This is a genomic window from Microbacterium sp., from assembly GCF_041641055.1.
Taxonomy (GTDB): Bacteria; Actinomycetota; Actinomycetes; order Actinomycetales; family Microbacteriaceae; genus Microbacterium.
The window spans coordinates 1-40,495 of sequence record NZ_JBEPZB010000017.1 but is presented as its reverse complement, the minus strand read 5'-3'; the positions used below and the strand labels follow the sequence as shown (position 1 = coordinate 40,495).

The following is a 40,495-nucleotide window of genomic DNA, read 5'->3' as shown; positions in this document are numbered from 1 at the left end:
CCCCCCCCGGGCCTGCCCCCTACTCCCCCCGGCGCACCCGCAGCACGAGCGCGACCACCGCGAGCACGATGACCACGACGCCGTATCCGACGCACACCGTTTCGAGTCCGAGTACCCCGACCAGCAGTCCGGCGACGACCGCCGGCACGCCGAAGGCGAGGTAGGCGAGCAGGTAGATGACGGCGAACGTGTCGGCGCGGTCGCTCGCCGGGATGCGGGGCGCCAGCGACGCGACCACTCCCGAGAACGCGGTGCCGAAACCCATGCCGGTCACGGCGGTCGCTGCCAGGTAGAAGGGGAGCGACTCCACGCCGAGGGCCCACAGCGACAGCGCGGTGCCGACCGCGAGCGCCGCGGTGCCGAAGATCACCGAGGTGCGCGGGCGGCGGTTGCGGAACACGAACGCGGTGATCGCGCCGACTCCGGCGAGCATGGCCACCGCGAGTCCCTGCCAGACATGCGCCTCGCCGCCGAGCTCACCGCGCACGATCGTGGAGCCGAGCGAGAGGAAGAGTCCTCCGGTGGCCCAGCCGGCGATGATGGCGGGCGCCCCGCGCCAGAAGTCCGAGCGGATGCCGGCGGGCACCGACAACCGGAATCGCAGCGATGCCAGTGCCCCGGGCCGCAACGGTGCCGTCTCGGGGGCGAGGAAGAAGAGCCCCGCGAGCACGAGGTAGACGCCGGTCAGCGGAGCGAAGACGTCGAGCAGAGGTTCGCCGGTGAGGTCGAGCGCGATGCCCGAGACGAGTGCGCCGAGTGCGAGGCCGATGCCGGGGCTCAGAGCGTTCCACAGCGCGGCGGTCCTCGAGCGTCCCCCCGGGGCGAGGTCGAGCGCGGCGGCGGAGAGCGCGGCGATGAGCACACCGCTCGCGGCGCCCTGCAGGATGCGCGCGAGCATGAGGGTGGCCACGGTATCGGCATGCCAGAACAGGACCATGCTCGCGGCGAGGATCAGCAACCCGCCGATCGCGACGGGGCGGCGTCCGACGTGGTCGGAGAGGGAGCCTGCGGTGAGCAGGGCGAGCAGGAGGGCGATCGCGTAGACGGCGAACACCGCGCTGATGACGATCGCGTCGAATCCGATCTCCGCCGCGAGCACCGGATAGAACGGCGACGGCGCACTGGCTCCCATCATCATCGCGATCTGCGTCACGATCGCCAGGGCGAACCCGAATCGTGGGCGCCGGATCGGTGCGGCGGAGGGCGCCGTCGACGATGAGGTGGCGATGGGTGACGTGGTGCTCATGCATGCTCCCGCGCGGGCGTCGGAGGTGGAGGTGAAGTTCGGTTCGAGAATCATCGAACTATCGGAGCGTACTCGCCCTGACGCGATTGTTCAACTATTCTCGAACTATGCCTGGCGACCTTCCGCATCCCGAGCGCTCCGAGATCCAGCTCACCGACGTGCTCTTCGCGCTCAGCGACCCCGAGCGCCTCGCCATCGCGCGCCAGCTCGCCGACGGTCCGCTCGACATGGCCGCCTGCCACGCCACCGATCCGAATCTGCCCAAGTCCACGAAGTCGCACTTCATGAAGGTGCTGCGCGAGGCGGGAGTGATCCGCAACGAGCCGAACGGACGGCGGCGGATGCTCACGCTGCGGCGCGACGACCTGGATGTGCTGTTCCCCGGCCTCCTGGAGTCGGTGCTGCGGCCCTAGCGCGCGATCTCCAGGTCGCGAGGCCCCAGAGCGAGCGACCCGGACCGCGCGCTCACCGGAAGTACGAGGCGCCGTTGAGATCCAGCACGGTCCCCGACGCCCACACGGCGGTCGGCGACGTGAGGTAGGCCACCGCATCCGCCACCTCTTCGGGCGTGCCGACACGTCCGAACGGACTCTGACCACGGATGCTGTCGCCTGTCTCGCCCTCGAGCTTCGCGGTCTGGCGCTCGGTGGCCACCATGCCCGGTGCCACAGAGGTCACCGAGATGCCGTGCGGCGCGAGCGCGAGCGCCATCGACTGGCCGAACGCCTGGAGTCCCGCCTTGGTCGCGGCGTAGGCGGGGTGGTCGGCCTCGCCGCGGAAGGCGCCCCGCGATCCGACGTTCACGATCGACCCGCCAGATCCCCGCTCGATCAGGTGCTGCGCCACGCGCAGCGTGACGTTCGACGCCCCGAGCAGGTTGACCGCGACCATCGCCGACCACGCCTCCTGCCACTGGGGATAAGACACGGAATCGACGCGATGCTCGTTCGCCGCACTGGGCGCGACGGCGGCGTTGTTGACCAGGATGTCGAGGGAGCCCAGGGCGGCGATGGCCTCGTCGACCACGCGCGCTGCCTCGACCGGATCGCCCAGGTCGCCACCGACCAGCGCGTGGCCGGAGCCGTCGAGCGATGCGAGCGTCTGCTCCGCGGCCTGCCGGTCCCGGCCGTAGTGCACGACCACGCGGTCACCTCGACGAGCGAACGTCTGCGCGATCGCTCGGCCGATGCCGCGCGAGCTGCCGGTGATCAGCGCATGTGCCATCTCAGGAGGCGACCTGCGCCCGGCTGACCATCTGCGTGGCGGGTTCGACCTCGGCCCACACCGCATCGAGTGACAGGTGCAGGACTCCGGCGATCGCGGCGATCGTCGAGAACGCGGGCGTCGCGACGCGGCCGGACTCGATCTTGCGCAGCGTCTCGGGCGAGACGCCGGCGTCGAGGGCGACGCTGAGCATCGATCGCTCTCCGCGCGCACGCCGCAGCAGGGCACCGAGGCGCTCGCCGCGTTCGACCTCGGCGGGGGTGAGCGGCATCCGGACCATCATGTGCCCATTCTAATACCGGGATAGTATTACCGGGATAGTTATTGGAGTGCATCATGATCGAGATCCTCACCACCGCCGAGCTGGACCGAGCTCGCGATGCCGGCGCGCTCGTCGGCAGCATCCTGCAGACGCTGAAGAACTGGACGAGCGCGGGCGTGAACCTGCTCGACCTCGACCGGTGGACGAAGGCGATGATCGAGGATGCCGGGGCGCAGTCCTGCTACGTCGACTACGCGCCGTCCTTCGGCCGTGGACCGTTCGGCCACTACGTCTGCACCGCCGTCAACGACGCCGTGCTGCACGGCATGCCGCACGACTACGCGCTCGCCGACGGCGATCTGCTCACCCTCGACCTCGCCGTCACCCTGCGTGGGATCTCGGCCGACGCGGCCATCAGCTTCGTCGTGGGCACGGCCTCCCCCGACGACCTGGCGATGATCGACGCGACCGAGCGCGCCTTGGCCGCAGCGATCGACGCCGCACGCCCGGGGGCCCGCATCGGCGACCTCTCGCACGCGATCGGCACCGTGCTGAGCGGTGCCGGCTACCCGATCAACCTCGAGTTCGGCGGCCACGGGATCGGCTCGACCATGCACCAGGATCCGCACGTCGCGAACGACGGACGCAGCGGTCGTGGCTACGTCCTGCGGCCCGGTCTGCTGCTCGCGCTCGAACCGTGGGTGATGGCCGACACGGACGTACTCGTGACGGATGCCGACGGCTGGACCCTCCGCAGCGCCACCGGATGCCGCACCGCGCACACCGAGCACACGATCGCCATCACCGAGACGGGCGCCGAGATCCTGACGCTCGCGCGCTGACCGCAGCACTCCGCAGGCGTCGCGCGGCGCGACCCGCCAGGTCCCTGACACGACCGCCCGGCCACTCGCGACGCAGTTCGACCGCACCGCCCCGACCGGCGACCAGCGTGCAGCGACGCCCGGCCAGCAGGGGTGAGGGTCCGGCTGCGGCGAGGGTGGCGGCATCCGCGGTGAGGGGCACGTCGAACGTCCAGCCCGCCCGCCGCACGGTGACGACGAGCTTCGCACCGCGGGACTCGTCGTCGCGGCCGAACACCTTGAGCGGATCGATCGCCAACGAGGTCGTGTGCGGATCGCGCGGCTGCACCGAGGCGATCTTCCGCTCGAGACCGGCGGCCTTGTCGCGCAGCACCAGCCCGACCTGGTCGTTCTTCAGTTCGCGGCCCGCTTCGAGCAGGCCGGTCGGCAGGCCGTCCATCGCTACGGGCAACGAGGTGAGGATCCGCGTGCCGGGCTCGAACACCAGGGCATCCGCACCGTTGCGCGTGACGGACACGTCGACCGTGAGGTACAGGCCGCCGCCGCGCGACCAGCGGGCCGACGTCACGACGGCACGGCAGGTCATCTCTGTCTCGAAGCGGGCGAAGGTCAGGAGGTCCGCACGCCGGTTCGCGCGCAGCAGTGCCGCGCGGATGCGGTTCGGGAACGACAGGCCGCCGTCGACCCCCGGTCCGAACCGCCGCTGCGCGAGCGGCCCGACCACGTCGAGCAGCCGTTCGCGGTAGTCGTCCGGGTATCCGAGCATCTTCTTGCCCGTGAGCCGCTTGAGGATCTTGCCGCGGAACCAGTGCCGCAGCAGGCGATCCCGCAGCCGCCCCGGCTCGGTGTAGCGCTCGACCAGATCGAGCACGGCCTCGAGGTGCGGGAAGTACGACTCCGGGTCGATGCGCGACGAGCTCGCGCTGCCCGCGTGCTTGACCCACGCGTAGCAGGGCTGGCTGGCGAGGATCGAGATCGTCGACGCCTCGAAGTACGCCCGCATCACGAAGAGGTGATCTTCGAGGCGGACCTTGCCGTCGGGGAAGCGGATGCGGTGCTCGCGCAGGAACGACGTGCGGAACATCTTGTGCGGGGTGAGCATCTCCAGCAGCGGGTCTTCGCCGAGCCTGGCCCGGGGGACGTCGCGGCGGAAGATCCGGCTCGGCAGCCGGCGCCCGATCCCCACCTCCTTGCCGACGATCACGTCGGAGGCGTTCGCGTCGGCGTAGTCGCACAGCGCCTCGAGCGCGCCAGGGTAGAGCCAGTCATCCTGGTCGACGAACTGGATGTACGTGCCCTTCGCCTCGTCGATGCCATGGTTTCGGGGCGTCCCCGGCCAGCCCGAATGCGGCAGCAGCGCGACGCGCACGAAGGGGCGGTCGCGGGCGACCTCCTCCAGCCGCACCCGGGTCTCGTCTCCGGACCCGTCATCGCACAGCAGCACCTCGAACCGGTCGTGCGCGAGCGTCTGCGCATCGAGCGAGGCGATGAGCTCGTCGAAGGCATCCCCCGGACGGAACACGGGGACGACCACGCTCACCCGGACGGAGGTGGACGCGGGGGAAACGGCAGCAGAAGTCGACATCGACAGAAGTCAAACATCGTCACCTGTGGAGCACAGGGGGCTTGCTTTCAGGCGGCGGTGCGTGCAGACGTGTCAGCGGCACCCTTCGTACGAGGCCGCGCGGGCGCGGAGGAAGGCGGCGACGGCGTCGTCCTCCGCGAGGGCGATCGCACGCGCATACGCCTCTCTCGGGTCGAGACCGGCCGCCGCGAGCAGCTCCGCCCGTGCCGCCTGATACGGCTGGAAGTCGTCCGCAGCCGTCGGCAGCGCCGCGAGCCCCGCCTCCGGTCCCTCGATCCTGGCGACGACGACCGCGGACGCCACCCGAGCGCCGAGCGTGGGCGCGACCGCGAGCAGCGCCGCGTACAGCATCCGCAGGGCGTCCCAGTCCGTGCGACCGGTGCGGAGACGGTCGCAGTGCACCGCCTGGATGGCGGCCTCGAGCTGGAATCGTCCCGGTGCATCCGCCGGTCGCGCTCGCCGCAGGTAGGCCTCGCCCTCGGCGATCAGCGCGGCATCCCATGTCTGCGGATCCTGCTCGTCGAGCGGCACGAACTCGGGCGCGCGCCGCGCGAGGGTCAGGGTCGTCACGGCCGCGAGTCCCCAGGCCTCCGGTTCGTCGACGAGCAGCCCGGCGAGGGTGGCCGCCAGATACTGGGCCTCGCCGGCCATCGATTCGGCATCCCCGCGCCAGGTCAGCGCGGCGCACGCGTACACCGCCTCGAGCACCGCCGGCAGCCGCTCGGGCAGCACGCGTCGATCGGGGATCGAGAAAGAGATGCGGGCATCCCGGATGCGGCGCTTGGCCCGCACCAGTCGCTGCGCCATCGCGGCGGGCGGCACCGCGAACGCCCGTGCGATCTCCGTCGCCTCGAAGCCGAGCACGGTCTGCAGCATGAGCGGCGCGCGCACGGCAGGATCGATGGCCGGGTGCGCGCAGACGAACAGGAGCTCCAGCCGCTTGTCGCCGATCGCGAGCGGGTCGTGCTCGGCGAGCGGATCGATGCGGGCGCTCTCCTCGTGGAGGGGAGCGGATGCGCGCGCCGCGGCCGACTTCCACACGTCGCGTAGCCTGTTCCTCGCCACGGTCAGCAGCCATCCTTCCGGATTGTGCGGGATGCCGTCGTCCGGCCAGCGCCGCAGCGCCTCCTCGAAAGCCCCGGACAGGGAGTCCTCCGCGAGCGCCAGGTCGCCGGTCCGGGCGGCGAGCAGCGCGACGAGCCGGCCGTAGGAGGTCCGCGCCGCACGCTCGGCGGCGACTCGGACCTCCTCGGGGATCATCGGTTCGGCGTCCAGACGCCGTCGACCGTGAACACGGCGCCCGGACGCACCTCGACGGCGCCCCAGAACGCGGGCGGTGCCTGTCGGGCGAAGCCGATCGCGGCATCCAGGTCGGCGACGTCGATCACGACCGTTCCACCGAGTTGCTCCTTGGTGTCGGCGAACGGGCCGTCCTGCACCTGCAGCGCGCCGTCGCGCACGCGCACCGTGGTGCTCACGGCCGAGGGCTGCAGGACCTCGGCGGCGATCAGGACTCCCGCCGCGTGCAGCGTGGCGGCGTAGCTCGCGAACGCGGCCTGCCCCTCTTCGAGCGCCTCGGCACCCAGGGTCTCGGCATCGAGCTCTTCGTAGTGCAACAGCAGTGTGTAGCGCATGGTCTCATCCTCACTGTTCGTCGGTCAGCGTACAGAGGGATGACGATCGAGCAGCCGGCCGATCGACACATCGGCCGAAGTTCCTCGCCGACAGCAGATTCCCACCCGCCACACAGCCTTAACGATATATCGTTGACTATCGCTCACCACTTCCGGGAGGTCATCATGAACAACGCATTCCCCTCGAACCCGTTCGGCGGATCCGGCTTCGGCTCTGGCCCCGGCGGACCCGCATCCGCGATCTTCGATGCCATGGACCAGCTCCGCAAGACGTTCGAGCAGCGCCCCAGCGGCGGCTCGCGCATGGCGAAGGGCGACGTCCGCACCGCGGTGCTCTCGCTCCTCGTCGAAAAGCCGATGCACGGCTACCAGATCATCAACGAGATCGCCGAGCGCAGCGGCGGCTCGTGGAAGCCGAGCGCAGGCTCCGTCTACCCCACGCTGCAGCTGCTGGCCGATGAGGGCCTGATCGAGGCTGAGGAGCAGAACGGTCGTAAGACCTACTCGCTCACCGAGGCCGGTCGTGCCGTCGCCGCCGAGCACACCGAGACCCCCGCCCCGTGGGAGTCGCAGTCGAAGGGCGAGGGCTCGCACGACAACCCCCGCTACACCGCGCTCCCGAAGGCGGGCGTCGACCTCGCGGCCGCGGCCGCAGCCGTCGGCCGCAGCGGCAGCACCGAGCAGGTGCAGCAGGCGGTCGAGATCCTCGATGAGGCCCGCCGTAGGCTGTACTCGATCCTCGCTCAGGACTGATCGCACACGACCCAGGGACGACACATGACGGATGCTGCGGCGCAGGGCGCCCATCGTGCCCGGTACCGCCGCATCGTGTCGTTCGCGGCGCGCGAGTTCGCCAAGATCTGGTGGTTCGAGCTCGTCCTGCCCAAGCTCGGTCTGAGCTCCGTCTCGGAGCGCACCCGCGCGCCGCGCATGCAGCGCTTCGCGAAGCGCTTCCACGTGCTGGCCGTCGAACTCGGCGGACTCATGATCAAGGTGGGGCAGTTCATGTCGTCGCGCCTCGACGTGCTGCCGCCCGAGATCACGAAAGAGCTCGAGGGGCTGCAGGACGAGGTTCCGGCCGTGCCGTTCACCGGCATCCGGGCTGCGGCGGAGGCTGAGCTCGGCCGTCCGCTCGAAGAGGCCTACGCGTGGTTCGACGAGACGCCGGTCGCCGCCGCATCCCTCGGTCAGGCGCATCGAGCGCGCCTCTCCGCTCAGGATGCCGCTGACACCGGCCTCGGCGAGGTCGTCGTCAAGGTGCAGCGTCCCGGCATCGACGAGATCGTCGCGGTCGACCTGGCGGCGTTGCGTCGCGTCGCCCGCTGGGCGATGCGCGTGCGACTCGTCGCCGACCGGGTCGATGCGCCGGGGCTCGTGGAGGAGTTCGCGCAGACCAGCCTCGAGGAGATCGACTATCTGCACGAGGCGGCCAGCGCCGAGCGCTTCCGCGAGAACTTCGCCGCCGACCCACGCGTCAGCGCCCCCGAGATCGTCTGGGAGCGGTCGACCCGCAAGGTGCTGACGCTCTCGGACGTCACCGCGATCAAGATCAACGACAAGGATGCTCTGCGGGCAGCGGGCATCGATCCCTCCGAGGTAGCCGACGTGTTCGCCGAGGTCATGTTCGACCAGGTCTTCACACACAGCTTCGTGCACGCTGATCCGCACCCCGGCAACATCTTCGTGACGCCGGTCGCGGCGAGCGGGGCTACCGGGCGCAACTTCCGTCTCACGTTCATCGACTTCGGGATGATGGCCGAGGTGCCCGACAACCTGCGTGCGGGTCTGCGCACCCTGCTGATCGCCGTGGCCGGTCGCGACAGCCGCGGGCTCGTCACCGCGGCGCAGGAGATCGGCGTGCTGCTGCCCTCCGCCGACACCGCCGAGCTGGAACGCGCGCTCCGGGCGCTGTTCGCCCGCTTCGGCGGCATGGGCTTCGCCGAGCTGAGCACGGTCGATCCGCGGGAGTTCACGGCGTTCGCCGACGAGTTCGGCGACATGGTGCGCTCGCTCCCGCTGCAGCTGCCCGAGAACATGCTGCTGCTGATCAGGGCGGTGTCGCTGACCTCCGGCATGTGCTCGAGCCTCGATCCCGCCTTCAACGTCTGGGATGCCGCCGAACCCTACGCCGGTCGACTGCTGCGCGACGAGTCCGGCAACCTCATGCAGGACATGGCGCAGCAGGCCATGGAGACCGCCGCCGTCACCTATCGCCTCCCGAAGCGGATCGACGCGATCATCACCAGGGTCGACGACGGTGACGTCACGTTCGATACCTCCGCCCTCGAGCGTCGGCTCGACCGGCTCGAGGGCATCGCCCGGCGGATCGGATCCGGCGTGCTGTTCGCCGCGATGCTGGTCGGCGGGGCGCTGCTCGTCGCCACTCTGCCTCCACTCGGCATCACCCTGATCTGCGTCTCGGCGCTGCCGCTGCTGCACTCGGTCTTCGGCGGACGTCGCTCGCGCTGACGCAGCCTGTCGACCTTGCTGACGCGCCCGGAAAACCCAGAGCATCCGGCATCCGCTCGGCGTGCCGACCCCGTACACGCCGGGGATCGGCCGGTTCACCTGGGTTTTCCCATCCCGAGGGCGGAATGCCGGCATGGGAGAATGGGTTCTCATGGACACTCCGGACGAGAAGACGCCCCCGCGCAACGACCATCCGAAGACCTCCACCGCCGCGATCAGGCAGGCCGCGAAGGCCAGTGAGGCCGCCCAGAAGATCGTTCGTGACATCGCGACCGTTCCGCCGCGAGGCGTGCATCCGGCGCTGGTCCCCGGCGTCTCGGTCGAGGAGACCGGGCGCACCTACCGCACCGATCCGCTCGTCTTCGGCATCGCCGTCGCGCTGACCATCGCGTTCATCGCCTGGGGCGTGTTCGCGGGCGACAACCTCTCGGGCACGACCTCGGCCGTGCTCGACTGGGTCGTCGAGTACTTCGGCTTCTTCTTCACGACGATCGCCACCGTCATCCTGGTCTTCATGCTGTTCATCGGCTTCAGCCGCTACGGGCGCATCCCGCTCGGACGCGACGACGAGGAGCCCGAGTTCTCGATGTTCTCGTGGATCTCGATGCTCTTCGCCGCCGGCATGGGCATCGGCCTCGTCTTCTGGGGCGCCGCCGAGCCGCTCACCTTCTTCGAGAATCCGCCGCCCGGCACGGTCGAGGCGAACACCCTCGAGGCCATGCACACCGCGCAGGCGCAGGTGCTCTACCACTGGGGCCCGCAGGCGTGGGCGTTCTACGCACTCGTGGGTGGCGCGATCGCCTACGGCGCGTTCCGTCGCGGCCGCACCCCGCTGATCTCGTCGATCTTCGCGCCGCTGCTGGGGGAGGGCCGCACCACCGGGCCGCTCGGACGCACGATCGACATCTTCTCGATCATCGTCACCCTGTTCGGCACCGCCGCATCGCTCGGACTTGGAGCCCTGCAGATCGGCCACGGCGTCGAGATCGTCAGCGGCATCGGCGAGCTCGGCAACGGCGTACTCATCGCCGCGATCGCCGTGCTGACCGCCTGCTTCATCGCCTCGGCCGTGTCGGGCGTCTCGAAGGGCATCCGGGCGCTGTCGAACATCAACGCGGTCGTGGCTCTGCTGCTCGCGTTCTTCGTGTTCTTCGTCGGACCGACGCTGCTGATCCTCAACGTCATCCCGTCGGTGGCCGTGCAGTTCCTCGGCGACCTGCCCGAGATGGTCGCCCGTTCCGCCTCGCAGGGCGACGAGGCGCAGATGTTCCTCTCGAGCTGGACGATCTTCTACTGGGCGTGGTGGATCTCGTGGTCTCCGTTCGTGGGCATGTTCATCGCCAAGATCTCGCGCGGCCGCACGCTGCGCCAGTTCGTGTCGGTGGTCATCCTGGTTCCGGCGGCCATCTCCCTCATCTGGTTCGCCATCTTCGGAACCACGGCGATCCAGCAGCAGATGGAGGGCGCCGGTCTCACCGTGGATCCGCCCGAGGAGGTGCTCTTCGGCGTGCTCGGCAACCTGCCGTTCCCGCTGATCACGAGCATCGTGCTCATCCTGCTGATCTCGATCTTCTTCGTGACGGGCGCCGATTCCGCATCCCTCGTGATGGGCACGCTCTCGCAGCAGGGGCGCCCAGAGCCGTCGCGGTGGGTCGCGGTCGTCTGGGGCATCCTGGTCGGGGTGATCGCTGCGGTGCTGCTCGTGACCGGCGAAGAGGGCAGCGGACTCAAATCGCTGCAGAACGTCACGATCATCGCCGCGCTGCCGTTCGCGGTGATCATGGCGTTCATGATGGTCGCGTTCATGAAGGACCTCCGGCGGGATCCGATGATCCTGCGCGAGCGCTACGCCCGCATGGCCGTGCGGCACAGCGTCATGGCGGGACTCGAGGAGTACGGCGACGACTTCGCGCTCGTGCCGGTCGAGTACGACCACTCCGAAGACGACCTCGCCTGGATCGATGAGGCCGATGTCGACGACAGCCTCGCCGAGGTCTACGCCACGGCGACGGAGGCGATCGACATCATCCCGGGTGCGGATCCGGATGCGGATGCGGGTGCGGGTGCTGGTGCTGGTGCGGGTGCGGGTGCTGGTGCGGGTGCTGGTGCTGGTGCGGGTGCTGGTGCTGACCCTGCGGGTCTCGCCGAGCAGCCGGCCGAGGCGGATGCCGCCCCTGGAGCCGTGCACGGGGACCCGCCGCGCACTCCGGACCGCCCTGTCGACTGACTCCGCGCACGCACCCTCAGTGCGGATGCGGGGTCAGTAACGCATCCGAAACCGTCGTTTCCGGTGCGAAAGTGACCCCGCACGCGACCTCCGGTGCGGAATCGACCCCGCACGCCGCGCACGCACCCACAGTGCGGATGCGGGGTCAGTAACGCATCCGAAACCGCCGTTTCCGGTGCGAAAGTGACCCCGCACGCGACCTCGGGTGCGGAATCGACCCCGCATGCACCTTCGGGTGCGGAATCGACCCCGTACGCGGAAACCTGGGGCGGAACTTACCCCGCATACCCCCGGCACCCTCAGTTCGGATGCGGGGTCAGTGCGGATGCGGGGTCAGTAACGCATCCGAAACCGCCGTTTCCGGTGCGGAACTGACCCCGCACGCGACCTCCGGTGCGAAAGTGACCCCGCACGCGACCTCCGGGTGCGAAAGTGACCCCGCACGCGACCTCGGGCAGAACTGACTCCGGATGCGACTCGGCAGGGATCAGGCGACGGAGGCCGTCTCGGCAGTAGCCGCACTGTCCGCACCCGGCGCACCCGGCGCACCCGCCGCACCCGGCGCACCCGGCGCGACCGTCTCGACCGGGGTGGCCGCGGCGGCGGTGATCCGCGCCGCCATCCCGGCGAAGATGAACCCGTGGAACGGCAGGACGCCGAGCCAGTACAGGCGGCCGGCGAGTCCGCGGGGGAAGAACACGGCCCGCTGCTCGTACCGTGAGCCGTCGCCGTCCGGAAGCGCCCGCAGCTCGAGCCACGCCTCGCCCGGCACCTTCATCTCCGCGCGCAGCCGCAGCAGTCCACCGCTCGCGGGGGAGGAGTCCGTCGCGCGCCCTGGCTCCTCGACGGCCTCGACGCGCCAGAAGTCGATGGCGTCTCCGACCCTGGCCTCGGCCTTGCTGCGCCGGCCGCGACGCAGGCCCACCCCGCCGACCAGTCGGTCCATCCAGCCGCGCACAGCCCAGAGGAACTTCGAGGAGTACCAGCCGTTCGAGCCGCCGATCCCGATGATCACCCGCCACAGACCGTCGACCGGCGCGGCGGTGCGCAGCTTCCGGGTGTCGGTGAAGACCGTGCGCCCGGCCCAGTCCGGATCGCTGGGAAGAGGGTCGCTCGGGGCACCCGAGACCTCGGCATCCTGCCAGCTCGTCTCGATCGTGTCGGCGTCGACGCGACCCAGCGCCATCGACACGGCGGTGCGGTAGGGCGTCAGCCCGTCTGCGGGGCGGGGGATCAGGTCATCGATCGCGTGGTCCTTGACGATGCACTCGTTCTGCAGCGACGCGACGAGCGGACGCGCGATCGACCGCGGCACCGGAGTCACGAGGTTCACCCAGTGCGACGCGAGCCCCGGCGTCAGCACGGGAAGGGCGGCGATCGCCCGCTGCCGCAGGCCGGCTTCCAGCGCGTACCCGTTCATCATCTGCCCGTAGCGCAGCACATCGGGTCCGCCGATGTCGACGGCGCGGTTCACGTCGTGGTCGACGCGAGCGGCACCCAGCAGGTAGTGCAGCACGTCGCGCACGGCGATCGGCTGGATGCGGTTGCGCACCCACTTCGGCGCGGGCATGTAGGGGAGGACGTCGGTGAGGTGACGGATCATCTCGAACGACGCGGAGCCCGAGCCGATCACGACCCCTGCCTGCAGCACCAGGGTCGGCACCCCTGACTCGAGGAAGATCTCGCCCACCCGCACGCGCGACCGCAGATGCGGAGACAGGGTCACATCGTCTGGATGCAGTCCCCCGAGGTACACGATCCGCTGCACGCCAGCCGCTGCCGCAGCATCCGCCACGGTCGTCGCCGCGCGCTCGTCGCTCTCCTCGAAACCCTTGCCCGCGGTCATCGAGTGGATCAGGTAGTACACGACATCGACGTCGCGCATGGCTTCGGCGACGGCATCCGCATCGTCGGCGGAGCCCTCGACGATCTCGCAGTCCGCTCCCCAGGGGAAGGATGCCGCGCGTGCCGCGTCGCGAGCGAGCACCCGCACCCGGTATCCGGCGTTCAGCAGCCGCGGGGTGAGTCGCCCTCCGATGTACCCGGTCGCCCCGAGGACGAGGGCTCGGGGAGCCGAGCCGTCGTCGCGAGGGTCGGCGCGCAGTGCCTCTTCGTGCCCCGTGGGCTGGGTGAGCTCTGTCATCTCTCGAGCGTAGGCCGGGTACCTGAGTTTTTCACTAGGCTGGCAATTCACTAGTTTGCCTAGTAATCTTTGTCGCGAAGAAGGTGATCACATGTCCGGAGCAACGAATTCCCCCAGCTGGGTCGACGTGACAACGCGCACCGCGCCGTCGACGCTCTCGGATGCGGTCAGTCTCGCGCCGCTCCCCGCCAGCGAGGCCGTGGGGCGCGCGACCGGTCTCGGTCGCGCGCCCCTGATCGCCCAGGAGCCGCCGACCTGGCGCACGGCCGGAGTCGTCGGGCTCATCGCCCTCGTGGCCGCCGCCGCCCTGCCCGTGATCGCCGGCATCCTCTCGCTTCCGCTCTGAACCACCGCGCGAGCAGGCCCTGAAGCCCCATAGACCGCCGCAAGACCACCGATGAAGAGAGAAGGGAGCCCCCATGGGACTCGATGACAAGATCAAGAATGCCGCTCAGGACCTCGCCGGCAAGGCGAAGGAGACCGTCGGCAAGGCGACCGACAACGAGAAGCTCGAGGCCGAGGGTCGCGCCGACCAGGCCAAGGCCAACGTCAAGAAGGCCGGCGAGAACGTCAAGGACGCCCTCAACTGAGATCAGTGACCCAGAACGGGGAGGTGGCGATCGCCACCTCCCCGTTCTCTGTCCCGGGGGTGTGCGACCGCGGCTCGGCTACTCGCCGGCCGACTCCGATTCCTCGTGGTCGCGGATGACGTCGCGCAGCTCCTGATCGAGATCGGATGCCTCCTCGATCGCCGAGGTCATGCCGGCCAGGAACCGCGTGATGATCGCGCGCTCCTTGTCGTCGAGCTCGTCGACGAGGGCGAGCATGCGGCGATGCATCGCGCCGAGGGTCTCGCGGACCTCGTCATCGCTGCTGACCGTCGGCACGATGACGCCGGCCCTGCGGTCGGTCGGATGCGGCTCGCGCCGGGCGTGGCCGCCCTTCTCGAGCCGGTCGATGAGGGTCGTCGTCGAGGCGGTGGAGATGTCCAGCATCCGCGCGATGTCGATCGGGCGCACGAGGCGTCCGGCGCGCTGTTCGCGGAGCAGGAAGCGGAGGGCGACGAGGTCGGTCTCGTTCATGCCCATCGAGATCCGGGTGCGGGTGCGCATCGCGGTCTCCGCCGATCGATAGCGCCGCAGCATGTTCAGCACGTCGACGGTGCTGGCGCTGTCCGAATCGGGGTACCAGTAGCCGGAACGGCCGAAATCCTCCGAGCGCTCCATCACGCCACCTCGTTGTCGTCAGTCAGGGGCTTCTCGCGCTCTCCCTGCTCGCGCAGAAGCATCTCGACGGCGCCGCTCTCGACCTCCGCTGGCACGATCCGCAGGATCCCGCCCGTGATCGCGTCATGCTCCGCCGTCACGATCTGGTCGAGGCGCCAGGCCGGAACAGAGGGGAACCGCGTGCGAAGGCGATCGAGCATGTCGGCGTACGCGATGTACCCCGCATCCTCGAGTGTGAATCGCTCGACCATCGCCGTCCTCTCTGGTTTACTTCTATCTTCGCATCCGATGAGAGTGGCTGGTCGCATTGGATTTCGCTAGGCAACCTGGTTACCTGTTCTTCAAGTAGAATGGATGCGTCAGGGGGTGGCATATGGAAACCGGGATCGATACGAAGCAGATGACGGATCTCGTCACCTGCGTGGATGAGCTTCGCCGTGCGGACGCGCAGTTCGGGCGTCGTCTGGCGGCCGTGAGGGCCCCCAACGACACCGACCGTGAGGCGATGCGCTTCATCATCGACGCGCCCGACGACGCCCCGGCCACTCCCGGCGGTCTCGCCGCCCATCTGAACGTGAGCACGGCGGCCATCACCAGCGTGCTGCGCCGACTGCAGGACCGTGGTCAGATCATCATCGCCCCGCACCCTGCGGATGCGCGATCGAAAGTGCTCCGCCCGTCGCTGCGCGATCTGCACCTGCCCGCCGACGAGCTCACCCAGCGGATCCAGTCGATCGCGAGCGAGTTCACGCCCGAGCAGACCGAGGCCGTTGCGCGCTTCCTACGCAGGCTCACGGAGGAGATCAGCGACCTTCCGTGACGGTCGATTGTCATTTAGCTAGGTAACCTAGTAATCTATTTCCCAGGCCATTCTTCAGCGTGAGGAGAGATCATGGGTTACCTGACATATGGAAACACCGCGGCACCGATCGAAGTGGATGACGAACTGCTGAGCCACCTCCGGCTCGTGATCGTCACGAAGCTGCGTCGCAACGAGTCCTTCCCGCTCACGCTCGCGATCGGCGACGGCGTCGCCGAGACGCTCTGGGTGCATGCGTCCATCCCGCTGCGCTTCGTGATGGAGGAGGAAGTCGCGATCGACCGCGCACTCGTGGTGTCGATGATGAACGCGGCCAACTCTGCGGGAGGCCTCGACCTCACCCGCGGTGAGTTCGCTCCGGCCGTCGGGGGATCTCGACGGCTGCACGCGATGAGTGCGTGACCATGTCTGCGCGAATCAGGAAAGCGGCGAAGGCGCCGGCGGGCACGCGGACCACGGCGGCATCCCGTCCTCGCGGGCTGTGGGTCGAGGTCGAACCCGGTTTCCACGTGGGCAACGACGGGCGACAGTACCTCGGTTCGATCACGGGGAACATCGTCGAAGGGTTCACCGCCTTCGGGCCGACATCGGAGGTCATCGGCCGGTTCGAGCAGCTCGATGAGGCGAAGGCCGCGGTCGTTCTGGTGGCCGGGGCCCCGGCGGCCGACGCTGAGCCGCTGCTGAGCTGACTCGAGCGGTTTCTGAACTGACGCCGGGCGGTTGCTGAGCTGACTCGAGCGGTTTCTGAACTGACGCCGGGCGGTTGCTGAGCTGACGTCGGGCGGTTTCGGCGTTGGCACCGAGTCGCTGCTGGGCCGATGCCGCGGCGGTTTTGCCGTCTCCGGTGTGGCGTGAACTGCCGAGCTGGTGCCGAGGGGTGCTGCTGATCCGGCACCGAGCCGGGGGCGCGCCCGGTCGGGCGCCGGGTTGCGAGATGCGTCGCGCTGCCCTGTAGCATCGTTGCCATGACTGCTATCGAATCGATTCGATCCGTGACTCCGGACCGAGCGTCACGCCGTGCGCGCATCGCCGTCTCGGCGCTGTTCCTCACGAACGGCGCCCTGTTCGCGAACATCCTGCCGCGGTATCCCGAGATCAAGGCAGCGCTCGGACTCGACAACGCCGGCTACGGTCTCGCGATCGCGGCCTTCCCCGCGGGTGCCATCGCGGCGGGCCTTCTCGCCGCCGTGCTCATCCGTCGGTTCGGCTCGGCGCGCATCGCGGTCATCGGCACGATCGCCACGGGACTCGGACTGCTCGCGGCGGCGGTCGCTCCCTCCGGCATCCTCTTCGCGGTGGCACTACTGCTGGGTGGAGCGTCGGATGCCATCACCGACGTCGCCCAGAACGCCCACGGTCTGCGGGTGCAGCGCCGCTACGGGCGCTCGATCATCAACTCCTTCCACGCGATCTGGTCGATCGGCGCCGTGCTCGGCGGGGGTATGGCCGCCGCGGCGATCGCCCTCCAGCTGCCGCTCGGCGTGCACCTCGGCATCTCGACGGCGATCTTTGCGGCGGTGGCATTCACCGCACTGTGGTTCTGCCTTCCCGGGCGAGACGAAGACGAGGACGCCGAGGCGACGGCCGAGCCGGCCGAGATCCAGACCGCGGTGCGTCGAGGTCTGAGTCCGCGCATCGTGATGATGCTCATCGCGCTCACTCTGATCGCCATGGCGGGAGCCATCGCCGAGGATGCGGGCAACTCCTGGGCCACCCTGTACCTGGCCGAGTCGCTCGATGCGCCGGCCGTGGTCGCTCCGCTCGGCTTCATCGCTCTCGTCGGGGCGCAGTTCGTCGGACGGATGCTGGGCGACGGCCTGACCGACCGCTTCGGTCAGCGCGCCGTCGCGCGTGTCGGAGGTCTGATCGCCGCGGTCGGCATGACGCTCGCCCTCGTCTTCCCGAGCGTGCCGGGAACGATCGCCGGATTCGCGGCGGTGGGCTTCGGCATCGCGACGCTGATCCCGGCGGCCATGCATGCCGCGGATGAGCTGCCCGGTCTGCGCCGCGGCGCGGGACTCACGATCGTGTCATGGCTGCTGCGGCTCGGGTTCCTGTTGTCGCCGCCGTTCGTCGGGTTCATCGCCGACACCCAGAGCCTGCAGGCGGGACTGATCGTGGCACCCGCGGCGGCAGTGGTCGCCGTGCTGCTCGCCGGTGTGCTCGAGAAGCGACGACCGCGGGGTTGACGCCAGTGGGGTGACGGCTGTGGGGCATCCGTCTCGCAACCCGGCGCGAACGCAGGACTTCAGCGCGAATGCAGGACGGAATCAGCGATTTCGTCCTGCACCCGCGCTGTCGTCCTGAATTCGGCAGTGTGAGTGCAGATATCGCGCGCACCGAACCCGGTCGAACCTCAGAGGGCCGTGTAGCCGCCGTCGACGAGGTGGTAGCTGCCGGTGATGAAGCTCGCCGCGTCGCTGGCGAGGAAGGCGATGAGGTTCGCGACCTCGTCGGCCTGGCCGAGGCGGCCGATCGGGTGCTTGCTCACGAGGAAGTCCTTCGCCTCGTCGCCCATGGTGGCCAGCAGCGGGGTGTCGATGAAGCCGGGTCCGACGGAGTTCACGCGCACACCCTGGGCGGAGTACTCGAGGGCTGCCGACTTGGTCATGCCGACGACGCCGTGCTTGGCGGTGACGTAGGCCGGGGAGTTCGCGAACCCGACGCTGCCGAGGATCGAGGCGATGTTGACGACGGATCCGCCGCCGTTCGCGAGGATCGAGGGGATCTGCGCCTTCATGTTGCGGAAGACGGCGTTGAGGTTGATCGCGATGACCTTGTCCCAGGCCTCGTCGTCGTAGTCGGCGGTGGGGGCGGATGCTCCGCCGATGCCGGCGTTGTTGACGCCGATGCGCAGTGGGGCGAGCGTGTTGGCGAGTTCGATCGAGCCGGCGATCCAGTCGCGGTCTGTCGCATCGCCGACGGATGCCTCGGCGGTGCCGCCGGCGGCGCGGATCTCCTCGACGACCGCATTCGCGTTGTCCGCATTCAGGTCGTTGACGACGACGGATGCGCCGTTCTGGGCGAGCAGCAGAGCGGTCGAGCGTCCGATTCCGCTGCCTGCTCCCGTCACGATCGCCGAGCGGTTCGAGACGTCGTACTGAGCCACGAGTGACTCCTCTTCCGGACGGTCGCGGTGCCGGGAGATCTTCTCGGACGGTCCGTCCTAGGGTTCCAGCCTACGCCTGTGGCAGGCGGATGGATGCGCGTGAATGGATTCGGACGGATGGCGCGGCGACGCTGCTATCGGTTCCAGTGGCGGAGCTTCGCCGGATTGCACACGACCCAGACCTCCGTCAGTCGGCCAGTGGGGGCATCCGCCGTGACGACCGCGACGACCTCGCTGTGACGCACGAAGGTGATTCCGGGTACGCCATTGACGGATGCCGTGACGGCTGTGGTCTCGGGGGTCATCAGTGACATCAGTCGCGAGGCCGCCGCAGTCCGGCCTGTCAGCGGGACCGATCCCGTGTGGCCGTGACCGCCTCCATCGAGGACGAGTGTCACCGAGGTGTGCAGGAGGTCGCGAACCGCCCGCTCGTCGCGGGCCATCAGCGCGGCGGACAGCGCTTCGAGGGTCCGATCGTCGGCGCTCCGGCTCGCCTGGCGCCTCCCTCCCGGGTCGTGCCTGCGCATCATGCGCGGACCGCAGCGACATGGTGCAGCTTCGCCGGGCTCATCACCCAGAGGAGTTGCAGGATGCCGTCGGCCGACGCGGTCACGGTCACGGCGGTGGTCACCTCGCCGTCTTCGGTCAGGGTCGCGGCGGGCTGGCCGTTGATCTCGACCCAGTCGATGGCCTTGCTCGTCCAGAAATGGTGCGCGAACGCGGAGACGAACGCCGCGACCCGTCGGCGCCCGATCACCGGGATTCGCGCGGCCTGCTTCACGCCGTTGCCGTCGGTGTAGCTCACGACGTCGGCCGCGAAGAGCGATTCGAGCTCGTCGACATCCCCCTTCTGCGCGGCGGTCAGGAAGGCGTCGAGGAGGCGGCGCTGTGCGGCGGGGTCCACGGTCCGGTGGCGAGCGGATGCCAGGTGTGCGCGAGCGCGGCTCACCAGCTGGCGAGCGCCGACGGGGCTGCCGGACACCACCTCGGCGATGCGCGGATAGGGATAGTCGAACGCCTCGCGAAGGATGTAGGCCGCCCTCTCGGTGGGGGTCAGCTTCTCGAGGGTGAGCAGGATCGCGAACTGCAGCGCCTCCGCACGCTCTGCACCCAGTGCCGGATCGTCTTCGGTGTTCACGGGTTCGGGAAGCCAGGGGCCGATGTAGGTCTCGCGCCGTGCGCGGGCGGACTGGAGGACATTGATCGAGATCCTGGTCGCGATCGTGGTGAGGAAGGCCGCGGGCTCCTGGACCGCCGAACGATCGGTGTTCTGCCACCTGATCCAGGTCTCCTGGACGATGTCCTCGGCATCCGAGACCGTGCTCAGCATCCGGTAGGCGATCCCGAACACGCGTCGTCGGTGCGCGTCGAAGGTCGCCAGCGCGTCATCCGGTTCGGTGTGCACACCTCGATTGTCGCCGGTCCGGACCGGCACTTCCACGTCGATCCGGTCAGCGCTCACTGGGCGCTGTACGGCGCCTTCGGCGTTGCCGCCTGCCTCGAGGATCCGCATCTCCGCACACTCCGTTCCGGACGGCATCGGTGTACGTGCGTGCCCTCCTCCAGTTCTGACCGGGCGAGGCTGCGATCTGTGACATCTCGACGAACACTCGTGTCACATCCGAGGCTCATGTGCGGTCACCACTGATGGGCACACCTTCCTGTGCCCACGAGAGGAAGGCAGGAAAATGGCAAAGATCGTCGTCATCGGAGGCACGGGCCTCATCGGGTCCAAGGTCGTCTCGAAGCTGATCGCGCACGGCCATGAGGCCATCGCGGCATCGCCGAACACCGGCGTCAACACGATCACGGGTGAGGGAGTCTCGGAGGTGCTCGCGGGTGCGGACGCCGTCGTGGACGTGTCGAACTCGCCCTCGTTCGCGCCGGATGACGTGATGGAGTTCTTCACCACGTCGACGACCACCCTGCTGCGCGCCGAGGCCGCAGCCGGAGTGAAGCACCACGTCGCACTCACGATCGTGGGGACGAACAGGCCGCAGAGCATCCCGTACTTCGCAGCCAAGGTCGCGCAGGAGAAGCTGGTCCGAGAATCGGGCATCGGGTACTCGCTCGTGCACGCCACGCAGTTCTTCGAGTTCATCGGCAGCATCGCCGACATCTCGACTGCCGGCGACACCGTGACGCTGCCCGGCGGTCTGGTGCAGCCCATCGCGGCGGAGGATGTCGCCACGGCCGTGGCGCGCACCGCAGCCGGATCGCCGCAGGGTGACATCGAGATCGCGGGGCCCGAGGCGTTCGGCCTGGACGAGTTCATCCGCCGTGGGCTCGCGTTCCGCAAGGATCCTCGCCATGTCGTGCGCGACGACAGCGCGCCCTACTACGGCGCGCAGATCGAGGAACGCACCCTCGTCCCGGTCGAGGGCGCGCAGATCTTCGAGACGCGCCTCGAGGACTGGCTGCCGCTCAACCCGCCCCGCAAGTAACCCGGCGGGGGCGCAGCGCCCCAGTGCCGGCCCTCTGCGACTCGATCGCCTGATGGGCAGCGCGGTCGCAGGGGGCCGCGGCGTGTGCGGGCGGACAGCCGACTCTTCTCAGATCCTGTCGGAATTGCGTTCGAAGGCCACAGCTGGCCTCCAGATGACACACCATCCTCCTGGTGGGGGACCGTGTATCAGCAGACCCGACGTTACCGCCACGGCGACCCGTCTTGGGGAACGTTGGAAGCGGCAAGTAGCGCGCGGGAAAATAGCCCGATTCGGCGCACGCATAGGGGATTTGCGTAGGGTGCGAAATGTGCCTGGAGATCCCCGCTTTCGTTCCGTTCGTGGTGCGGTCGGAGTCATGCTCGCCGCAGTGTTCGCCATCGGTCTGAGCGGGTGTGCGCCGGATCCGGTCAGCGATTCCTTCCTCAAGGGTGAGAACACCGGCTATGTGGCCGCCGACGGCTCGATCGTCGAGATCCCTGTGGCCGAGCGAAGCGAGCCCGTGGTATTCAGCGGGGTGACTGAAACCGGCGATGATTTCGACAGTGCGGACAACTTGGGCAAGGTTTCCGTCGTCAATTTCTGGTACGCCGGGTGCGCGCCGTGCCGCATCGAGGCGAAGGATCTCGAAAGCGTCTGGCAGGAGTACGGCGGAGAGGATGTGGCCTTCATCGGCATCAATACCCGCGACCAGGCCGACACCGCCCTGGCTTTCTCTGACGAGTTCGGTATCACCTATCCGAGCCTGATCGACGTGAACACGGCTGAGGCGAAACTCGCTTTCTCCAAGGTCGTGCCGATCCAGGCGACACCGACGACTCTCGTGCTCGACAGGCAGGGCCGTGTCGCCGCCCGCATCATCGGACCCATTGACGGCACCTCGATCCTCTCGACGCTTGTCAAGGATGCTCTGGCAGAGACACCATGAACGCCGACACCATCATCGGGTCCGGTGCGCTCTGGCTCGCAGCCCCCATCGCGATGCTCGCCGGCCTCGTCTCGTTCCTGTCGCCCTGCGTGCTCCCGTTGGTCCCCGGCTATCTCGGCTTCCTCGGCGGGGCAGTCGCGCCGCGCTCGAAGGGTGGCGCGACGACTGCAGCCGAGCCTGAGCGCCGTCAGCTCGTGGTCGGCGTGCTGCTGTTCATCCTCGGCTTCAGTGTCGTCTTCGTTCTCATCACTGCTCTGGGCGGCACGGCTGGCGTGTTCTTCCTGCGCTGGGGCGACCTGGTCACACGCATCCTCGGAGTCGTCGTCATCCTGATGGGGCTCGTCTTTCTCGGGCTGCTCACTTTCGCTCAGCGGGAGGTCCGCTTCCACGTCGGCTCCCGGGCGGGGGTCGTCGGAGCGCCGCTACTTGGAGTGGCACTCGGTATCGGCTGGGCGCCGTGCATGGGTCCGACGCTTGCGGCGATCATCGCGCTTTCGTTCAACGCCGGCGACCCTGTCCGTGCCGGCTTCCTCGGCCTCGTGTATTCGCTCGGCCTCGGCATCCCGTTCCTGCTGGTCGCACTCGGGTTCGGGTGGGCGGCGAAGACGGTCGAGTTCCTCCGACGCCACATCCGGGTGGTGAACATCTGCGGTGGCATCCTGCTGATCTTCCTCGGCCTCCTTATGGTGACCGGGCTGTGGACCGACATCATGTCGCGGCTGACGGCGGTGATGGGCAGCGTCGTCCTTCCTCTCTGAGATCCCTAGCAATGTTGTCGCGGGCGACGAGTGGAGCAGCCCTCTCTCCTTCGCTGCTCATGCCGACGGCGCCACTTCGTGCTCCCGCATCGGAGCCTTAGATATAGACGCCGCGGTCCTCCATGAATCGGACGGGGTTGGTGTAGCCACCGTTGATGTAGACCTCGAAATGCAGATGGCAACCAAAGGATCGTCCCGTGTCACCGGCATAGGCGATGACCTGGCCGGAATTGACCCATTGCCCCCGGCCGACGATGATGCCTCCTGGTTTGATATGCGCATAGCCGGTGCTGACACCTCCGCCGTGTTGGATTCGGACGTAGTTGCCGTAGTTGCCGTTGGCGCCGGCGTAGTCCACTGTTCCGGAGTTGGCCGCGTAGATCGCGGCACCGCATCCGTTGGCCAGGTCGGCACCGTAGTGGTAGCTGGAAGAGCAGCCCTGCGAACCACAGATGGGGGTCCGCGGGCCGTAGCTCGAGCTGCGGCCGCCGCCGTGGGGTCGGACCCAACCGCCGCTTCCGGCAGAGCCTCCGCCGCCACCGTTGCCGCCTCCGTTGGCTGCTGCTTCGGCGGCTTCGCGTTCGCGGCGGGCTTTCTCCGCTGCCTCGCGTGCGACCACGCCCGCCTGGTAGCCCGCGACCGTCTGTGTCGTGGTGTCTTTCAGAGCAGCGAGCTGCGCCCGCATAGTCTCGAGGTTCGCGGCCTGCTCGTCTAGTGCGGCCTGTGCGGCGTCGGCTGCTTCTTGCGCGGCGATCATCTTCTGCTCGGCAACCTGCTGCAGTCGGTCCCGTTCATCGCGGGCGACCTTCGCCTGATCGGTGAGCGATTGGGCAGCGTTGCGTGCCGAGATCGCGTCATCATAAACCGATTGGTTGTACTCGAGGAACTTATCCATGGTGCCCAGGCGGGATAGGAGCTCATCGGCGTTGGCTGCGGAACCGGAGAAGAACAGTTGAAGTGCTGAGTCGTCTCCACCGTTGCGGTACAGTTGTGCCGCAACTTGACCGGCCCTGCGCGCGGAGGTTTCGGCAATCGCTGATTGTTCGTCCGCCTGCGCCTGCAGACTCTCGGCTTCCGTGATCGCAGCAAAGTATTCCTGCTGCGCTGCATAGAATTCGTCGGAGGCTGTATCTGCGGCAGCCTGAGTGTCGGCGACTTTCTGCGTCAGGGATTGGATCAGCCCTTCGATGCGGGTGATCTCGGCAGCCTTGGCAGCTTCGTTGCTCTTGGCGCGTTGCACGTCGTCCCAAGTCGGGTAGGACGCAGCGTGTGCGGCTGAGACGCCCGAGCCGATACCGAAGGCAGCGAAGGCAGCGAAGCCGAGCGCTCCGAGCCCGAACGCTCCGCGTCGAGTGACACTGACCTTCCAGAACGAGCCGCGCTCGGCCGCCGTGGGTGCGCACCCGCATTCGTCGGAAGCCGCCTCGGCTGCTGCAGCTGCTGAGACGCTCTGATCGGTCACTGCGTCTTCTCCTCTGGCCTTGCGTGGGGGGTCCTGCTGACATGTGCGGGCAGGTTGGCCGCAACGCGGTTGCCACCTGTCATGTCTATGGTGCGTTGGCAAACGCGAGATCTATGCTGACTCGCCCGCGATCTCAGACTTAGAAGCGGAATCGGACCAACTCCATTCGGGTTCGAGTCCTCCCTTGTGCGATTCATCCTCTGGTGCCGGCGTCGACGCCGTCGTCCAACCGGTTGCGCCTCCGCTTGTTCACTTCTCGCACGATCACCACGGCGGCGATCGCTCCTGCTCCGAGGACGGCCACACCGATGATGAGCGGGACCGCGATCGATGTCACCTCGTTCTCGTCTGCGGATACCGGAGCCGGCGAGGGGGACTGCGTCTGCGCGGCGGGAGTTTCAGTTTCCGGCGCAGCGGACGGTGCAACGTAGCCGGGCTGGATCCGTGATTGCTCGTTCCCGCATGCCGGCTTGTCCCACCCCAACCCTGGCTCGATGCCGGTGGGAGCGTAAGTGAACGTGAAGCTCTCGGATATGGGGTGACCGTCGCTGGAGACCGCGTTCCACAGCACGGTGTAGACGCCCGGTTGTCCGAGTGCGACCGGGGTGGTGAGGATGTTGCGGTCGATGGTGGAGCAGCTCGTTTCGTAGAAGAGGCCGTCGGGTCCTTGCACTTGGGCGAAGCTGGCCTGGCTGAAGTCAATGAGTTCCCCGCTGAACGTGAGAGCGACGTCGTCAAGTTGGGTAACGGTTTCGTCGGCCCCGGGCACGGTGTCCAGGAGGTTGTCGTGCGCGAGAGCTGCGGGGGCCGGTGCGGCCACGATTCCGAGTGAGATGAGGGCAAGCAGGGTGCTGGCGAGCCAACGGGTGCGGTGGGTGGAGGTCACAGGTGCGGGTCCTTTCGTACGGCGGGCACGGGGGTGCTATCGGTAGGTCTGTTGTTGCGTTTCGTGTGGAGGACCGAGACGCCGGTGAGGATTGCGATCGTTCCCGCGATCATCAAGGTGGCGGCTCCGGCGAGGGCCTGGTCCTGGAGAGGGGTGGGACCCCACGTCCGCCCCATGGCGCCAAACCACTCCGCGACGACGAGGTCGGAGCGAGTGATAGTGGCGATGCCGAAGAATGTGGCCGCGCCTGTGAGCGCAGTGAGCGAGGCCACACGCCACCGCCCCTCGGGAGTCGTGGACGCGTTTAGGGAAAGCGATCGTACGAAAAGGCACCCGGTGACGAGGAGCTGGCTGATCATCCATTCCGCTCCGAGCTGGTCGTAGAGCGACCATCGGAACAGATCGGAGTAGTGGAACAACCACAGCGACGTGGCGAAAAGGGACGCTGCGACGACGGGGCGACGAGTAAACCGTGCCAGCGGGCTGTGGGCGGCCCAGAGAAGCCATTCCCGCGGTCCTCGGCTGCCATCGTTCCGTGGGTGGATGACTAAGGCCGCGAGGGTGACGGGTGAGGCGAAGGCAAGGAGCAAGGGGACGGCGAGACTGAGGAGAGCGAAGGAGAGGAATCGCAGACTGATGAGCGCGTCGTCGTAGGCGGCGAGCGGTCCACTGGTCGTCCAGAGAAGCACCCCCATCCCCGCAATCCAGCTGATTGTCCGCCTCGCTGGCCACGGATACCCGCGGCGCCGTGCGCGTCGGACGCCGACGAGGTAAAAGACGATTCCGAAACCGGCGACGATCACCCAAAGGAGGTCGGGGCTCCACGCCGTGAACCATCTCTGCAGGGTGAGTTCGATCGGGACGGGTGCGTCGGTGAGGATCTCCGCGGCGGTGGTCTGCGGGATCGTGATTGTGTCAGCGGGTGCGGCGGTGCGAGCGAGGGCAGCGGCGGCCCCGCTCGCGATACCCATCAAGCCGAGTTCGACGCACACGACGACCCAGAAGGCGCCTCGGCCCTCCGCGGCCTTCGCGATGAGGCGGCGACGGTAGGCGGCACCCAGTAGTCCCATGATCAGCAGCGCGCCGATTTTGGTGAGGAGGATGATGCCATACGGTGACGCCAAGTCCTCCCATCTGCCGAGGGCAGTGAGCGTGCGCGCGAGACCCGATACGGCAACCCCGATGAAAGCGATGAGCGCGACGGTTGAATACCGACGAAGTACGTTCTCGAGTTCCGGCGACGAACTGACCGGTCGAACGGCGATGAGCAGAGTGAGACCGCCGAGCCATATCGCTGCCGAGATGACATGCAAGATGAGGGACATGACCGCGGCATCGTGATTGGCGAGCTCTCCCGAATGGCCCTGGGTGGACATGGGTATCAAGCTGATGATCGCAAGCAGGGTGGTGACCAGCACCGCACCATAACTGCGGACGGCGAACGTGAGGACAGTCACGACCGAGGCGAAGATCGCGGTGATGAGCCACGATCGGCCCAGCTCCGTGTCGAGGAGGAAACGGCCCAGCTGTGTGCCGAATTCGGAGCTCAAGCTCACCTGCGGATTGAACGAGGACAGGAGGGTGAGAAAAGCCACCACCCCGCTTGTGACCGTGAGGATCGCTGCACCGGCAGAGGCAATATCCAGAGCGACGGTGAAAGGTCTGCCCGCTGACGGGAGAGCGAACAGCGCCAGCACGAGCGGCCCGACCATCGCCGCGCCGGAGAGGTTGACGAACAGCTTCGCCGCTGGCAGCCCCCACCGCACGAGAGCTCCAGGGTCACTGGTGAGTCTCGGCGCAGCTCCACCGCCGATCGCGAGCCCGCCGACCAGAGCGATGACGGCGGCGACGATGAGGATCGTGGGTCCGGCGACGCGGAGGATAGCGGGATTCATGGAGCGGTCTCTCCCGTCTGAGCCTCAGCGCCATCGGGGTCGTCCGTCACAGGTGCTGTGCATTCGCCGACCTTGGGGAGCTGCTGGATCGCCCCGGCGAGAGACTCGAGAACGGCGTCCGCGGACAAGGTGGTCGTGTCTACGTACACCTGGGCAGCTGGATCTCGGCCGTAGGTTGTGAGCCGCAGATTCGGGGTCTCCTCCTCGTCGACGATCCAGTCGACGCCCCCCAAGCTGACACATTGCAGCGTGGTGGGAGCCGGGGGCTCCAACCCGCAGGTGAGGAGCACGCTACTGGGGGTGCCCCATGCTGCGGTGGCCTGAGCGTCCGTCCAGACGCGAGCCTGGTCGCCAACCGTGTCCGGTAGTCGTACGGTGACCTCTGCGCACAGCGGGTCATTCGCGTTTGCTGCGGGCTCGAGGTGGACAGTGGGTGCGCAGCTGCTGAGTAGAAGCAGTGCGCAGAATGCCGCGACAGAGGTCAGAATCTTGAGCTTCACGACTTCATCCATCCATCTTCATGGGAGTCAGCATGCGATCGCCGCCATCGGATCGACATGATGAGCAGCGCTAGTACGGTTCCGATACTGAGTGTCCAGCCGAGCCACGGCATCAGCACGACGGCGAGGGTCGTGCCGGTGCGGAGGGGGACCTCGGTGATCTTCGCCGCGGTCGTGTCCACCGCAACCTGGGCCAACACTCTTCCATCGCGGCCGATGACTTGACTGGTCCCGGTGGTGGAGACGTTCACGGCAGTTCTCCCGGTTTCGAGCGCGCGCATACGGGCGATGGCCAGCTGTTGGAGGTTCTCGTCGGTGCCTCTGAAGTCCGCGTTGTTGGTTTGATACACGAACATCTGCGCGCCAGAGGCCGCGCTTTGGTGGATGACGTCGTCGTAGATGACGTCGAAACATATCGCCAGACCGATGGGCACATCGCCAACGTTCACGAGGGGTGTGTTGGAGCCGGGCGTGTACTCGCGTTGTATCAATCCGATGAGGTCGGGGGCGATCGCTTCGTAAAACCAACGGTCCGGGACGTATTCGCCGAAGGGGACGGGGTTGGCCTTGTCGTGGAGCTGTTGCGGCCCGGCGCTGGTCCACAGCATCGAGGTGTTGAACGTGTCGGCTCCACGAGTGGTCGCCGCATTCACCAGTGCCGGAGCGCCAGCAGCCTGCACGAGTCGATCAAGGCGGCCTGCGACGGCGGCATCGCGCAGGGGATCGGCGTCGACGGCACCTTCTGGCCAGACGAGAAGGTCCATCTCACGGTTCAGAAGAGGAGCGGTCGCTTCTTCCTGTGCGCGCATGATGTCACCCCTTGTCCTGGTGTCGAAGTAGCCGCTGGGTCCATTGCCTTGCACCCATCCGACGCGCATCATTCCCACTTGCTCAGTGGGGAACAGAGGGACGGCTATCGCGGCAATGACGATGACCGCTGCTGCTGCAGCTGGCTTCCATCGGCGGAGGGAGACGGCTTCGACGGCGCTTGCGCAGACGATCACCGTCAGGAAGGACAGCCCGGTTGTCCCCAGCCACGAAGCGGCCTCCGCGAGCGGACTTTCGGCAAGGCTGAAACCGACGCGCGCCCAAGGGAAACCGGTGTACGGCGTACTCCCCATCAGCGTTTCCCGCAGCACCCACACCCCGGCGACGAGCACGGGAGTGATCGCGCGGTAGCCGTATCCCGTCCGGGTGGTGGCGACACGATAAGCGAGTGCGATCAGCGCGCCTCCGGCACCGAACAGGAGGGATTCCAAGCCAGCCAGCGCGACCCACGGGATGGACCCGAGAAACCGTGACACCCACACCAAATGGCTGAAGTAGAAGGCGGCGCCGTAGACGAGGGAGATCAGGAACGCGGTGGGGAGAGAACGTCCGCGAATCGCCCACAGCCCGATGGTCACGCTCACGAACGCTGCGGGCCACCACCCGTATGCGGGGTACGCGAGATCCAGCATCCCTCCTGCGACGGCGGATGCGGCGATCGCCACGGGCAACGGCCCCAGAGCTGGCAGGCGCGCTTCGTGCTCTCTGTGGCTGCTGCGCCTTGATCGAACCGAGAGGGCGCGCCTCTGCAACGGGTCAGCGGTCACGGTCATGAGAGCTCAGCTTTTTCAAGTAGGCGTTGTACGAGTCGAGGTCGGCGTTCCCGTGCACGTCGGCGTACCGGTCGGCCGCGGCAGCACGAGCGGTGTCGCTGCGGAACCAGCGATGCATCACGTAGATCAACATCAGCACGGTCGGGGCTTCACCGTAGGACCACGCCAGGGCGCCGGCTAGCTGCTGATCGGCGAGGGGATCGATGCCCAGTGACTCTGTGGGGGTGACGAATGAGCCGACCAGGATCGTACTGGCCATCATGAGGAAGACTCCGAAGAACGCGTGGAGCGCAGCTTCGGCGAACACGTCCAATGCCCGCGCACCATGACTCAACCTGACCGGCAGAGGATCAGACGACAGAATGGGGATAGTGAACAGCATGCCGGCGAGGAGGAACCCGACCTCGAGCGCGACATGACCTTCGGGCACGGCGAGGATGGCGTCGGCGGCGCCCGCAAGGTAGAGGCCGTAGAAGGCGAATAGGTAGAGCGGGACCGCGGCCCAGGGACTGAGTACCCATTTCGCTGCCGGGCTCCGGAGAGCCCCGTGCGCTGCCTTGAGGACCACCCGCCCTGCTCCGTGATGCGGTGTTGCTCGCAGAAGGAGTGTGCCGGGGGAGCCGAGGACCAGCAGCGGCGGCACGATCATCATCAGGGTGAGTTGCTGGAACATGAAGGCGGACATCAGCACTTGGCCATACGTCTCGACGCCCAGACCGGTGACCGCGGCGAGGAGAGCGCATCCGAGAAGGAAGCCGACCGTCCGCCATACGGGCCAGCGACGCCCGTGCGTCCACAGGCGGATCGCTCCGAAGAGATACAGCGCAGCCAGGATCCCCGCGACGATTGGCAGCACCGGAAGCGGAATGTCGGCCGGTGCGAGGAACGTCTGCAGAGACGGGGGACTGTCGGGGATCCCGCCGCTCACAGGCATGGTCGTGACAAGAAGGTCTCGCAGCTCACTTCCGGATCACCTTGATCGTCGTCCCGGCCGCCAGGAATACCACGGCCGTGATGGGCTGAGCTGTGGTCCACACGGGACCAGAGAAGGGGAATGGCATCACCGGATTCCAGAGCACGGCGATCGCGAGGAAGACCGGGATCCACCACCAGTGGCGCGCCTGCAGAGCAAACCATGCAACGATGAGCCCGAAGATTGAGGCCACGAACAGGACGAGCGGGGCGAAGTCGGCTTGAATGAGGGTCGGGGCGAGGAACAGGATCGCGGCGGCGACGAGGCTAGGGGCCAGGGCGTTCCGCTGATATGTGGAGGGGACGCGTTCTTTGGGACTCATGGGTGAACCGTTTCTTCAGCGGGCACAGGGTCGACGGGATCGGGGCGGGACGCGGGGTATGGCCGGCGACGGCTTGTGCGCAGACCTGCGGCGAGGAGGAACACGGCACCGATGCCGAGCGAGATATCGGCAAGGTTGCCGATGAACAGATTGCCGTACGCGAGGAAGTCGGTGACATGCCCGATCCCGAACGCGGGCGGCGAGAATAGGCGATCGATGAGGTTCCCGATCGCGCCGCCGACGATGAAACCGAAACCGACCGCCGACCACATGTTCCGGGCTCGGGTGGCGGCACCGATGAGGACTGCGGTGACAGCGAGCCCGATGACGGTGATGACCCATGTGGACTCTTCCCCGAGCGAGAGGATCGCGCCGGGGTTGAAGGCCAGTTGAAGACCGAGCCAGTCACCTATCAGCGGTATGCGCGCATCCTGCCGCAACGTGTTTAGAGCGACAGTCTTTGTGCCTTGATCGATCAGGATGACGATGGCGGTGACGATGAGCACCACCGCCAACCGGCGGACTCGGTCACGCATCGGCGTCTCTCTCTGTCGCCGCGGCATCCTCAGCGGCCTGGGCGCGATCCCGCTGGTGACGGCGGTGCCCAGCCATCATCACGCCGATAGCCCCGACCCCCAGGATGATTGCCAAACCAGAGAGGAAGAATAGGGGCAGCATCTCGAAGGCACCGCCTCCGGATGGTGTACCGCCGTAAGTTTGTGCAGGCGATGCGGTTTCCGGTTCCTCGGTGCTCCGCGGTGAGGCTTCAGGGGCGGGACTTGCGGCGGGTGTGCCGGTTCCCCTGTCCGGCGCGGGTGCGACCGTGTACACGTACTCTCCGCTGATCGGATGCCCATCGGCGGAGACGGTCTTCCAGCGGACGGTGAAGACACCGGTCGCGGCGTCCGGGGAGAGGTGCTGCGTGATAACGTCATCGGTCATCTGGGGGGCGTCGACTGCGACGTTTGCCCCGCTTTCATCGACCACCTCGATGACTGTTGCGCCGTCACCATCCGGGAGCAGCCCGGTGAACATCAGAGAGATCTCGTCGGGAGATCCGTTGATGGCCGAGTCAGCGGCGGGGTACGCCGAGACGAACTCATCATGCGCGGCGGCCGGGGCTGTGGTCCCCAGTACGACGGATGCTGACACCATCAGGGCGGCGATGGCGGTGATACGAGCCGAGAGGCGTTTATACATGGGTGTCGTGCTCTCCGGGGTGGGATTCGGGTTCGATCTGAAAAGTGGAGTGTTCGATGCCCACGGCGAAGTGTTCGCTGACGCATTGCTGAAGTGATGTCAGCAGTGCGGCGGAGGCTTCCATCGTGATGGTGTCATCGACTACCACATGGGCGGTGAGCGTGGGGAGGTCGGTCGAAACCTGGGTGGCGTGGAGGTCGTGCACAGCGACCACGTGCGGAAGGGCGAGGATGTGGCGGCGGACATCCTCGAGATCGAGGCCGGCAGGTGTGGACTCCATCAGCACCCGGCCGGATGCTCGCAACAGGATGAGTGTGCGGGGAATGATGAGCAGCGCGATCAATACGCCCGCCACGGCGTCCGCCTGATACCACCCGAAAACGGCGATGAGGATCGCGCTGGCGATGACGCCGACAGAACCGAGGGCATCGTTGACGACCTCGAGGAACGCGGCGCGCATGTTGAGATTGCGTCCGCGGCCGCTGAACAACACAAGCATGGAGGCGATGTTGGCGACGAGACCCACGATGCCGAAGAACAGCAGGCTCCCCGAAGCGATCTCAGGTGGCTCGAACAGCCGCCGCACGCCCTCCACGAGCGCGAAGATGCCGACCCCAAGTAGCAGAGCTGCTTGAGCGAGCGCACCGAGTACCTCTGTGCGTTGAAGACCGAAGGTGTATCGGGGAGTCGGGGGACGGTTCATCAGATGTGCGGCGGTGACGGCCATCGCCAACCCGATCACATCGGTGAGCATATGTGCAGCATCAACGAGCAGTGCGAGGCTGCCCGTGATGATCGCCCCAATCACTTCGATGATGAAGACCGAGGAGGTGATCGCGAACGCGATGACCAGGCGATTGCGGGGAGTGGCGTCACCAATACCGTGACTGTGCCCTGTTTCTGTCATGGTGCTCCTACGGCCGTCCAACGATGAGCCGGGCGACGGTGGCCGCATCACGACCCGCCCCAGCGAGAGTGTCCGCATCCGCCCGGGAGTAGCGCGGCATGCCAACACTGAACAGTCCGGGGATGCGTGCGCTGACGTGCAAAGGCTGCCCGGGCGGCTCCGAATCGGGCAGCCATGCGTCGGCTGGTCTGTACCCGGTCGCGAGGATCACGGAATGCGGCTTCATAGACGCCCCATCGGCGAATATCACGGTGTCTCCGTGAACGTCCGTCACGGCGGTGGCATGAGTGACGTCTGGGGAATCTACGCGGGGGCGTGCCTCGGGCTTCGGGTCCTTGAGTCGCAGCCTTGACCAGACGGACCGTTCCGATACCCGAGGGGGGGCCGCTCGAGTCGCGAGGGTGACGTCGTGGGAGGAAGCGAGTTCTTCAGCAATCTCCACGCCGCTGTATCCGCCGCCGACGATCAGCACGCGGCCGGGAGGTATCTGCGCGGGGTAGAGGTACTGGCTGGAATGCAGCACAACGCCGGGTACTGCCAGTTCCCGGCGCCAGCCCGGTATGCGCGGCACTGCGGCAGCTCCCGTTGCACAGACCACATTTCGGGTTTGCACCTCCCCGGCGGAGGTCGAAAGATGCAGCGTGGATCCGTCGCCCAACCGGGTGACTCCGAGAGCACGGGTGCCCCACACAGTTTTCACACCGAGGGCTTTCTCCACCGAAGACAGGTAATCCGACATCTCACCCCCGCTCGGATGGCGGTCTCCATCGCCCGGGAAAGGGAACCCGCGGACGACACTGTGGCGCGCCGCGCTGCGTAGTTTCATGGAGTGCCACCGTGTAGCCCAGCTTCGTTGACCGGGGGGTGCCGAATCGATGATCACGAAGTCTTTCTGTGGCTCAAGCCCGGAGGATCTGAGCGCGGTGGCTGTCGCCAATCCGGAGTGCCCGGCGCCGACGATGATGACGCGACGGTGCGATAGCGAACGCGCCATCATTCAGCACCGTTCACCGCGGCTTCGATGCTGTCCTCCAGGTCGGTCCACGTTTCCAGGACGACAGGCTCTCCATTGATGAAGAACGAGGGGGTACTGCTGACACCGAGTTGCTCCCCCTCGTCTAGATCGAACTGGACCCGTTCGGCTGTAGCAGGGTCAGCGACAGCGTCATCGAATGCGGCCATGTCCAATCCAAGTTCCTCAGCGAACCCCCGGAACAGGTCCGCACGAGACTCCTGAGCCTCACCCCATTGAGGCTGCGTCTCGAACAGGCGGTGATACATGTCTTCCAGCCGGCCCTGCTGCGCTGCGGCTTCGGCAGCGATCGCGGCGTTCTTCGAGTTGACGTGGCCTGGCAACGGGAAGTACCGGATCACATATGTGATCTCTCCATCGAACTTCTCGCGGAGATCTTCCACAAGGGGGTAGAAGGCACCGCATGCCTCGCACTCGAAATCGAGGAACTCGACAACCGTCACCGCCCCTTCGCCTCCGTCATCGAGGACATGCGAGTTCTCACGCACGACTTGGGGGCCGTCAGCGTCTCCCGTCTCGGGGGCGGCGGCACGATTTTGATTCGCCAGGACAAAGACCAATGCGATGATCAGCAACACCACGGCGATAGCCACGGTGACAAGTACCGCTTTCGCAGAAGATTTCATAGACACTCCAGACACACACAACTAACGAGGACGACCAGTGGAGCGCCATCGAAGAGATGGCGCCGCCGAAGTCAGGTCCGCGACAGGGAAAGCTGCGTGAGAGAAGGAGGCAATGCGAACAGGCGCCCCGTCGTGGCCGCCAGTGATGGTGCGCGCGGTAAACGTTCGCGAATGCGAGAAGAGGGGACATGACGGCGGAAGGCCCGCGTGACGACGAGCACCAAGAAGCAGCAGATGATACCCAAGAGGCATCCGGCAACGCCGATCACGATGTCATTCGTGGCATCCCCGGCCACGAAACGTTCGCCGGTCGGGACGACGCCGCTCTCACCCGCACCAGTCGATACATGGCCAGCAGAAGGCATCCCTAGCGCCGACGAGGATGTCGTGCTCAGATACGGAGCCGCATCCGCCGCGTCGCGATGGCCACCCGGCCATGCTCCGCCGACGAGAAGAAGCGCCAGCCCGAGGGCTGTAATGATCTTCGTTATCAAGAAATCGTCGGAACGGCCGGCGCAGTTGCGAGTGCGACCGTGGACAACCATGACGTCAGCATTCTACCAGCCCCACCAATCGAGATTCCTTGCCCCAAAAACGCTCTGCATGCTCCCGTCGCACCGGAGCCCCGAGGGCAATGCGGACGTGGACGGCGAACACCAGGCCGATATCCCTCACGGAGTCCAGATAGCTCGCGGACAACAACGCGCCGAACCGCTGCCCGAAACCCCAGGCAAGATACGCCGACGGCGCCACGGCCGCCGTGATCCACAACAAGCGATCGCGTTTCAAGCCGTGACGGTTCAACAGAGCGCCGAGGAGGAACATCGGTAACAGGTTGACCACCCGATACTGAGGACCGAGGAACATCCAGGTCATGGCTCACGTACCGACGGTCGCATGCAGAGCGTTCTTGGGGCGGCAGCGTGCCTGCGGGCTCAAAGATCGTGCGCTGAGGACATCAGGTGGACCGCGTCGGCAATGGGTCAGCGGATGCTGTACAGTACAGCGTATGCTGACTATTGCCTCACGCATCGACGTCATGAACCGGCTCGGCCGGGCCATGGCCGATCCGACGCGTTCCCGAATCCTCATGTCTCTGCTCGGTGGACCGAGCTATCCGGCTGTTCTCTCCCGTGAGCTGGAGCTGACGCGCTCGAACGTGTCGAACCATCTGACCTGCCTGCGAGACTGCGGGATCGTCGTTGCCGAGCCGGAGGGCCGCCAGACTCGCTACGAGATCGCCGACCCGCATCTTGCAGCTGCCCTCGTCGCGGTCGTGGACGTGACGCTGGCGGTCGATGAGCACGCGCCCTGCGTGGATTCATCGTGCACGGTGGCTGGCTGCTGTGGGACGGGGGCTGACGCGTGAGCGAGGCGTGTGGCTGCGAGCACGAGCCTGCCGCGACGGCGGGCGAAGAGATCGAAGAGGCCGAGCGGCCCTGGTGGAGAGACCGCGGGGTGATGGTGCCGGTGTTCTCCGGCGTTGCGTTCCTGGCCGGTCTGATTTTCGAGTGGTCTGGGCTCGAGATCCCGGCATTGGTGCTGTTCTGGGTCGGTCTGCTGCTGGGCGCGTCGACGTTCACGCCCGGCGCGATCCGAAAGCTGTTCAAGGGCAAGCTCGGCATCGGGCTGCTGATGACGATCAGCGCGATCGGTGCCGTCATCCTCGGCTATGTGGAGGAGGCTGCAGCTCTGGCGTTCTTGTACTCGATCGCGGAGGCGCTTGAGGACAAGGCGATGGACCGCGCCCGCGGCGGACTGAGGGCACTGCTGAAGCTCGTGCCGGAGACAGCGACCGTGCTGCAGGGTGGCGTCTCCGCGCAGGTGCCGGCGAGAGAGTTGACGGTCGGGCAGGTCATGGTGGTCCGCCCGGGTGAGCGGATCGCGACTGATGGGGTCGTGCGTTCTGGTCGCTCCAGCCTGGATACCTCGGCGATCACCGGGGAGTCCATCCCGGTCGAGGTTGAGCCCGGCGATGCGGTGTCGGCCGGTGCGATCAACAGCGCCGGTGTCCTGGAGGTCGAGGCGACTGCTGCGGGCACCGATAACTCGCTCACGACGATCGTGGAGCTGGTCGAGAAAGCGCAGACCGAGAAGGGCGAGCGTGCTCGTCTGGCGGACAGGATCGCCCGCCCGCTCGTTCCCGGCGTTCTGATCCTCGCTGCGCTCGTCGCGATCATCGGGTCGCTGCTGGGCGACCCGGAGGTGTGGATCACTCGCGCACTCGTCGTACTGGTCGCCGCTTCTCCGTGTGCGCTGGCGATCTCGGTCCCCCTGACGGTCGTCGCGGCGATCGGCGCGGCGAGCAAGTTCGGTGTGATCATCAAGTCCGGCGCCGTTTTCGAGCGCTTCGGCACGGTCCGACACGTTGCCGTCGACAAGACCGGCACCCTCACCCGCAACGAACCGGCGGTCACCGCCGTGCTCACGGCGAACGGCGTGACCGAGACCCAGGCTCTGGCCTGGGCGGCCGCGTTGGAGCAGCACAGCACCCATCCTCTCGCCTCAGCGATCACTCCCGCGGCGCCGGGGACTCCAGCAGCTGCAGATGTGACCGAGCAGGCTGGGCACGGCATCGACGGCACCGTCGACGGATCGAGAATCACCGTCGGCAGTCCCCGCTGGTTGAACGCCGGCGACCTCGCGGAGCGGGTCGCGGAGTTGGAAGAGCAGGGCATGACCGTCGTCATCGTGCACCGCGACGGGTCACCGGTCGCAGCGATCGGCGTCCGCGACGAGCTGCGCCCGGAAGTCCCCGAGGTCGTCCAGACACTCACCGGCCAGGGCGTCGGGGTGACGATGCTCACCGGCGACAACGCCCGGACCGCTCGTGCACTCGCGGCGCAGGCAGGGATCAGCGACGTACGCGCGGAACTGCGCCCGGAGGACAAGGCGACCGCGATCGCGGAGCTGTCGACGGCGGGACCGGTCGCGATGATCGGCGACGGCATCAACGATGCCCCGGCCCTCGCTGGCGCAGACATCGGTATCGCGATGGGCGCGACCGGCTCCGACGCAGCGATCGAATCCGCTGACGTGGCCTTCACCGGCCATGATCTGCGCCTCATCCCACGGGCGTTCGACCACGCCCGCCGCGGTCGACGGATCATCAACCAGAACATCATCCTGTCGCTGCTGATCATCACCGCACTGCTCCCGCTCGCGCTCTTCGGCATCCTGGGGCTCGCGGCCGTCGTCCTGGTCCACGAGGTTGCGGAGGTCATCGTGATCCTGAACGGCCTGCGTGCCGCCCGCACCCGCACGCCGCGACTGGAAAGCTGATGCTCGCCACCATCGGATCAGCGATCGGCCTGTTCGCGGCAACCAACATCGACGACATCGTCGTGCTCACCGTGCTGTTCCTCGCCTCCAGTCGCGGGAGACCCCGGCCGTGGCAGATCGTCGCAGGCCAGTACCTGGGGTTCATCACCCTCGTCGTGATCAGCGTGATCGCCGCCCTCGGTCTCACCGTCGTTCCGGACGAATGGGTCGGTTTCCTGGGTCTGATCCCGCTCGGCATCGGCATCTGGACACTCATTCGCGGCCTGCGCCGCAACGGCGATAACGATGACGACGATTCCAAGATCACCGCGGTCGGACTCTGGGGCGTCGCAGGTATCACGATCGCCAACGGGGCCGACAACATCTCCCTCTACACACCGATCTTCCGCACGAGCGCCCCCGGCGACGTCGCGATCATGATCGTCGTGTTCCTGATCCTCGTCGCGGTCTGGTGCGCGGCCGGTCGGCTGATCGGCACCAACAAGGCTGTCACCGAGGGGCTGGAGCGCGTAGAGCACTGGCTCGTACCGGCCGTGTTCATCGGTCTGGGCCTGTTCATCCTGATCGAATCTGGGGTCATTGTCCGTCTGATCGAGGTCCTCGCATGACCTCCTCCCAGACAGAGGATCACCCGCCCGCTGCGCGCAAGCTGTCGTCGACGAGGCGGTGGCAGCTCACTGGTGGAGCGCTTCTGATCGCCATGGTCGTCGTGCTGATTGATCAGGGAACGAAGGTGTGGGCCGAAGCCACCCTCACCGAGCGTGAGCGGATCCCGCTGATCGGTGACCTGCTGGGTTTGCAGCTCGCCTACAACCCCGGAGCGGCATTCTCGTTCGGTGAAGGCTTCACCTGGGTGTTCGCGCTGCTCGCTGTTGCCGCTACCGTCACAGCGATCGTGTTCGCGTTCCGAGTGCAACGGCCGGGATGGGCGATCGTCGTCGGCGCGCTCGGTGGAGCTGCCGCCTCACACGCAGGCGACCGCCTCTTCCGTGACCCCGGGTTCGCCCGGGGTCACGTCGTGGACTTCCTCGCCTACGGGAACTGGTTCATCGGGAACGTCGCTGACATCGTCATCTTCGCCGCAGCGATCACCGGAGCACTTTTCATGATCCGTGCAGGCGATGAGAGCACCGAGTGAGATCCCTTGTGCGGTGGTGGGACACCCATCAAGTCGCCCTCTACATCGGCGCCATCGCCGTGGGGGCGGCCGTCGGGCTGATAACGCCGCAAGTTGCTCCGAGCCTCGAGCATTCGATCGAACCGGCACTGATGCTGCTGTTGTTCGCGACGTTCCTCGGCGTCCCGCTCATCGAAGTGAAACGCGCGTTCCGTGACATCAGGTTTCTCGGCACAATGCTGGTGGCGAACTTCGTCATCGTGCCGATGGTCGCCTGGGGCCTATCGCGCTTCGTGGTCGACGATCGCGGGCTGCTGCTCGGGGTGCTGCTCGTCCTGCTGACCCCGTGCATCGATTACGTCATCGTGTTCGCAGGCCTCGCAGGCGGCGCTGGCGCACGACTGCTCGCAGCCGCACCGCTGCTGATGTTGCTCCAGATCCTGCTTCTACCTGTATTCCTGTTCCTCTTCGCGGGCGGCGCAGTGCTCGATGTGGTCGACATGGGCCCGTTCATCCGGGCATTCCTGTTGCTGATCGTGGTCCCCCTCTCCGCCGCAGCGGTCGTGCAGGCTGTTGCCCGTCGTCACCGGGGAGGCCGGTTCATAGCGAAGATCATGGCGGGCGCGATGGTGCCGCTGATGATGGTGACGCTCGCTGTGGTGATCGGTTCCCAGATCGCCGCCGTTGGATCGCAACTCACCGCGCTCCTGCGAGTCGTACCGCTTTACATCGCATTCGTCGTCCTCGCCGTCGCGATCGGGAAGCTCGCCGGCCGCGTCGGACGACTAGACGTCCCCGCCACCCGCGCGGTGATCTTCTCCACTGCGACGCGCAACTCGCTCGTCGTCCTACCGCTCGCTCTCGCTCTCCCCGTCTCGATGAGCATCGCCCCGCTCGCGGTGGTCACACAAACCCTGGTCGAACTGGTCGCGATGATCATCCTCGTCCGCCTGGTCCCCCTCCTCGCGCGCGAACCACGGCCCAGCCTCGCCTAGCCGCAGCAGTGGACAGCAGATTGGAGCGGTCGTCCCACTGAAGACGATCGTTCGGGGCCGGACGCCAGTGGTGGTGACGGGGAAGGTCGACACGCCGAGCGTGGGCTCGCCGTAATTCCCTGCCGAACGGCAGGGCACCGAAACGGGCGGTGGATGAGCTTTGGCGCGGGTTTCGCCATCAACGGGTCACCCGATTCCCGGAGTCCACAGGCCGCCGTTCAACCGTTGTTCATAAGCCAGCCTGACGATCTGACTTCTCAGCGCGATCTCTGCTGTTTCATCATCATCCGGGGGCTCAGGCGGGCAGTTCGCTGCCGCTGAACCCAGATGCGCGCACACCGATATCAAACTCCCAAAGCTCCGCTTTGGATCGGACTTAGTCTGATCGAACTCCGGGGTAATCCGATGTAAAGCGATTAGTCCGATCTAAAGACGGAACTCACAGATCCCCTCTTGACCTCCGCATCGCTCGGGCGTAACGTACAACCAAATGGTTGCACAACGAGAATTGAGCGAAGCGGAGGTCGACCGTGTGTTCCACGCATTGGCGACGTCGACCCGGCGCGACATCCTGCGCCGGACGATCGAGCGGGAGCAGTCCGTCTCGACCCTCGCCTCCGAATACGAGATGTCGTTCGCCGCGGTGCAGAAGCACGTCGCCGTGCTCGAGGCCGCGAACCTCATCGTCAAGCGCGCCGAGGGACGCGAGCGGCTCGTCCGCGCGAACCCCGAGATGATCGCCCGCGCCAGGGCGCTCCTCGCCCGATACGAAGAGCTGTGGCGGTCGCGCATCGCCCGAC

The 40,495-nt window shown here is 67.1% G+C and carries 46 protein-coding genes; 20 read left to right on the top strand and 26 right to left on the bottom strand.

Annotated elements, in window-relative coordinates:
* Positions 1 to 19 precede the first annotated feature (19 nt).
* Positions 20 to 1,246 (bottom strand): MFS transporter, encoded by a 1,227-nt coding sequence (locus ACESK8_RS11815; RefSeq protein ID WP_372968782.1) that lies wholly within the window; start codon positions 1,244 to 1,246, stop codon positions 20 to 22.
* Between the two features lie 107 nt (positions 1,247 to 1,353).
* Between ACESK8_RS11815 and ACESK8_RS11810 the strand changes: the two genes are divergently transcribed.
* Positions 1,354 to 1,659, top strand: coding sequence for an ArsR/SmtB family transcription factor (locus tag ACESK8_RS11810; RefSeq protein ID WP_372968781.1), 306 nt, complete (start codon positions 1,354 to 1,356; stop codon positions 1,657 to 1,659).
* Between the two features lie 52 nt (positions 1,660 to 1,711).
* Here the strand turns inward: ACESK8_RS11810 and ACESK8_RS11805 are convergent, their stop codons facing one another.
* A complete protein-coding gene (locus tag ACESK8_RS11805; protein WP_372968780.1) occupies positions 1,712 to 2,470 on the bottom strand; it encodes an SDR family NAD(P)-dependent oxidoreductase in 759 nt (252 codons plus the stop codon).
* 1 nt (position 2,471) lies between these two features.
* Entirely contained in the window at positions 2,472 to 2,750 is a 279-nt protein-coding gene (locus ACESK8_RS11800; RefSeq protein WP_060927939.1) for a helix-turn-helix domain-containing protein, read from the bottom strand.
* 56 nt (positions 2,751 to 2,806) lie between these two features.
* Between ACESK8_RS11800 and map the strand changes: the two genes are divergently transcribed.
* Positions 2,807 to 3,574 carry a type I methionyl aminopeptidase gene (map, locus tag ACESK8_RS11795; RefSeq protein ID WP_372968779.1) on the top strand — a complete coding sequence of 256 codons (768 nt, stop codon included), beginning with the start codon at positions 2,807 to 2,809 and terminating at the stop codon, positions 3,572 to 3,574.
* On the opposite strand, the gene ACESK8_RS11790 is transcribed toward map, so the two are convergent.
* From ACESK8_RS11790 to ACESK8_RS11780, 3 genes are all read right to left on the bottom strand, one after another.
* Positions 3,534 to 5,138 carry a glycosyltransferase family 2 protein gene (locus tag ACESK8_RS11790; RefSeq protein WP_372968778.1) on the bottom strand — a complete coding sequence of 535 codons (1,605 nt, stop codon included), beginning with the start codon at positions 5,136 to 5,138 and terminating at the stop codon, positions 3,534 to 3,536. The genes map and ACESK8_RS11790 overlap by 41 nt on opposite strands.
* 72 nt (positions 5,139 to 5,210) lie before the next feature.
* Positions 5,211 to 6,398: an RNA polymerase sigma factor gene (locus tag ACESK8_RS11785; protein WP_372968777.1), complete on the bottom strand. Its 1,188-nt coding sequence runs from the start codon at positions 6,396 to 6,398 to the stop codon at positions 5,211 to 5,213.
* Positions 6,395 to 6,772 (bottom strand): YciI family protein, encoded by a 378-nt coding sequence (locus ACESK8_RS11780; protein WP_372968776.1) that lies wholly within the window; start codon positions 6,770 to 6,772, stop codon positions 6,395 to 6,397. The genes ACESK8_RS11785 and ACESK8_RS11780 overlap by 4 nt, the downstream gene beginning before the upstream one ends.
* Positions 6,773 to 6,937: 165 nt before the next feature.
* On the opposite strand from ACESK8_RS11780, the gene ACESK8_RS11775 reads away from it, so the two are divergent.
* The 3 genes from ACESK8_RS11775 to ACESK8_RS11765 all read left to right on the top strand — a co-directional run bounded on the left by ACESK8_RS11775 (position 6,938) and on the right by ACESK8_RS11765 (position 11,468).
* Complete coding sequence (locus ACESK8_RS11775; RefSeq protein WP_372968775.1) at positions 6,938 to 7,525, top strand: PadR family transcriptional regulator; 588 nt, start codon at positions 6,938 to 6,940, stop codon at positions 7,523 to 7,525.
* Between the two features lie 24 nt (positions 7,526 to 7,549).
* Positions 7,550 to 9,241 (top strand): ABC1 kinase family protein, encoded by a 1,692-nt coding sequence (locus ACESK8_RS11770; RefSeq protein WP_372968774.1) that lies wholly within the window; start codon positions 7,550 to 7,552, stop codon positions 9,239 to 9,241.
* A gap of 151 nt (positions 9,242 to 9,392) precedes the next feature.
* Positions 9,393 to 11,468: a BCCT family transporter gene (locus ACESK8_RS11765; protein ID WP_372968773.1), complete on the top strand. Its 2,076-nt coding sequence runs from the start codon at positions 9,393 to 9,395 to the stop codon at positions 11,466 to 11,468.
* Between the two features lie 487 nt (positions 11,469 to 11,955).
* Here the strand turns inward: ACESK8_RS11765 and ACESK8_RS11760 are convergent, their stop codons facing one another.
* Positions 11,956 to 13,611, bottom strand: a complete 1,656-nt coding sequence (locus ACESK8_RS11760; RefSeq protein ID WP_372968772.1) for an SDR family oxidoreductase — start codon at positions 13,609 to 13,611, stop codon at positions 11,956 to 11,958.
* A 91-nt stretch (positions 13,612 to 13,702) separates the two neighbouring features.
* Between ACESK8_RS11760 and ACESK8_RS11755 the strand changes: the two genes are divergently transcribed.
* Positions 13,703 to 13,957: a hypothetical protein gene (locus ACESK8_RS11755; RefSeq protein ID WP_372968771.1), complete on the top strand. Its 255-nt coding sequence runs from the start codon at positions 13,703 to 13,705 to the stop codon at positions 13,955 to 13,957.
* Positions 13,958 to 14,030: 73 nt separating this feature from the next.
* Positions 14,031 to 14,201 (top strand): CsbD family protein, encoded by a 171-nt coding sequence (locus ACESK8_RS11750; RefSeq protein ID WP_060926716.1) that lies wholly within the window; start codon positions 14,031 to 14,033, stop codon positions 14,199 to 14,201.
* A 78-nt stretch (positions 14,202 to 14,279) separates the two neighbouring features.
* Here ACESK8_RS11750 and ACESK8_RS11745 read toward each other — a convergent pair whose 3' ends face one another.
* Positions 14,280 to 14,837, bottom strand: a complete 558-nt coding sequence (locus ACESK8_RS11745; protein ID WP_372968808.1) for a MarR family winged helix-turn-helix transcriptional regulator — start codon at positions 14,835 to 14,837, stop codon at positions 14,280 to 14,282.
* Positions 14,837 to 15,088 (bottom strand): hypothetical protein, encoded by a 252-nt coding sequence (locus ACESK8_RS11740; RefSeq protein WP_372968770.1) that lies wholly within the window; start codon positions 15,086 to 15,088, stop codon positions 14,837 to 14,839. The genes ACESK8_RS11745 and ACESK8_RS11740 overlap by 1 nt, the downstream gene beginning before the upstream one ends.
* A 149-nt stretch (positions 15,089 to 15,237) precedes the next feature.
* On the opposite strand from ACESK8_RS11740, the gene ACESK8_RS11735 reads away from it, so the two are divergent.
* The 4 genes from ACESK8_RS11735 (at position 15,238) to ACESK8_RS11720 (ending at position 17,846) form a co-directional block, all read left to right on the top strand.
* Complete coding sequence (locus tag ACESK8_RS11735) at positions 15,238 to 15,657, top strand: MarR family winged helix-turn-helix transcriptional regulator (protein ID WP_372968769.1); 420 nt, start codon at positions 15,238 to 15,240, stop codon at positions 15,655 to 15,657.
* 72 nt (positions 15,658 to 15,729) lie between these two features.
* Complete coding sequence (locus ACESK8_RS11730) at positions 15,730 to 16,059, top strand: hypothetical protein (RefSeq protein WP_372968768.1); 330 nt, start codon at positions 15,730 to 15,732, stop codon at positions 16,057 to 16,059.
* 2 nt (positions 16,060 to 16,061) lie between these two features.
* Positions 16,062 to 16,346 (top strand): hypothetical protein, encoded by a 285-nt coding sequence (locus ACESK8_RS11725; RefSeq protein WP_372968767.1) that lies wholly within the window; start codon positions 16,062 to 16,064, stop codon positions 16,344 to 16,346.
* Between the two features lie 276 nt (positions 16,347 to 16,622).
* On the top strand, positions 16,623 to 17,846 hold the full coding sequence (locus ACESK8_RS11720) for an MFS transporter (RefSeq protein WP_372968766.1): 1,224 nt from the start codon (positions 16,623 to 16,625) through the stop codon (positions 17,844 to 17,846).
* A gap of 167 nt (positions 17,847 to 18,013) precedes the next feature.
* Here the strand turns inward: ACESK8_RS11720 and ACESK8_RS11715 are convergent, their stop codons facing one another.
* The 3 genes from ACESK8_RS11715 to ACESK8_RS11705 all read right to left on the bottom strand — a co-directional run bounded on the left by ACESK8_RS11715 (position 18,014) and on the right by ACESK8_RS11705 (position 20,171).
* Complete coding sequence (locus ACESK8_RS11715) at positions 18,014 to 18,766, bottom strand: SDR family NAD(P)-dependent oxidoreductase (protein WP_372968765.1); 753 nt, start codon at positions 18,764 to 18,766, stop codon at positions 18,014 to 18,016.
* A 134-nt stretch (positions 18,767 to 18,900) separates the two neighbouring features.
* On the bottom strand, positions 18,901 to 19,296 hold the full coding sequence (locus ACESK8_RS11710; RefSeq protein ID WP_372968764.1) for a hypothetical protein: 396 nt from the start codon (positions 19,294 to 19,296) through the stop codon (positions 18,901 to 18,903).
* Positions 19,293 to 20,171, bottom strand: coding sequence for an RNA polymerase sigma-70 factor (locus tag ACESK8_RS11705; protein ID WP_372968763.1), 879 nt, complete (start codon positions 20,169 to 20,171; stop codon positions 19,293 to 19,295). Before ACESK8_RS11705 ends, ACESK8_RS11710 begins: the two co-directional genes overlap by 4 nt.
* Before the next feature lie 283 nt (positions 20,172 to 20,454).
* On the opposite strand from ACESK8_RS11705, the gene ACESK8_RS11700 reads away from it, so the two are divergent.
* The 3 genes from ACESK8_RS11700 (at position 20,455) to ACESK8_RS11690 (ending at position 22,896) form a co-directional block, all read left to right on the top strand.
* Entirely contained in the window at positions 20,455 to 21,210 is a 756-nt protein-coding gene (locus tag ACESK8_RS11700; RefSeq protein ID WP_372968762.1) for an SDR family oxidoreductase, read from the top strand.
* Positions 21,211 to 21,568: 358 nt separating this feature from the next.
* Positions 21,569 to 22,138 (top strand): TlpA family protein disulfide reductase, encoded by a 570-nt coding sequence (locus tag ACESK8_RS11695; protein WP_372968761.1) that lies wholly within the window; start codon positions 21,569 to 21,571, stop codon positions 22,136 to 22,138.
* The gene (locus ACESK8_RS11690; RefSeq protein ID WP_372968760.1) at positions 22,135 to 22,896 is read left to right on the top strand and encodes a cytochrome c biogenesis CcdA family protein; all 762 of its coding nucleotides are present in this window, start codon (positions 22,135 to 22,137) and stop codon (positions 22,894 to 22,896) included. The genes ACESK8_RS11695 and ACESK8_RS11690 overlap by 4 nt, the downstream gene beginning before the upstream one ends.
* Before the next feature lie 97 nt (positions 22,897 to 22,993).
* On the opposite strand, the gene ACESK8_RS11685 is transcribed toward ACESK8_RS11690, so the two are convergent.
* The 14 genes from ACESK8_RS11685 to ACESK8_RS11620 form a co-directional block, all read right to left on the bottom strand.
* On the bottom strand, positions 22,994 to 24,358 hold the full coding sequence (locus ACESK8_RS11685) for a M23 family metallopeptidase (protein ID WP_372968759.1): 1,365 nt from the start codon (positions 24,356 to 24,358) through the stop codon (positions 22,994 to 22,996).
* Positions 24,359 to 24,551: 193 nt separating this feature from the next.
* Complete coding sequence (locus ACESK8_RS11680) at positions 24,552 to 25,244, bottom strand: copper resistance protein CopC (RefSeq protein ID WP_372968758.1); 693 nt, start codon at positions 25,242 to 25,244, stop codon at positions 24,552 to 24,554.
* The gene (locus ACESK8_RS11675; RefSeq protein ID WP_372968757.1) at positions 25,241 to 26,941 is read right to left on the bottom strand and encodes a cytochrome c oxidase assembly protein; all 1,701 of its coding nucleotides are present in this window, start codon (positions 26,939 to 26,941) and stop codon (positions 25,241 to 25,243) included. The genes ACESK8_RS11680 and ACESK8_RS11675 overlap by 4 nt, the downstream gene beginning before the upstream one ends.
* A 194-nt stretch (positions 26,942 to 27,135) precedes the next feature.
* A complete protein-coding gene (locus ACESK8_RS11670) occupies positions 27,136 to 27,651 on the bottom strand; it encodes a DUF3515 family protein (RefSeq protein WP_372968756.1) in 516 nt (171 codons plus the stop codon).
* Entirely contained in the window at positions 27,636 to 29,132 is a 1,497-nt protein-coding gene (gene lnt, locus ACESK8_RS11665; RefSeq protein ID WP_372968755.1) for an apolipoprotein N-acyltransferase, read from the bottom strand. Before lnt ends, ACESK8_RS11670 begins: the two co-directional genes overlap by 16 nt.
* Positions 29,133 to 29,223: 91 nt before the next feature.
* Positions 29,224 to 30,174 carry a cytochrome c oxidase assembly protein gene (locus ACESK8_RS11660; protein ID WP_372968754.1) on the bottom strand — a complete coding sequence of 317 codons (951 nt, stop codon included), beginning with the start codon at positions 30,172 to 30,174 and terminating at the stop codon, positions 29,224 to 29,226.
* Positions 30,175 to 30,199: 25 nt separating this feature from the next.
* The gene (locus ACESK8_RS11655; protein ID WP_372968753.1) at positions 30,200 to 30,535 is read right to left on the bottom strand and encodes a DUF6804 family protein; all 336 of its coding nucleotides are present in this window, start codon (positions 30,533 to 30,535) and stop codon (positions 30,200 to 30,202) included.
* The gene (locus tag ACESK8_RS11650) at positions 30,532 to 31,071 is read right to left on the bottom strand and encodes a signal peptidase II (RefSeq protein WP_372968752.1); all 540 of its coding nucleotides are present in this window, start codon (positions 31,069 to 31,071) and stop codon (positions 30,532 to 30,534) included. The genes ACESK8_RS11655 and ACESK8_RS11650 overlap by 4 nt, the downstream gene beginning before the upstream one ends.
* The gene (locus ACESK8_RS11645; protein WP_372968751.1) at positions 31,064 to 31,735 is read right to left on the bottom strand and encodes a copper resistance protein CopC; all 672 of its coding nucleotides are present in this window, start codon (positions 31,733 to 31,735) and stop codon (positions 31,064 to 31,066) included. Before ACESK8_RS11645 ends, ACESK8_RS11650 begins: the two co-directional genes overlap by 8 nt.
* Positions 31,728 to 32,642 (bottom strand): cation diffusion facilitator family transporter, encoded by a 915-nt coding sequence (locus ACESK8_RS11640; protein ID WP_372968750.1) that lies wholly within the window; start codon positions 32,640 to 32,642, stop codon positions 31,728 to 31,730. The genes ACESK8_RS11645 and ACESK8_RS11640 overlap by 8 nt, the downstream gene beginning before the upstream one ends.
* Positions 32,643 to 32,649: 7 nt before the next feature.
* The gene (locus tag ACESK8_RS11635) at positions 32,650 to 33,636 is read right to left on the bottom strand and encodes a flavin-containing monooxygenase (protein ID WP_372968807.1); all 987 of its coding nucleotides are present in this window, start codon (positions 33,634 to 33,636) and stop codon (positions 32,650 to 32,652) included.
* Complete coding sequence (locus ACESK8_RS11630) at positions 33,636 to 34,301, bottom strand: DsbA family protein (protein ID WP_372968749.1); 666 nt, start codon at positions 34,299 to 34,301, stop codon at positions 33,636 to 33,638. Before ACESK8_RS11630 ends, ACESK8_RS11635 begins: the two co-directional genes overlap by 1 nt.
* A gap of 71 nt (positions 34,302 to 34,372) precedes the next feature.
* Positions 34,373 to 34,846, bottom strand: coding sequence for a hypothetical protein (locus tag ACESK8_RS11625; protein ID WP_372968748.1), 474 nt, complete (start codon positions 34,844 to 34,846; stop codon positions 34,373 to 34,375).
* Between the two features lie 4 nt (positions 34,847 to 34,850).
* Entirely contained in the window at positions 34,851 to 35,177 is a 327-nt protein-coding gene (locus ACESK8_RS11620; RefSeq protein ID WP_372968747.1) for a hypothetical protein, read from the bottom strand.
* Positions 35,178 to 35,310: 133 nt separating this feature from the next.
* Here ACESK8_RS11620 and ACESK8_RS11615 point away from each other — a divergent pair, with 133 nt between their 5' ends.
* From ACESK8_RS11615 to ACESK8_RS11590, 6 genes are all read left to right on the top strand, one after another.
* Positions 35,311 to 35,670, top strand: a complete 360-nt coding sequence (locus ACESK8_RS11615) for an ArsR/SmtB family transcription factor (protein ID WP_372968746.1) — start codon at positions 35,311 to 35,313, stop codon at positions 35,668 to 35,670.
* Positions 35,667 to 37,583 (top strand): heavy metal translocating P-type ATPase, encoded by a 1,917-nt coding sequence (locus ACESK8_RS11610; protein WP_372968745.1) that lies wholly within the window; start codon positions 35,667 to 35,669, stop codon positions 37,581 to 37,583. The genes ACESK8_RS11615 and ACESK8_RS11610 overlap by 4 nt, the downstream gene beginning before the upstream one ends.
* Positions 37,583 to 38,191 (top strand): cadmium resistance transporter, encoded by a 609-nt coding sequence (locus ACESK8_RS11605; RefSeq protein WP_372968744.1) that lies wholly within the window; start codon positions 37,583 to 37,585, stop codon positions 38,189 to 38,191. Before ACESK8_RS11610 ends, ACESK8_RS11605 begins: the two co-directional genes overlap by 1 nt.
* On the top strand, positions 38,188 to 38,721 hold the full coding sequence (locus ACESK8_RS11600) for a signal peptidase II (protein ID WP_372968743.1): 534 nt from the start codon (positions 38,188 to 38,190) through the stop codon (positions 38,719 to 38,721). The genes ACESK8_RS11605 and ACESK8_RS11600 overlap by 4 nt, the downstream gene beginning before the upstream one ends.
* Positions 38,718 to 39,695 (top strand): arsenic resistance protein, encoded by a 978-nt coding sequence (locus ACESK8_RS11595; RefSeq protein WP_372968742.1) that lies wholly within the window; start codon positions 38,718 to 38,720, stop codon positions 39,693 to 39,695. Before ACESK8_RS11600 ends, ACESK8_RS11595 begins: the two co-directional genes overlap by 4 nt.
* 490 nt (positions 39,696 to 40,185) lie before the next feature.
* Positions 40,186 to 40,495: ArsR/SmtB family transcription factor (locus ACESK8_RS11590; RefSeq protein ID WP_372968741.1), on the top strand; the 310-nt coding region annotated here is incomplete at its 3' end.

Coding starts and splice junctions, on each gene's coding strand:
- ACESK8_RS11695 (WP_372968761.1), top strand. CDS start 21,569: ATGCTCGCCGCAGTGTTCGCCATCGGTCTGAGCGGGTGTGCGCCGGAT.
- ACESK8_RS11690 (WP_372968760.1), top strand. CDS start 22,135: ATGAACGCCGACACCATCATCGGGTCCGGTGCGCTCTGGCTCGCAGCC.
- ACESK8_RS11810 (WP_372968781.1), top strand. CDS start 1,354: ATGCCTGGCGACCTTCCGCATCCCGAGCGCTCCGAGATCCAGCTCACC.
- ACESK8_RS11710 (WP_372968764.1), bottom strand. CDS start 19,296: ATGATGCGCAGGCACGACCCGGGAGGGAGGCGCCAGGCGAGCCGGAGC.
- ACESK8_RS11645 (WP_372968751.1), bottom strand. CDS start 31,735: ATGTATAAACGCCTCTCGGCTCGTATCACCGCCATCGCCGCCCTGATG.
- ACESK8_RS11740 (WP_372968770.1), bottom strand. CDS start 15,088: ATGGTCGAGCGATTCACACTCGAGGATGCGGGGTACATCGCGTACGCC.
- ACESK8_RS11790 (WP_372968778.1), bottom strand. CDS start 5,138: ATGTCGACTTCTGCTGCCGTTTCCCCCGCGTCCACCTCCGTCCGGGTG.
- ACESK8_RS11775 (WP_372968775.1), top strand. CDS start 6,938: ATGAACAACGCATTCCCCTCGAACCCGTTCGGCGGATCCGGCTTCGGC.
- ACESK8_RS11720 (WP_372968766.1), top strand. CDS start 16,623: ATGACTGCTATCGAATCGATTCGATCCGTGACTCCGGACCGAGCGTCA.
- ACESK8_RS11730 (WP_372968768.1), top strand. CDS start 15,730: ATGGGTTACCTGACATATGGAAACACCGCGGCACCGATCGAAGTGGAT.
- ACESK8_RS11600 (WP_372968743.1), top strand. CDS start 38,188: ATGACCTCCTCCCAGACAGAGGATCACCCGCCCGCTGCGCGCAAGCTG.
- ACESK8_RS11735 (WP_372968769.1), top strand. CDS start 15,238: ATGACGGATCTCGTCACCTGCGTGGATGAGCTTCGCCGTGCGGACGCG.
- ACESK8_RS11805 (WP_372968780.1), bottom strand. CDS start 2,470: ATGGCACATGCGCTGATCACCGGCAGCTCGCGCGGCATCGGCCGAGCG.
- ACESK8_RS11635 (WP_372968807.1), bottom strand. CDS start 33,636: ATGGCGCGTTCGCTATCGCACCGTCGCGTCATCATCGTCGGCGCCGGG.
- ACESK8_RS11670 (WP_372968756.1), bottom strand. CDS start 27,651: ATGGATGAAGTCGTGAAGCTCAAGATTCTGACCTCTGTCGCGGCATTC.
- ACESK8_RS11745 (WP_372968808.1), bottom strand. CDS start 14,837: ATGGAGCGCTCGGAGGATTTCGGCCGTTCCGGCTACTGGTACCCCGAT.
- ACESK8_RS11650 (WP_372968752.1), bottom strand. CDS start 31,071: ATGCGTGACCGAGTCCGCCGGTTGGCGGTGGTGCTCATCGTCACCGCC.
- ACESK8_RS11725 (WP_372968767.1), top strand. CDS start 16,062: ATGTCTGCGCGAATCAGGAAAGCGGCGAAGGCGCCGGCGGGCACGCGG.
- ACESK8_RS11655 (WP_372968753.1), bottom strand. CDS start 30,535: ATGAGTCCCAAAGAACGCGTCCCCTCCACATATCAGCGGAACGCCCTG.
- ACESK8_RS11755 (WP_372968771.1), top strand. CDS start 13,703: ATGTCCGGAGCAACGAATTCCCCCAGCTGGGTCGACGTGACAACGCGC.
- ACESK8_RS11630 (WP_372968749.1), bottom strand. CDS start 34,301: ATGAAATCTTCTGCGAAAGCGGTACTTGTCACCGTGGCTATCGCCGTG.
- ACESK8_RS11605 (WP_372968744.1), top strand. CDS start 37,583: ATGCTCGCCACCATCGGATCAGCGATCGGCCTGTTCGCGGCAACCAAC.
- ACESK8_RS11785 (WP_372968777.1), bottom strand. CDS start 6,398: ATGATCCCCGAGGAGGTCCGAGTCGCCGCCGAGCGTGCGGCGCGGACC.
- ACESK8_RS11660 (WP_372968754.1), bottom strand. CDS start 30,174: ATGCCTGTGAGCGGCGGGATCCCCGACAGTCCCCCGTCTCTGCAGACG.
- ACESK8_RS11615 (WP_372968746.1), top strand. CDS start 35,311: ATGCTGACTATTGCCTCACGCATCGACGTCATGAACCGGCTCGGCCGG.
- ACESK8_RS11780 (WP_372968776.1), bottom strand. CDS start 6,772: ATGCGCTACACACTGCTGTTGCACTACGAAGAGCTCGATGCCGAGACC.
- ACESK8_RS11770 (WP_372968774.1), top strand. CDS start 7,550: ATGACGGATGCTGCGGCGCAGGGCGCCCATCGTGCCCGGTACCGCCGC.
- ACESK8_RS11640 (WP_372968750.1), bottom strand. CDS start 32,642: ATGACAGAAACAGGGCACAGTCACGGTATTGGTGACGCCACTCCCCGC.
- ACESK8_RS11800 (WP_060927939.1), bottom strand. CDS start 2,750: ATGGTCCGGATGCCGCTCACCCCCGCCGAGGTCGAACGCGGCGAGCGC.
- ACESK8_RS11700 (WP_372968762.1), top strand. CDS start 20,455: ATGGCAAAGATCGTCGTCATCGGAGGCACGGGCCTCATCGGGTCCAAG.
- ACESK8_RS11620 (WP_372968747.1), bottom strand. CDS start 35,177: ATGACCTGGATGTTCCTCGGTCCTCAGTATCGGGTGGTCAACCTGTTA.
- ACESK8_RS11625 (WP_372968748.1), bottom strand. CDS start 34,846: ATGGTTGTCCACGGTCGCACTCGCAACTGCGCCGGCCGTTCCGACGAT.
- ACESK8_RS11815 (WP_372968782.1), bottom strand. CDS start 1,246: ATGAGCACCACGTCACCCATCGCCACCTCATCGTCGACGGCGCCCTCC.
- map (WP_372968779.1), top strand. CDS start 2,807: ATGATCGAGATCCTCACCACCGCCGAGCTGGACCGAGCTCGCGATGCC.
- ACESK8_RS11750 (WP_060926716.1), top strand. CDS start 14,031: ATGGGACTCGATGACAAGATCAAGAATGCCGCTCAGGACCTCGCCGGC.
- ACESK8_RS11760 (WP_372968772.1), bottom strand. CDS start 13,611: ATGACAGAGCTCACCCAGCCCACGGGGCACGAAGAGGCACTGCGCGCC.
- ACESK8_RS11765 (WP_372968773.1), top strand. CDS start 9,393: ATGGACACTCCGGACGAGAAGACGCCCCCGCGCAACGACCATCCGAAG.